Below are 54,175 nucleotides of genomic sequence, written 5' to 3'. Positions count from 1 at the left end.
GACTACGAGGAGGGCAACGTCACGTTCGAGGACGCGGCGACCGGCGGCTGGGAGACGTATCCGAACCAGGGCGTCGACGGCGCGGAGACCGCGGGCGAGGCGTCGATGTTCGTGATGTTCTGGTACCAGAGCGCCGGCGTCCAGTTCGACAGCGGCTACGAGTATTCGATCCTCGAACCCGACCGGTCCGTCGGCGCGAACTTCAACGTCCACCTCCGGACCGACGCCGAACTCCGGACGCGGGCGACCTACAACTACGCGCACCCCGTGACGGACGGCTGGGCCGGCGACGAGCTGTACCCCTATCGGAACGGCGACCGCGACGGCTACGTCTGGGCGACGGAGTGGCAGACGCGAGAGGACGCGGCGGCGTTCCGGGACGCGTACGTCCGCATGCTGAGCGCCCACGGCGACGGTGGCTACGAGGACGGGACCGTGTACGTCATCGACGAAGAGAGCGACTTCCCCGGCGCGTACGGCGTCGAGCGAGACGGGACGAGCGTGACCGTGACCCATGCGCCCTCCCCCGAGGGCGTCCTCGAACTGCGGCCGGACGCCGACCTGACGCTGCCGGACGCGGACGACGGGACCGGGGGCGACGGCGGGAGTGAAGACGGAACTGACGGGTCCGACGGCGACGGGTCCGACGGCGGCGGAACTGACGGCGACGGAACCGACGGCGACGGGTCCGACGGCGAGAACGGGACCAACGACTCCGAGACCGACGGGACCGCCGGGAGCGCTCCCGGGTTCGGCGTCGGCGCGGCGCTCGTCGCCCTCGTCGCCGCGCTGGGGCTGTTCGCGCGGCGGGCGAGGTAGCCCGGCGCCCGTCGGGAGGCGGGTCGACCGGTACCGAACCGGTCGAGGCGACACGGGTGGCTTTTCGTTCCGGCGGTCGAAGGCGACCCATGAGCGAGTTCGACATCGTCGACGCGGCCGCGATCCGAGAGGGCCGCGCGACCGACGCGTACTTCGAGCGGACCGAGGCGGCGCTGGAGGCGGCGGGTCGAAACCCCCGCGTCGTCGCCGAGGTGACCGCCGACCAGTTCCCCGACGGTGAGTTCGAGCTGTTCGCCGGCCTCGGCGACGCCGTCGAACTGCTCGCCGGCCGCGACGTCGACGTGGACGCGGTCCCGGAGGGCCGCCTGTTCGACGGGGGCCCGGTGATGCGGATAGAGGGGCCGTACCTCTCGTTCGCGCGGCTGGAGACGTCGCTGCTCGGCTTCCTCTCGCACGCGTCCGGCATGGCGACCGCGGCGCTCGACTGTCGGGTCGCGGCCCCCGAGTCGCAGATCCTCTCGTTCGGCGCGCGCCACGTCCACCCGGCGATGACGGCGGCCGTCGAGCGGTCGGCGCTCGTGGCCGGCTTCGACGGCTTCTCGCACGTCGCCGCCGGGGAGCTGATCGGCCGCGAGGCGGCCGGCACGATGCCGCACGCGCTCGCCATCTGCTTCGGCCGCGGCGAACAGGAGGCCGCCTGGCGCGCCTTCGACGCCGGCGCGCCCGAGGACGTGCCGCGGATCGCGCTGTGTGACACCTACTCCGACGAGGTCGACGAGGTGCTCCGCGCGGTGGAGGCGCTCGGCGACGACCTCGACGGCGTCCGCCTCGACACGACCGGCTCGCGGCGCGGCGACTTCCGGCACATCGTCCGCGAGGTCGGGTGGGAGCTCGACGCGCGCGGCCACGAGGACGTCGACGTGTACGTCTCCGGCGGGCTCGGTCCGGCGGACCTCCGCGAGCTGCGCGACGTGGTCGACGGGTTCGGCGTCGGCGGCCACGTCTCGAACGCGGACCCCGTCGACTTCGCGCTCGACATCGTCACCGTCGACGGCGAACCGGCGGCCAAGCGAGGGAAGCTCTCTGGCGCGAAGTCGGTGTACCGCACCGCGGACGGCGCCCACGCGGTCGGTCTGGCTGACCGTCGGGCCCCCGACGACGCCGAGTCGCTCATGGAGCCGGTGATCCGCGACGGCGAGGTGGTCGCCGCGGACGCGTTCGACCTGTCGGCCGCGACGGAGCGAGCGCTCGCGGACGCGGAGGCCGTGGGATACGGCGAACACTGAGCGGCGAGAGTCCAGCAGCGGGACTGAGCAGTGAGAACTGTGCGGCGAGGATCGAACAGCGGGAATCGGACGGTCGGACTACAGCTCTTCGACCGCGCCGCCGTCGGCGCGCTCTCGGAAGACCTGGCCCTCGATGAGCGTCACCATGGTGTCCTCCTCCTGCCACGCGGTGGGCGAGAGCTTCGCCTTCCGGCAGGTGCGCGAGAGGAACTCCGCGCCGGACCAGCCGTTCTCGACGGGGACCGTCGGGTAGAGCCAGCCGTGCGCGTTGCCGCTGTCGACGGCGACGCCGTGGGTGCCGATTTCGAGGTCTTCGAGCGGGTCGTTGGTGAGGACGGTGTTCGAGACGACGAACACCGAGACGGTGATGTTGTCGAGCTCCTTCGGCTCCACCTCGGAGCCACAGGAGTCGCCGGAGGCCGCCTTGATGGCGGCCTCGACGATGGCGTGGCCCAGCTGATCGGAGGTCTCCCACGCGCCGGCGCACCCCCGGAGGCGGCCGCGTCCGCGGGTGGACTGGAGCCGGACGAAGGCGCCGGTGCGGGCGTAGAACGCCTCGCGCATGCTGCCCGGTTGTTCACGTTGTCCGTGTCGGACGAACGACTCGACCGCCTCCCGCGCGAGTTCGACCGCTCGTGCACCGTCGTCGTACGACAGCTGAACGGTCTGAGCCTCGGACATGAGAGACTATTACAGTGCTGACGACTTGAACGCTTCCCTTGTGGCACCGCTCTCGCGGCGTTCGCGGTGTCCCGCTGAGTACGCCCCCGACCGAACCGCTTATTCGCCGGTGGGCGCAAGGCCGAACCGGACAGAGGGAGCCCGACTCCCGTGCCTCTGGCATGAGGAAAGTCCCCCCACCGGCCGGACGGGCGACCGGGCACACGCCCGGAGTCGGAGACGGCTGGCTCTGGAACAGCAACGACACCCCCCGCCCCGACCGATGACGCGCGCGCGGTCGCCTCGGCGACCGACGGCGTTCGCGGGGTCACCCGCGGACGCGCGAACCGACCCGCAAGGGGAGGGAGTTAACCCGCAGAGGGCGCGTGGCTTCGCCGCGTTAGCGCGGCGTTACCGCGTTACAGACGGGCGGGAACGGATGGAACGGCGAATCCTCGCCGGTGCAAGTCCGCGCCACAAGGTAGTCCGGCCGCGGCGCGGACGCTCAGCCGAATGTCGGGACGAACCGAAGGGGGCTTACTCCCCTCAGTCCGCTCGAACCGGCGAGCGGCGCGACTATCTTGTGATCTCCATAAACCGAACTGCGGTGGCGCGTGCCTGCGAGCGGCCGCCATCGGCGGCCGCGAGGAGCACGCGCGAGGGACGCCGCGAGCGACCGGCGGGAGCGAGCGGCGAGGCTGGGGAGGTGTGAGGTCCTGTGCGGGGTGGGACTCGAAGGGGCAGCCGCGAGGGCGGCGTACGCTCGCTGCGCTCCTCGTCGCTCGTTTCACTCGCTCCTGTGGCGCTTACGTCGCCTGCCCCGCCCTCGCGGCTGGGGCTTCGGGAGGTGTTCATCACTGATCTGCCCTCAAGAATTTATAAGTGAGTAACTGGGGCCTCGACGGTCTTCATTACCGACCCGCTCTCAACGACGCAGAAACAGCCAGTTAAAAATCGCCATATGAATCCGTCTCAGGCCGTCTCCATCTCCTTTTCGAGGTCGCGGAGCTTCTCGATCCGGCGCTCCGTCGACGGGTGCGTCGAGGCGATGCGACCGACGAAGCCGGCCTTGATCGGGATGATGAAGAACGCGTTCATCTCCGCCTCCTCGCGGAGGTCCTCCTTGGGGACCTTGTCCATCCGGCCGTCGATCGTCATCAGCGCCGAGGCGAGCGCGCCGGGCTTCCCGGTGATGAGCGCCGCGCCGCGGTCCGCGGAGTACTCGCGGTAGCGCGAGAGCGCGCGGATGAGCAGGAACGAGATCACCCACACGACGATCGACACGAGGATCGCGACGATGACGGGCGCGCCCTGCCGGTTGTCGCCGCTGAAGAGCCACCCCCACCGCACGATGAAGAAGGCGATGGTGGAGAGGAACGAGGCGATGGTCATCACCATCACGTCGCGGTTCTTCACGTGCGCGAGCTCGTGGGCGAGCACGCCGTCGAGTTCGTCCTCGTCTAAGCTCTCGAGCAGGCCGGTCGTCACCGCGACGGTGGCGTTCTTCCGGTTCCGGCCGGTCGCGAACGCGTTCGGCACCTGCGTGTTGGCGACCGCGATCGCCGGCTTCGGGAGGTCCGCCTGCTGGCACAGCCGCTCGACCCGGCGGTGGAGGTCCGGGTACTCGTCGGCGGTCACTTCGCGGGCGCCCATGCTCCGCAGCGCCAGTTTGTCGCTGAAGAAGTACTGCGCGACCGAGAACCCGCCGAGCATGATCAGCGGGAAGAGGAAGTCGCCGAAGTACAGCGTCAGCGCTCCGACGAACACGACGTAGAGGGCGAACAGGAGGAACATCGTGAACGCCATCCGTCCACGGAGTCCCCAGTCTGTCTTCCAGTCCATGACTCAGGGTTACCGTTCAGCGCGTTAAAGCCTGCCGGAGGGCACGCCGTCCCGCGCTCACGGCCGGCGAGTGCGGTGCGTTTTTGCCCGGCGACGCCGACGCCGACGCATGGAAACGGTACTCGTCACCGGGGGACGCGGCGCCTCCGGGCGCTGGATCGTCGACCGGCTCGCCGGCGACTACGAGGTCGTCGTCGTCGACTACGACCATCCGGGCCTCGGCGTCGACCCCGCGCCGCACGTCTCGTTCCGCGCGGCGGACCTCGCCGAGCGCGACCAAGCCCTCGACGTCGTCACCGCCGTCGACCCCGACGCGGTCGTCCACTGGGCGGCGATCCCCGTCGCCGGAACCCACCCCGAAGGGCGGGTGTTCGAGACGAACGCGCTCGCCGCGAAACACGTCCTCGACGCCGCGGGCCGGGCCGACGCCCGGATCGTTCAGGCCTCTAGCGACGGGGCCTACGGCTTCTTCTTCGCCGACCCCACGCCCGTCCCGGACGAGCTACCGATCACCGAGGACCACCCGCTCCGGCCGGAGGACCCGTACGGCCTCTCGAAGGTAACCGCGGAGGCGGCGGCGGGCGCGGTCGCGCGCCGCCACGACGTGTCGGCGGTCTCGGTCCGGCCGTCGTGGATCCAGTACCCGGGCGAGTACGCCTGCCGCGACGAGGCGTACGTCGACGACCTCGACGCCGGCGCCGGCAACTTCTGGTCGTACGTCGACGCCCGCGACGTGGCCGACCTCGTCGCGGCCGCGCTCGCGGAGACGGCCGGGCCGGACCCGGCCGTGCCCGCGGGGGCCCACGAGGCGGTCAACTGCGTCGCGGCCGACAACGCGCTCGGCCGACCCCTGCTCGACCTCCTGCGCGAGTCGTACGGGCCGCTCCCGGACGACTGCGCGGTCGACGGGGGCGCGCTCGCCGAGGGAGACGACCGCGGCGCGTACGCCGTTACGAAGGCGAAGGAGCTGTTCGGGTGGGCGCCGACGCACTCGTGGCGCGACGCGGCCGAGGAGGACGTCGCCGAGCCGTCGCTCGTCGCGGAGTAGCCCGGGACCCGGCGGCGGACCGCTCAGATCGACAGGATCGCGTTGACGAGCGTCCGCGTCGCGATGGCGGTGACCGAGCCGAGCCACGTCAGGAGGACGAAGTGTATGTAGCCGTTCGCGGGGTTGCCGCCGTCGATCCGGCGGATCATCTGCGAGGAGAGCGCCGCGTTGAACAGGACGACGGTGAGGAGGAGGTACTCGATGAGCGGGATGTCGTAGGCGCCCGGGTAGACGATCTGCGCCATGTCCATCTGGTCGAGCCCGAAGTCCGCGGTCAGGTCGGCGAGGATGGCGACGACCTCCAGACCGATGAAGAAGGCGAACGTCGCCGCCGCGGTGATCCCGTAGAGCAGTCCGATGAACGTCATCGCCGCCTGCCGCCGCTGTTCGCGCAGCTGGTTGACGGCGTTCATGTTCTTCGAGATCAGCTCGCCGAGCATCTTCGGATCCCCGCCCATCCGTCGCCCGACGAGGTACATCTCGGAGAACTTCTGGATGAGGTACGACCGCGTGTCTCGCGTGAACGAACGCCACGCCCCCTCGGTGCTGATCCGCATGTTGAGCCGCCGGTAGAGCCGTTCGATGGACGCGGAGAGCTTGCCGAAGTTCTTGTCGCGGAGCGTCGTCAGCACGTCGGTGGTCGTCGACTGCTTCGCGCTCTCGGTCGCGCCCAGCGCGCGGACGAACGACGGGAACTCGCCGTCGCGGGCCGTGATCGCCTGCTCCTCGCTCCGGAGGGTGACGCCGGTGATGATGAGCGGCGAGATGGGGACCGCGAGGTACAGCGGGAGCCGCACGTCGTCGATGAAAAAGAGGAGCCCCGGCAGTCCGGGGCCGTACCCGAACATCCCGGCGGCCGTGATGCCGATGAGCAGGAACGAGAGCCCGCCGCCGGCGATGAGCGACCCCCACAGCTTCAGGTCGCCCGGCGCGCGCTCGTCCGGGTGGTACCAGATCGGGTCGTACGGCGAGGTCGCGCGGATCATCGCGTAGAAGCCGAGTTGGACGAACACGAACAGCACGATGACGGCCGCGACCGTCGCGGTCGGGTCGTTGCCGGTGAGGATCGGTAAGACGACGGCGAACACCAGCGCGAACGTCATCGAGAGGATCATGGACATGTACAGGTCCTTCATGACCTCCAGGTTCGAGAGCGCGGACTCGTAGCGGGTCTCGTACTGCGCCAGCATGACGTCCTGCTCGGAGACGAGGAACTCCTGAAGCGACTGCCCCGCGCCCATCGTGTAGCCGAGGCGGTCGAAGAAGTCGGCCATCGCGTCGGACGGGACCTCCTCGGCCCGACGGCGACAGGCGTCGTCGAGGCTCTGGTTCCACGTGTCGACGAGGTGGACGACGCGACCGATCTCCTCGGCGGCGACGCCGTACTCCTCCTGTTTCGCCAGCGTCCGGAACACCTCCATGCGGTCGATGTTCGTCGTCGACAACACCGTCATGTGCGTCATCACGAGGTGCAGCTGGTTGTCGATCTTCGTCTCCAGACTGGAGAGGTAGATCTTCGGGTAGATGACCGCCGCAAAGAGGATGAGCCCGCCGAACATCGGGATGGGGACGCGGGCGGCGAAGGGAAGCGGGAGCGCGACCAGCCCGACGACGCTCGCGAGGAACACGAGGAGAGCCGGGAGCAACACCAGCCCGACGTACTTCCGCTTGGATATGTCGAGCTGCTCGTACGACTCCATGACGTCGGAGGTCAGCCTGGCCGCGGTCGCGAGCCCGTCGCCCATCTGTTTCACGGCCATCGTCAGCGTCCCTCCGTCGCCGCGGTGGATGCGTCGCCGGGCATGGTCACATCGTGTTCCGGTGCATGTCGAAGGGGAGGCCCTCGACGCCGTCGCGCTGGAAGGAGTTGATCGCGTCGTTGACCTCGTGGTAGCCCAGAATCCCCTCCTGGATCATCCGTTCGATGAGCTCGGCGCGGAACTCCAGATCGTCGTAGATGTCGCGGGTGTCGGCGTAGCCGAGCAGGGTCGCGATCTGTTCTTCCAACACGTAGGAGTTGTTCATCCCTTGGAAGACGATCTCGTCTTCGACGGGGTCCCAGCTGAACACCTCGCGGGTGACGACCCCCTCCATCTCCTTGGAGTACCCCTCGATCTCCTGAACGCTCGTCACCCGACGCAGGACCTGATCGCCCTGTTTCACCCGGTTCTGGAACAGCGCCACGTCGGCGTTGTCCATGAACGTCTCGGGGACGTTGATCGGCTCGGAGGTGAACCGCTGGATCATCGAGACGATGTCCGAGGCGTGGAACGTCAGCATGACCGGGTGACCCGTCTGGGCCGCCTGGAACGCCATGCGCCCCTCGGCGCCGCGGACCTCGCCCACGATGATGTAGTCGGGGCGCGACCGCAGCGCCGCGGCGACCAGGTCGAACATGTCCACGTCGGAGGAGCCCTCGTCGCCGCCCTCGCGGGTCAACAGCTGCTGCCACGTGTTGTGCGGCGGGATGACCTCGGCGGTGTCCTCCGCGGTGTAGATCTTCGAGTCGTCAGGGATGTACGAGAGGATGGCGTTCAGCGTCGTGGTCTTCCCGGACGCCGTCTCTCCGACGACGAACACCGTCTGCTCGTTCTCTAAACAGAGCCAGAGGTACGCCGCGAGCTGCGGCGAGAGCGTCCCCCAGTTGGTGATCTGGTTGATCGACAGCGGCACCTCGTCGCCCTGCCGGATCGTGAGCGAGGAGCCCTTCAGGGAGACGTCGTCGGAGTAGATGATGTTGATACGAGAGCCGTCCGGCAGGGTGGAGTCGACGATGGGGTCCGAGTCGGAGAGCGGGTCGCCCATCCGCTCGCCCATGTTTCGCAGCCAGTTGTCGAACTCCTGTGGCGTCCCGAAGTCGACGGTCGTCTCCAGCATGCCGAAGGTGCCGTGGTCGACGTGACACTCCTTGGGGCCGATGACGTGAATGTCCTCGTTCGCCGGGTCGCGCATCACCGGTTCCAGCGGGCCGAGTCCGACGATGTCGCGGTTGAGCCGGTATCGGATGTTCTCGTAGGTCTCCTCGGTGACCGACAGCTTGCCGAAGTTCTTCAGCTTCGAGAGGCCGCGACGCCACCCGCTGGAGGTGTCGTCGACGTGGGTCACTTCCTCTAACAGCTCCTCGATGAGGTCGTCGTACTCGGCCTCGTTCTCCGGGGCGGTGTGCTGGCCGCTGGCGGTGAGCAGCCGGTTTTTCACCTCGTTGAGTATCTCCGCCTGCGGCCCGGTGACCTCCGGTTCGATGGCGTAGTACTTCGTGTCCTGCCCGAGGTCGCCGTAGATGTGGCTGTAGATGGGGCCGCCGACGGGGTAGATGACGTTCGGGCGGTTCGACTCGTACTCGTCTTTCGGCTCCTCGATGTACTGCGGGAACTCGCCCGTGATCTGTTTGAACTCGCGGAGGTGTTCCCGGAGGTGCGGCCGACGCATGGCTGCCTTCCGGAGCTCCTCCGACGGTTGGGCGGTGCCGTGTTCGGTCATGTCCTCGCCTGCGTCGCCGTGTGTGGTCGCAGTCCGCGCGTGCGGACCGACTGTGCGTTTCGGCGCATGGTTACGCGACGCTGCGGCTCTCTATCACGATACCGGTTCCGGAGCGGACCGAGAACCCGATCGTGTCGCCGACCTGTTCGCCCATGCCGGCGAACCGCTTCACGTTGATCTGTCGGCGGATGTCGTTGCCGACCTCGATCATCTCCAGCTGGAGGAACACGTCCGCGATAGACCGGAAGGGCCCGATCGCGTCGTCGTCGACCGCGGAGGGGTCGACGGTGAGCACCACCACCTTGCCCTGCGAGATGATCTCGCGGAAGAAGGAGATGATCTCGAGGGCGGCCTGTCGCTCCTCGTTTTTCCGGACCAAGGCCTCGAACGTGGGGTCGTTCCGGAAGATGGCGTCGAACGTGTCGAGGAACACCACGTCGGAGTTCCACATCGCCTCGGCGTTCATCAGCCGCTTGAGCAGCTCCTTGCGCTCGCCGTCGCCGTCGGAGAAGGCGCCGCCGGAGTCGAAGTCGGCGTGGAGGAAGAGCAGCTCCTCTTTGAGGAGCGGCTTCACCATGTCGTACTCAAGCGAGTGCATCTGGTCGATGAACCCGCGGACGGTGAGCTCGGTGGACATCATCGTCACCGACGCGCCCTCCTGAACGAGCCCGTAGGCGAACCGCTGGGAGATGGCGCTTTTCCCGGCCCCGTAGTCGCCCTCCATGAGGACGATGCTCCCGCGCGGGATGCCGCCACCGAGCTCCTTGTTGAGCCGGTCGCGCTCGCCGAGGCCGATCGAGAGGAGGTTGTCGTGGGGCATCTCAGTTACCCCCCTCCACCCGGAACTGGAAGAGTTCCTCGTCGCCGTTCACCGAGAGGAACACGCGGTGGTCGCCGTCGGCGAGCCCCCCGGACCCGTCGATCTGGTTGGTGTCGATCGTGAGCCGGAGCACGTCGCCGCGGCCCCACGCGTTCGCGTTGTCCGCGGAGACGAGCTCCCCGGAGATCGCGTCCGGACGGACGTACGCGCCGTCGAAGACCACGTCGAGGTCCGACCCGTCGGGCGCCAACCGATACGTCCCGGTGTTCTTTATGAGGAGCGTGACGTTCTGGTCGCCGCTCGCGTTGTACACCCCCGCGCTCGGGTCCGAGATGATCGTCACGTCGGTCCGCAGCTGTTCCGTCGCGTCGAGTCCGGCGTCGTCGACGGCGGCGCTCACCCGGTCGACGCCGGTGGTGATCGTGCCGACGACGCCGGCGGCGATCACCAGACTGGCGATGAACAGGATGAGGTGAGAGACGGGAACGCTGGCCATCTATCCGCTCACCTCCGTCACGGTCGCGGCGTCGCGGACGCCGGACTCGACCACGAGGACGACGCGCGTGCCGTCGCCGATCGTCGTGGTCGTGTTCCCCTGATCCACCCGCACCGTGAGCGTCTCGTCTCCGAGCCAGAGCGCGGTGTCGGCGTCACCGTCGACGATCGTATCAGCGTTCGCCCCGCCCACGTCGACGTACTCGTTGCCCACGACCAGCGTCGCGTCGTCGGCGACGAGCCCGAGGGAACCCTCGTTCGTGGCGTTGATCGTGAGGATTTCGGTCGACGTGTCGAACGTCGCGTTCGTCACCCTGAAGTCGGTGTTCTGGCGCTCGAGCGCGCGCTCGTTGACGCCCTGCTGGGCGTCGGAGACGCGGTCGAGCCCGTTGGCCGCCACGGGGTAAAACGTCGTGAACGCGAAGAACAGCCCCGCGACGATGATGGCCGTGGACGCGGAGACGCTAACGCCCATCTCCCCACCCTCCGTCGGCCGGATCGGCGCGGTCGGAACGGGGATTCGGGTCGTTCATCGGTCGGGTGGAACCGTTCCGGTCGCGTCGGTCGTCGCGGTGGCCGTCGCGATCGTGTCCCGCGTCGCCGCGGTCCGCCGCGTCGTCGTGGTCCGCGCCGTTGGTGCGTCGTTCGCTGGCGTCGGGCGCGTCTCGGCGGCCGGAGGCCCCGTGACCGTTCCGGTCCGAAGCCGGCCGGTCGCTGCGGCCGTTGCGCCGGGAGTCGGCCCGGTCGTGCCGGCGAGCGGGCTGGCGGCGGCCGCCGGTCGGCGGGCTGCCGCCGACGAGCGAGCCGCCGGCGAGATCGTCCCAGCGGTCCAGAAGCACGGTGTGGCTGTTGGTGCCGTTGAGCTGGGTCACGTACCGGAGGCTACGGGTGTGGTGCTCGCGGACGAGCCGGTCGGTGCCCGGCCGGTCGACGAGGTTGCGGTCGATGGTGCCGAACCCGGACAGGAAATCGCGGAGCCGCGCCGCGGCGTCGGGTCCGATCCACTCGATCCGCTCGTAGTAGTTGATGGCGCGCACCGCGTCGGTGACGTCGCTCTCGGAGACGAGGAACTCCAGCCACTCCATCACGAGGAGGTCGCCGACGTAGTCGCCGGGGAGCTCGGTGAGGTACGGCTTCCCGCGCCCGCGGCTTCCGGAGAGGTCGTCCTCGCCGACGTACTCGAAGCCGCCGGACGCCTCGGCGGGGTCGCCGCCGGGGCGCCGGTCCGGTTCGGGCTCCGGATCGGGGTCGGCCGGCTCGTCGAAGCCGTCGTCTTCGACGCCACCGCCGAGCGCGTCGTCCTCGAAGCCGTCGTCGGCTCCGAGACCGTCGTCGCCGAGCTCGTCGTCGAACGAGTCCGTTTCGTCGCCGGGGGCGTCGAACGAGTCGTCCCCGTCGTCGAACGGGTCGTCGTCCGCCGTCTCCTCGCCCTCCTCGGCCCAGTCGGCCTCCCCGGAGTCGTACTCTTCTTTCAGTTCGCTGAAGCTCTTTCCGTCTTCGTTCATATCGTCTCCGTCGTCCGCCGTTTCGGTCTCGGACGCGGCGTCGTCCGTGCTGTCGTCGTCCGGTTCGTCGAACTCGTCGTCGAGGTCGTCGAACTCGTCGTCGAGGTCGTCGAACTCGTCGTCATCGTCGAGGTCGTCGAACTCGTCGTCGCCCTCGTCGAGGTCGTCGAAGCCGCCGTCGTCCTCTTCGTCGAGGAGGTCGTCGTCGAAGAACCCGTCCGCGTCCGCGTTGGCGACGTCCTCGTCGAGGTCTTCCTCCTCTTCGCCCTCTTCGTCGTCGAAGATGCCGAACGAGCCCTCGCCGCCGCCGGCGACGTTGTCGAAGCCGCCGGAGTCGTCGACGAACGGATTGATGCCGCGGGTGACCATCTCGTAGATGTCGAGCAGGTTGCGGACGTCCTCCTCGATGTCGTCGACGGCGTTCGAGATCTCCTCGTTCTCGGAGCGGACCGTCGAGACGGTCGAGGAGAGCGACGCGACCTCGTTTTCCAGCTCGTCGAGCCGGTTCTCGAGCTCGTCGGTGGCCGCGCCGCCGCCGCCACCGCCGCCGCCGTCGTCGAACTCGTCGTCCCACTCGTCCATGCCGTCGAAGTCGTCGAAGCCGTCTCCGCCGTCGCCACCGCCACCGCCCATGCCGCCGCCACCGCCCATCCCTCCGCCGCCCATATCGCCGCCGAAGGGATCGTCGTTACCATCCATACCACCGGAACCGTCGTCGTCGGATCCGTCGTCGTCGAGGAACCTGTCGAGGACGCTCGCACCGACGAGCCCCAGCGTGGCGACTGCCCAGGCGGCGGTTGGAGCTCCCCACACCGGTAGTTCGAGGCCCATTATCGTCTACCACCCGCAGAACCCACTTCAATTCACCCCTCAAAATATCAACCGTGAGAAAGCACGCCACGAACGCGAACCCCTCCCGAGTCGGGGAGGCGGGCGGAAACGAGACCGCTTAGAGGCGTTTAGCGCGGTCAAGCGGACCGGAAATCAGCTGACGGTCGCCCACCGGGAACTCCGACGAGACGCCCGTCACCGGTTCCGGCCTCGGGTCAGATCGACCGCTCGAACCCGTCCGCGGCTCGGACGACGAGCCGACCGTCGGGACCGAACCGAACCGTTCGCCCGACCGTGTCGCCCACGTCGCTGGCGACGATCGGGATGTCCGCCGCGTCGAGCACTTCGCCGACCCGCTCGACGTTTCGGGGACCGACCGCGTCGGTGAGATCGAGCATCTCGGCGCCGCCGGCGACGCGCGCCTTCAGCCGCCTCGGCTCCGCGCCGGCGTCGTCGAGCGCGCCGATCAGCGAGTCGACCCCGGTGTCGACGTACTTCCCGGGACGCGAGACCGCAGTTGTCTGTCCCTGACCCGTGGGGAGCATGGCGTGAAGGAGCCCGCGGACGCCCGCTCGCTCGTCGACGAGCGCGACCGCGACACAGGAGCCGAGCCCGCTCGTCGTCAGGGTCGCGTCGTCGCTCGTGATCGCGAGTTCGCCAACGCCCACCTTGATCCGACCGCGATCGTCGCCCGCCGGCCCGCCGGTGACGGCGGTCGGCTCCGCGTCGGTCACCGCGCTCCCGCCGCTCGTTGTTCCCTCCGACGGGTCGTCCGGTCGGTCGTCGGAGATCGGGTGGGTCACGACTCCGAGAGTCTATCGAGCGCGCGGGCCAGTTCGCGCTCGTCGGGGAGCGCGTACACGTCACACCGTGCCTGAATGCCCTCGGTCCGGATCGCGGTGTCGATCACGAACCCGTAGTCCTGCCGCTCGCTCAGCTTCGCGACCAGGGGGCTGATCGTCGACGCGCCGATGTCGTGGACGAACTCGGGCGGCGAGTGGGTAATGGTCGTGCCGAGCACGTTCGCCCAGCCGTCGATGAACCCGCTCGTCATCACGTTTCCGAGTTCACAGAGCGCGTTCTCGGCCATCTCCCCGAGCGGCTCGTCCGTCTCCATCGGGAGCATCGCGTCGGCGACGGCCGCCGCCGAGGACTCCTCGAAGAGGATGGCGAGGTAGCCGCTCGGCTCCCCCTGGAGCTCGAACACCGTCCCCGCGTGCGGTTCGGTGCCGACCTCCGCGGGCACGTCGGCGAGCGGGACGAACCGGAGCCGGCTCACGTCGACGCTCGTCTCCAGCCCGGTCATCATCGCGATGTTGTCGGCGGCGTTCGCCGACCCGCGCTTCGCCAGCGACGAGAACGTCGACAGCGAGTCGTAGGGTACCGCCGTGCTGGCGGTGCCGTCGTTGGACGCCGCGCCGGGCGCGTCGCCGGCCGCCGCGGCGGGCGCCGTCTTGCCGACGATGAGGTCGCGGAACGGGCCCGAGTCGGGCAGCATGTAGATGGAGAAGTCGAGGTCCGTCGTCGTCGCGTCGAGCCGGCTCTCGAAGAGGAACACGCCGTCACCGGCGAGCGCGCCGTCCGGCAGTACCGCCGCGCCGTCGGCCTCGAAGTACCGCGGTGGAGACATGTCTATCGCCGCGCCGAGGTAGTTCGCCCAGCCGTCGAGGAAGCCGCCGAGCGCGATGTTGCCGACCTCCGTCACCGCGCTCCGCTCCATCGACTGACCGCCGGGGAGCAGCGAGAGCAGGGCGTCGGCGTTGACGGCGTCGAACGCGAGGACCGCCTCGCCGTCTAACCCGCCGCGGAGCCCGACGCTCACGCCGATGGACTCCCGGCCCGCGAACGACTCCGCGAGGTCCTCGCCGCTGGCGACGCTCGCGCCCGTCACCTCGACGGCCAGATCCGTCCCGGTGAGGTCCGAGAGCGCCCCGGCGGCTTGTTTCGCCCCCTGTTCCGCGAGACGGTTACAGGCGCCGAGCGCGCGGACGTCGACCCGCATTATACCGCCGAACCGATGGCGTCGAGCACGTTTGGTTTCTGGAACGGCTTCGTGATGTATCCCTCCGCGCCCGCCTTAATCGCCGCCTTCATCTTCTCCTCCTGCCCGACGCTGGTACACATGATCACCGTCGCGTCGGGGTTCTCCTCTAAGATCTCCGTCGTCGCCTCGATCCCGTCGCGGATCGGCATCACGATGTCCATCATCACGAGGTCCGGCCCGTGTTCTTCGTACATGTTGACCGCTTCGACGCCGTTTTCAGCCTCTCCGACGATCTCGAACTCCCCTTCGAGGATCTCCCGGAGGAGGTTCCGCATGAACTCCGAGTCGTCGGCGATGAGCACCCGCGTAGCCATTGTTATCTCAAGGGGGGTACAGCGACCACTTAATCGCTCCCCCGCGGTTCTCACGGTTGAGAACTCACGGACGGAGCGCGGGAACTGCCGCGCGCTCGAAGCGACGGTCGCGCCCGGTCGTCTCGGGCGCCGAGAAGTGTTCGCGGCGGCCACGCCGCGGAGGTGTCACACCCAGTGGCCGAGGAGATGGACGGCGCCGACGAGGACCGTGCCGCCGAAGGCTTCACGGGTGCCGAACGGGAGCGGAATCATCCCCACGTCGTCGGCCGAATCGTCCGCGGGAGCGTCGCCGCCCGTCGTGTCGTCCGATCCTCCCTCGCCGTCGGAGTCCTGTGTCGAGTTCGACTCGCCGTCCGAGCCCGATCCGGAGCCGTCCCCGTCGCGCGAGTCGGAGCCCGCGCCGTCGTCGGTCCCGTTTCCGCTCACGTCCGTACCGTTTCCGCTGCCGCCGGTATCGGTCCCGTTGTCCGTGCCATCGGAAGCCTCGCCCTCGTCGTCATCGAGCGTCGTCTTCGCCGGATCGGCCTCGACGACGAGGGTCCCGTTGTGGGTGTCGTCGTCGAGGCTGAGCGTGAACGGATAGGTTCCGGGGTCGAGGTCGGCCGTCACGGAGCCGAAGTCGAACGTTCGGGACTCGTTCGGCGCGAGGCGCACCCCCCACGAGCCGGTCGCGCTACCGTTGGCGACGCCGAGGGTGAGTTCCCCCTCCCCGGCGAGCCCGCCCGTGTTGCGTGCGGTGACCCGGATCGACGAGAGGTTCCGGTCCTCGGTGACCGTGACGTTCTCCGGGGCGTCGTCGATCACCAACCGGTCCGGGTTGTCGGTGTCGCCGACGACCACGACCGTCCGGCTGTCCCGGAGCGTGGACCCCTCGTGTAGCTCGTAGTTCAGACGGGTCCCGGGCGACACGCCGTCGAGGCCGGCGTCGATCGTGAAGTTACCGTTCGAGATCTCGAGCGGCGACTCGGTGCGGAAGGGGGCGTCGGACGCGTCGTTCACGAGCGTCGCCGACAGCTCCCGCACCGGCAGCAGCGACGTCGTCCCCGTGATGCGTCCGTCCTCGGCCGCGACGAGTAGCTCGCCGTCGTCGGTGACGGCGTCGTACCGGAGGTACCGTTCCGCGACGGTGAACGTCGCCTCGGCGCGCACCGTGCTATCGGCCGTCTCCCAGTACGGGAACTGAGCGGCGTCACCGGGTCCTGACGTTGGATTGAAGGCCGCCGGCGGCTCCCTATCGTCCGCGAATGCGTACCGCTTGCCTTCCGTCCCCTCCAGCGCGAACTCGACGGCGAACTCGTCGCCCGGCTCGGGCGGCTCGGTGAAGTGGTCGCCGTCGCTCGTGTCGATCACGAGATAGAAGCGACCGGGGGCGTCGGGAGTCTCCAGCTCAGTCGCGTCTGCGATGAAGAGCCTGACATCCTCGGGGTCAGCGCGCGAGATGTCGAGCTCCGCCGCCGGTTGGTTCCGGCCGGGGTTCGTCTCTCTGACCCGGAGCGACACGCCCTCGTCGGCCGAGAGGAGATCGTCTAGAACGTCGGGGTCCACCTCCTGGCCCGGCTCCAGTTCCTCCTCGGCGAAGTGCGACAGCGCGCCCCAGATTCCGGTCGACTCGAACCCGAGGACGACCCGGTTCCCCTTCGTCACCGCAGTGCGGTCGAGGCCGTTCTCTCGGAGGGCCGAGAGCGATTCGGTCTCGGATTCCTCGTCGAGGGCGCTCGGGTCGATGCTGGTGAACACCTCGACGTCGTCGTGGAGCGTCGGCTTCTCTAACACGAGGTCCGCCTGGTCCGCGACCTCGGTCGGCGTCACCACGCCCGAATCGTCCACGACGAACGTCCCGTTGGTGATCGCGAGCCGGTAGCGCTGCGGGACGAGCGGGCGAGCGAGTCCGCCGGCGCCGGTCGCGCTCGAGAGTTCGGAGAGGTTCTCGGCGACGAGGTTCCCGTTCTCGTCGCGGAACTCCAAGTCACAGGTCGTGTTCGCGCAGCTTTCCACGTTGGTCGCGTCGGTCCCGATGGTCCGCGTGTTGATCGTCGTCGTCGTCTGGCCGTCGAGTTTGATCACGTCCACGAACCCGACCGACTGGCCCGTGTCGGTGAGTCGGTTCCCACCGATGAGCAGGTATGCCGGCCCGTCGGGGTTTGCGTGCCGAATCTCGACCTGATCGCCCGCGGTGGCGGTGTACGTCTCACGGGAGAATCCGCCGCTGATCTCCGGACGCTCCGCCGGGCCGGCCGAGCCGACCGCCTCGACCGCGACGGGTCCCGTCGACCCCGCGGCGGCCGAAGGAGACGCGAGGGGAGACAGCCCAGCCGCGGCCGGAGCGGTCGCGGCGACGCCGGCGAGCGCGACGAGAAGGGTGAGTCCGATCACCGCGACCTGAAACGTCGACAGCCCGAACGTGGGACCGAATCGAGAGCGCTCGGCGGGGCCGGCCGTTCCGTCGCCGGCGGTCGAGGTTGGGCGTCCGGAGTGCGTGTCGGTCGCGTCGTCGTGTTCCATCGTCATGTGGAGGTGTTCACGGGGGCGGACCGAGAGACGGCCCGCGGTCTGTTGACGAGGACTCCGCGGGTCACCGACTAAAGCGTACCCACCCGATTATCAGGGCCTGTAACGAGAGCGCGGCGAATCGGACCTTTGCGAGAGAATCGCCCGACGTGAGCGGGTCCCTCGGTCCGAAGAATTAAGCCCTACCGGAGCCCGAATCACGGCAGTATGCCATCGTGTCCCCGCTGTGACGCACCGGTCGACGACGACTCGCGGTACTGCGCGCAGTGTGGCGCCCCGCAGACGGAGGACGCGGCGGAGGAGTTAGACGAGTACGTCCAGCGGCAGGCGGAGCAGGTCGCGGGGTCCGGCGGCGGCGGATCGGACGGGGGTGGCTCGGGCGGGAGCGACGCGTTCCCCTCCATGGAGGAGCTCTCGGACCGCGAGCAGCTCTGGCGGCGAGGGTCGTACGTCCTCGGATACGGGACGGTCGTCGTCGCGCTCACGCGGGTCCCGGCCGCGGAGTCGTGGCCGCTGATCCTCGGCGGAATCGCTATCCTGCCGCCGATCCGGCGGCTCACCGCGGAGCCGCTCGGTAGCCCGCTGAAGCGCGAGGTGATGGCGGGAATCTACGCGGTGTTCGCGCTGATCGGTATCGCGCTGTTCGCGCTGTTGGGGTAGCGGGCGAGTCTCTCCCTGTGGTCACTCGATCCTGAACCCGCCCGCGTCCTCGGCGGCGCGAACCAGGTCGCCGATGCTGTCGCTCGCCGAGAGTCCCTGACTCGCCGCGAAGCGTTTTATCATCACCGGCGGGATGTCGACGGTCGTCTCGGAGGCGGCCAGCAGGAGGCCGATCGCTTCCGGGGTCGGCGAGTTCGGTCCGGCGTTCGACGCGAACCACGAGATGAGCGTGTCGAACGTCGCCGTTACGTCGTTCGACACCATCCGCTGTCGGGTGGTGTCACCGTTCGCGTGGAGGGTCGCGTCGATGCCGTAATCGAACCCGTCGCCGTCGAAGGAGTTCGCCAGCCACCGGCTCACCGACTGTCTGTCGAGCGTCTCGGCAGGGGCCCCCGTCCGATCGCGCGGCGCTCCCTGACCGGCGTTGGGCGGAGGCTGCCCACCGCCGACCGGTTGTCCGCCGGAGCGCTGCCCGCCGCCCGGCTGCCCCCGTTCGCCGACGCCGGGACCGGCGGCGCTCGCCCGCGGGTCGTCGCCCGCGGGTCGTCGCTCCGAGGCGTTGGTCGGGTCAGCGGCAGTGAAGCCGGAGTCGTCCGCGGGCGGCGCGCGCTGCTGCCCGCGAGACCGGCCGACGTTGGGCCGGCCGTTCGTTCCGACGACGTAGCGACCGTCTCCGATCTCGACGACGTTCTCATCGTCGGTGAAGTCGAGCTCGTCGGGGTCGGCCGGCAGCGCCTCCGAGTCGGTCGCCGGCTCGTCGTGGTCACTCATGGGTCGTGGTAGCGCGCGCCGTAAAATAGGTGTTGCGGGCGGCCGAGCCGCCGCGAACTGGTTACTGCGCCGTCTGACTCGTCAGAGCCGGACCGCCGCGCCTTCGTTGCTGAACAGGTCAGGAGCAGTCAGTTCGACAGATGTCGTCGCGCCGGACGGCGAAACTATGTCGAGCGACGAGGAGTCGCTTTCGCCGAATGCGGTGGTACCGTCACCGAAGGGTTCGTTGTTCGGGTTGAACACAATGGTGAACGAGTTACTCGAGTTGAGAACTGCCGAGGAGGAGTCGACAAAGCTCCCGGTACTGTTCTCAACCGCGAAGTAACCAGAGTCGATATTGCTAGCGCTCCCAATTCCACTTCCATCCTGATCGAACGTAAGCGTTTCTTGACCATTGGGCCCAACTGCTTGAATAGTCGTCTTGTTCAGGTCAATCTGATCAGCACCCGCAGCACCTGAGACACCAACACGGATGGCGGTGAGATTTTGGGGGTTACCGTTAGAAGTACCCGAGCCCTCAACGATGCCAACCGTGCTCGTCACATCGATCCGTTCAGAAACGAGGTCTGTACTTTCCTGGCCCGTTGCTTCTGCCTGTGACTGAAGGAATCCGGCCGTGTTGATCAGGACGCCGGCCGCGATAGCCGCCACCAGCACCATCGCGATAAACACGATGAGGGTCCCGATCCCCACTTGACCCCGGTCCTCGTTGTTAGTGATAAATTCGAACATTATTACAGCCTCACCGAGTCCTGATCGCTCGTAAGCGTCGTCGGGACGCGGATTTCTTTCGTCGTCGACGCGCCAGATGCCGTTGTGAAGGTGACAGTCAACCGTTCACCGGAACTAAGTTCGTTGTAGTTACTGAAGTCACCGGGCTCAGAGAAGTTCAGGTGAATCGCGGCACGGTCACTGTTGTCCGTGAGGACACCATTGTCGACGTCGAGAACGCTCTCAATATTGGCCTCAAGACTGTCGAGCTGTGTGCTGTTCTGACCCTGCTCACCGATGACCTGAACGGTCGTCTCCTTTAGATCGACCAGCCCCGCGCCGGGAGCCTTCGCGACCACAAACGTGACATTGTCGATTACGTATTCATTACTGACTTCAGTCACGTTCCCGGAGGAACTCACGACCTGAAGCCGGTCGCTCACCTGACTCGTACTTTCTTCGCCCGTTGCTTCCGCCTGCGTCTGGAGGAACCCGGCCGTGTTGATCAGCACGCCGGCGGCGATCGCCGCCACCAGCACCATCGCGATGAACACGATGAGGGTGCCGATCCCCACTTGACCGCGTTGTTCCTCGTCCGTGATTGTCTCGAACATTGGTTGTTTGCGTCGGCCCCCGGCCTGCCCGGCGGGCGTTATCGTTGAAAATGAGGATTTCCTACTTAAGATCACTTGCCCGGTTATCCAAACTGATAAACTCTCCTCGTCTTGCGATTTTTGCTCTATTTTCGGTTCTATAGTTACAGAAAATATCAACGATATTCTCGCTACGATACCAGATCTGGATCTGCCACCGATCGGCGGCGACGGTCCCGAGGATAGCGGATCGGTCGAGGACACGAACAGGCGGCCGGGGCGGACGGGGCTGACAGACAGGAGAGAACGCGAGGCCCTCGCGGTTTCGAGGCGCGTCAGTACTCGCGTTCGCGCGCCTGTGAGTTAGTCCGCTCGGGTCGGGCGTTCGACGCGGACCGGTCGCTGTCGTCGTCCGCGGTCACCAGCCGATCGAGGCGTCGCTCGAACTCCGCGTCCGTGAGCTCGCCCTCCACGTAGCGGTGCTTGAGGCGCTCGATCGGGGACTCAGGGGACGCGCCGGCGTCGGCGGCCCGGGAACACTCGCGGTCCGCCGCAATCCGATCCGCGAGGTAGCCGCCGAGCGCTCCGCTGCCGACGACGTACGCCGCGCCGAAGAGCGTGAGCGCGAGAACACCGACGGTCGCCGCGGGCGACACGGAGGCGGCGACCCAGACCGCGAAGAACGTCAGCGGCAGCGACAACAGCGCGACGAGCGCCCCCGTCACGGCACCGATCCGCGGGCCGCACGGCGCCGGGGACTCGTCGGTCCAAGTTGCCACACCCCCGCCGACCGCGGGTGCGATCAACCCGACGAACGGCAGGACGCTCACGAGCACCGTGACGCCGGCGCCGACGCCGGCACGCGCGGCGAGGTCCGAGAGGCGGGCGATCGTCGACCGGTCGCCGCGGGCGTCGGCGGCGGTCATCGTCGCGGTCCCCGTGGGTCGACGGAGTCAGTTCGACGGCACGGCCGTGGAGTCGAGCGCGCGCTCGCGCCCACAACGCGAACTCGACAGGTATCTGTCATCGCTATCGATAGGGAAGCCGAAAGCAAAAGCGCGTCGGGGAGGGAGGGAGCAACGCCTCGTTCACCGGGTCGCGGGGTCGGGGGAACGGGGAATCTGACGGCAGGGGCCCGAGCGCACGTCCCTGTTCACAGCGCACATCTCTGTTCACAGCGCGCATCCCTGTTCGTTCACAGCGCGCATCCCTGTTCACCGATCACGCAGGCGCGACAGCTCCGACTCGGGAATCACGAACTCCTGCGTGCCGGGCTCGTAGACGGCGAGGCTCCCGGCGACGAGCGCCATCGACGCCGCCATCAGTCCGGTGTTGACGAGGAGAAGCGCCTCGGCGTTGGCGAAGCCGGTTCGGAAGGCGGCCGCGGGGGTCCCGACCGCCGCGACGACGACGAGTCCGAAGCCGACCGCCAGGTACGCCATCGCCGTGCGTCCGGACGACCGGTACGCCGCGATCGCGAACGCGACGAGCGTCGCGCTCGCGCCGGCTAGCACGGTGGTCGTCATCAGATACAACCCCTCGATCATCTCCATACGCAACCTGGTCGGACTTCGATAATAAACCCACGGTGGCGGGTATCAGCGGCGATAACACGACGCCAGACGGGAGCGTAGGCAGCGGTCTCACGGCACCGGGAACGGCCGACGGGAGGGAAGACGGCAGTGTCGCCATCACCGGTATTCTTTTAACCGGCGGAAATCAATCTCGATAACGTGAATGGTGGGGGACGACCTGATTACCGTACTCGGTAACAAATACAACACGGACATCCTGACGGCGACGGGCGACGCGATGTCGGCCCAGGACCTCAGCGACCAGTTGGACGTCCCGATCGCGACGTGTTACCGACGGATCAACGAGTTGGAGGAGGCGGATCTCCTCGAGTTACACGACCGCCCGCTCTCGGACGAACACCGGCGCGTGAAGGTGTACCGCCGGAAGGTCGACGGGGTCGAGGTCGACTTCCGTGACGGGCTCACGGTCGAAGTGGAAGAACGGTCGGCGGTGAAAAACCGGCTCGACGACGTGTGGCGCGACCTCTCCTCGCGAGAGTGAGCGTCCCCGGCGGCGGTCGGTGCGGACCGCGACCGACCGGGGCGACGCGCTCGCGGACTCGGATCGGTCCGCGATTCAAAAGGACGGCTGGTCGTCGGAGCCGCCCATCATCGAGAACCCGCCCGCGCGCTCGTGGACGGTGATCCCTCCCTGTCCGATCTCCATCGGGAAGATGTCGGTGTCGATGTCCTGTTTCCGCATCTTCGCGACCCAGACGTAGCGGTTGACCCCCGAGTCGGTCGGCGTCTGAATGAAGTAGATGTTGCCGTCGGTGAGGAAGTTCTCCAGTCCGACCTCGGTGTCGGGGAAGACGGCGCCCTGCTCGTTGATGAGCAGCGAGGTGAGCCCGTTCGCCTTGAGGATGTCCGAGAACTTGAGCAGGTACGTCCGCTTCTCTTGTTCGGCGTCGAAGAACAGCTGGAACATCGACAGCGAGTCGAGGACGAGGCGGTCGAAATCGCCGTCTTCGATCGTGTCCAGCAGTCGGTCGACCGCCGTCGAGAAGTCGGTCTCGCGGAGCATCTCGCGTTTGTCGAGGATGACGATGTCGCCGTCGTCGACCATCTCGTCGAACCCGTCGAAGCCGACGGACTCGGCCGCGCCGCGGATGTCCGCTTCGTCCTCCTCGAAGGAGACGTACACGCCGCGCTCGTCGTGTTCGGAGACGCCGTGGTGGAGATACTGAATCCCGAAGATGCTCTTGCCGGTACCCGGGTTGCCGGAGACGAGGACCGTCGACCGCTCGGTGATGCCGCCGGTGAGAATGGAGTCGAGCCCCTCGACCCCGGTGGAGACGAGTTCTGACATTCGTCTTCCCTTTGGCGGTCGGAGTATATAAAAGACGGTTGAGCTCGTCGGACGGAGCGACGGCGACAGTTTTATCTCTCGACACGCCGCCCGTTCGTGTATGTCCGGTGAAGCGTGTCCCGTCGTCCACGAGGGTGATCGGCGGTGAGCGACTCGTCGATACTCGTCGTCGAGGACGAGCCCGACATCGCGGCGCTGTACGCCGGCTTCCTCCGAGAGGCGTACGACGTCGACGTCGCCGAGACCGCCGCCGAGGCGATAGACCGGGTCGACGCCGCCGTCGACGTGGTGCTCCTCGATCGCCGGCTTCCGGACGGGAGCGGCGACGACGTCTTAGAACACATCCGCGGGGAGAAGTACGACTGCCGCGTGGCGATGGTCACCGCGGTCGAGCCCGACTTCGACATCATCGACATGGGGTTCGACCTGTACCTCACCAAGCCGGTGAGCCGCTCGAAGCTGCTCGCGGCCATCGAAACCCTCCTGACGCGCAGCGAGTACGACGACCTCATTCAGGAGGCCGCCGCGCTCGCGAGCAAACGCGCGGTGCTGAGCTCGCAGAAGCCGGCCGCACAGCGCGAGGGCAACGAGGCGTACGCCGAACTCGTCGAGCGGTTGGAGGATTTGGACGCCGACATCGACGACCTCGGCGAGTCGCTCTCGACCGACGACTACCGCGCGATGTTCCGCGACCTCGGCGAGGCCTGACGCGACGCCGATCGCCTCGGCGCAGTTCTCCTACTCCCGTTTCGATCGCTTCCGCTCGGCGGCGACTTAGTCGGCGTGTGGTCGGCCGCGGCGACGCTTGAGAACCCGCTAGCAAGGACGCAGTTCAAGTGATCGGAACCCCGAGTCGGATCATGATCAACGTTACCGAGCGCCGAGGGGCGCTGCTCTCGGCTGCGGCCGGCGCGGCCGCGGTCGCGGGCTCGTACCTCGCCACCGGCTGGACCCCGTCGTTCGTCGTCAGGCCGGTCGACCAGGCCGTCGTCAACCTGACGCCGGGCCCGATCGTGACGTTCGCGATCGAGACCCTCGGCGAGACGGGACACCTGATCCACATCGCTATCGCCGTCGCCGCCGTCGTCGCGCTGTTCGGCGCGGTCGCGTTCGCGGGGCTCCGGGTCGCCACGCGTACCGATAGCCGGAGAGTCGGCGCCGCGGTCGCCGGGGGTGGCTCATGGCTCCTCGCCGCGGGGCTGACAGGGGTCTCGCTCGGCGCGCTGGGCGCGGGTCTTCCCGCCGCGGCGGTGGTCGGGATCGGCTGGCTGCCCCGGTCCGCCACGCCGACCGGAGGTGACACCGGCACCGCGAGGGACGCGCCGGCCGTCGTCGACGCGGTGCGTCGCCGGACCCTCGGGGTCGTCGCCGGAGCGCTCGGCTTCGTCGCCGCGACGGCGGTGGGACGACGAGCGCTCGCGTCGGGCGACGGCCCGCTCCCCGACGCCCCGCGGTCGGAGGGCGCGGCCGCGCGGCTCCAGGAGCTCGACGCGGGGTCGCTGGCGTTCGAGAGTGAGGATCTCCACGGGATGGTGACGCCGATCGGGGAGTTCTACAACGTCGACATCGCGGAGTTCGACCCGGAGGTGACCGCGAGCGAGTGGTCGCTGACGTTCACCGGAGAGACCGGCAGCGACCGCACCGTCGCCTTCGACGAGCTGATCGACCGCCCGGTCGAACACCGGGCGATAACGCTGCGGTGCGTCGGCGAGGACCTCAACGGCCGCAAGCTGGACAACGCCGTCTGGACGGGGACGCCGATCCGGCCGCTGCTGGAGTCCGTCGACCCGCAGGGCGACTGTAACTGCGCCATGCTGCGCGGCGAGGACGGCTACTACGTCCAGTTCCCGGTCGACGTGCTCGCCCAGGGGTTCCTCGCGTGGGGGATGAACGGCAAGGAGCTCCCCTCCGGCCACGGCCACCCGGTTCGGGTGCTGATCCCGGGCCACTGGGGGGAGACGAACGTGAAGTGGCTCTCGGAGATCGAGCTCCTGAACGTCGAGGAGGACGGCTACTGGGAGGAGCGCGGCTGGGAGGGGACCGGCGAAGTGAAGACGGTCGCCAAGCTCTGGGACGAGGGAGTCACCGAGCTCGGCGACGGCCGGATCGAGCTCGCCGGCCACGCCTACGCCGGGACCCGCGGGATCGAGCGCGTCGAGGTCTCGACCGACGGCGGCGAGACGTGGACCGACGCCGACCTCTCCGAGGCGCTCCCGGACGACGACGTCTGGCGGCAGTGGCGCCACGTCTTCGAGGCCGACGGGGAACGCGAGGTCGTCGTTCGCGCGGTCGACGGCGAGGGAACGCTCCAGACGCGAGAAGAGTCCGGCTCCGTCCCGAGCGGTGCGTCGGGATGGGTTCGGCGGACGGTCGGCTGACGGGGCCGCGTGGTCCCGTGACCGCTCACGAGAGCTGATCGCCGACGATCCGGTCCGCCTCGGCCAGGAACGCGTCTCGCTCGCCGATCGGGATCGTCGCGCCCGCGGCCACGTCGTGGCCCCCGCCGTCGCCGCCGACGGCCTGGCTCGCCTCGCGCATCACCGCGGACAGGTCGAGCCCCCGCCGGACGAGCGCGTGCGAGCCGCGCGAGGACACCTTCAGTTCCTCGGCGCTCTCCTCGGCGAAGGCGATCACCGGCTTCGAGCGGTCGACCGCGGGCGACCCGACCGCCATCCCGGCGACGATGCCGACGATGGTCTCGCGGATGCGCGACCCCGCGTCGAACCACTGGAGGTTTTCCTCGTGGGTGACGCCCTCGTTTTTGACCCACTGGAGCCCCTCCGAGAGGTTCTGCCGGTGGGTGCGGAGGAGCCGCCGCGCCTCCGCGAGCGCGTCGCCGCGGTCGCCGAGACACACCGCGAGCCCCACGTCGCCGCGCTCGTAGCGCGCGGTCGCGTTGAGCAGCGTGGAGAACTCGCTGACGTCCCGCAGTTCGGTGCCGGGCTCCTCGTCGACCAGCGTGTAGGAGGTGCCGACGAGCGCCTCGATCCGGTCGGACGGGACGCCCGAGGCGACGGCGCGGCGCATCAGCGCCGACGCGAGGGTCCGCCGCTCCTCGCCGTCGAGGTCGACCCAGCGCCGCCACTCCCCGTCGCGTTTCACGTCGACGTCGAGGTCGGTGAGGAAGGAGATCGCCCCCGCCTCGTCGTTCGATATCCCCGGGATCTTCACGTCGGAGGCGTACTCCAGGAGCTTGGGGAGCGGCCGGGTCTGTCTGCCGTAGAGGTCGAGGTCGGTCCGGGCCTCGAGGACGCCGGCGTCGACGCCGTCGGCGACGATCGACTCGTTCGCCCCGACGAGGCCGCCGTCGGAGTCCTGCATGTCGCCGACCGCGCCGACGACCGCCAGCGCGGCGAGGTCGCGGTTGTCGCCGTCCGGCCCTTCGAGCGCGCGGGCGAGGAGGTAGCTCGCGCCGGCGCCGGAGAGCTCGCTCGCGCCGTCGATCCCCTCTAAGAGGGGGTTGAGGTGGTACCGCGTGTCGCGGTCGGCGGGCTGGTGGTGGTCGGCGATGACGGGGAGGAAGTCGCCGGCCGCCTCGTGGTCGGCGATCACGTCGAGCTGGCCGGAGCCGAAGTCGGTGAACAACACCACGTCGAAGTCGCGGGCCGCGATCCCGGCGATCGAGTCGGCGTCCAGCTGCTTCTCGAAGACGACCTCGTGGTCGATCCCGGCCCGGGCGAGCCCGGTGGACGCGATCGCGGCGCTCGTGATCCCGTCGGCGTCGATGTGGGAGGCCAAGAGCACCCGACCGGCCTCGCGCAGGCGGTCGGCGCAGTCGGTCGCGCGGTCAGCGAGGTCGGGAACGGGGGCGGCGACTGCCATTACCCCTCGTTGGCTCGCGACCGGGGATAAACTCACGCTTCGTCGCGACGCTCGACGACGCGCTCGACCCGCGCGTCCCGGCTCGAACGGCCGATCTCGACGACGTACTCCCCGGGATCGACGCGCCATCCCGTCTCGCCGTACCGCGCGAACGCCCGGTCGTCGAGCGCGAACTCGACGGTCCGCGATTCGCCCGCGGGGACGTCGACGCTCGCGAACCCCGCGAGCTCCCGGACCGGGCGGTCGACCCCGTCGACGGCCGGCGGGCGGACGTACGCCTGGACGACCTCGCGGCCGCCGCGGTCGGAGACGTTCGCGACGGTAACGGTCGCCCGACGCTCGGCGTCGGCCGCCGGCGGCGCCGGCTCGACGCTCGCGTCGCGATACTCGAAGGTCGCGTACGAGCGGCCGTGGCCGAACGGGTAGGTCGGCTCGGACCCGCTCGCGCCCGCGACGCGGTCGTCGTCCGCGTCGAACCAGCGGTAGCCCACGAAGACCCCTTCGTCGTGGCGGACCTCGCCGTCGGCGCCGGGGAAGCGGCGCTCGTCGACCGCCGTCGGGTACGCCGACTCGGGGGCGAACGTCACCGGCAGCCGCCCGCCGGGGTCGGCGTCGCCGTAGCAGACGCTCGCGACGGCGTCGCCGTGCGCCTGTCCCGGGTACCAGTTCACGAGGACCGCGTCGACGGCGTCGCGCCAGGGCAGTTCGACCGGACCGCTGGCGTTGACGACGACGACCGTCCGGGTCGCGGCGGCCGCGGTCCGTTCGACGAGTTCGTCCTGTCGGCCCGGGAGCCGGAGCGATTCGCGGTCCATCGCCTCGGTGGCGGCGTCGCGCACGAACACCACCGCGGCGTCGGCGTCGCTCGCGGCGTCGGTCGCGCCGTCGAGATCGGGGGCGCGTGCGTCCCCGTCGGTCCCGTCGTCGCCCGCGAGGAGGTCGAACATCGAGACGCTCTCGACTCGGGGGAGCCCGTAGCGAACCGTCACGTCGCCCGCGGCGCGGGACTCGAACCCTTCGACCGGCGTCGCGGAGACGACCGGCGACGTCTCCGAAGAACCGCCGCCGCCGAGGACCGCCTCGTCGACGTTCGGACCGATCACGGCGACGTCGGCGTCATCGTCGAGGGGGAGCGCACCGTCGTGGTTCTCTAGGAGGACGGTCCCCCGTGCGGCGACCTCGCGGGCGTGCTCGCGGTGTTCCGGCGTGTCGACGGCGCCGTCGGCGCGCTCGTCCGCGTCGGCTAAGAGCCCGGCGTCGTCCATCGCGCGGAGGACCCGAGTCGCCATGTTGTCGAGGCGGGACTCGGGGACGTCGCCGTCCCGCACCGCGTCGGCGAGCGTCTCGGCGAAGCCCTCGCAGGTCCGCGGGTCGGGCATGCCGCGAGCGATCGCCTCGGGGAGGTCGTCGAAGCCGCCGCCGTCGGGCTCGTCGTCGCCGTCTTCCGTCCCGTCGTGGATCTCCTCGGGCGGGGTGCCCGGCATCTCCACGTCGAGGCCCGCGTTGGCCGCGGCCGCCGCGCCCTCCGTCCCGTACCAGTCGGAGACGACGAACCCGTCGAACCCCCACTCGCCTTTCAGCACCTCGGTCACGAGCTCGCGGTGGTCGCTCATCCGGACGCCGTTGACGCCGTTGTAGGCGGTCATCACCGAGCCCGCGCCCGCGTCGACGGCGTCGCGGAACGAGGGGAGGTAACACTCTCGGAGCGCGCGTTCGCCGACCGCGGCGCTGACCGACGCGCGGTGCGTCTCCTGACTGTTCGCGACGTAGTGTTTCGGGGTCGCGATCGCGTCCGCGGACTGGACCCCCTCGACCACCCGGGCGCCCATCGCCGCCGAGAGGACCGGGTCCTCGGAGAGGTACTCGAAGTTCCGGCCGTTGTGCGGGACCCGGATCAGGTTGACACCGGGCGCGAGCAGGGCGTCCTGTCCCGCGCCGCGCGTCTCGCGGCCGAGCGCCGCGCCGTGCTCGCGCGCGAGGTCCGGGTCGAACGTCGCCGCGAGCGCCAGCGGCGCGGGGAACGCGGTCGACGACTCGCCGGGGATCCGAACGCCGAGCGGTCCGTCGACCAGCCCGAGCGGCGGAATCCCGAGGCGCTCGACGCCCGATACGTAGCCCGTCGCCCGGCCCGCGGGGTCGACGGCCCCGTGGACGAGCCGGACCTTCTCCGTCAGCGTGAGTTCGGCGACGAGGTCGGCGGGTGTGGACGATCCGGTCATATCCGATTCCTCGTGAGACTGCCGGAAACCGTTTCGGGGGAATCCCCCGAAGGCGCGTCGCGGCGGCGACGGGCGCGGTTCGAGGCCGCGACCCGCCACCGACCCCGCCGCGACGCAGGCCGAGGCATCACTTGCCGTAACTGACGGTTATAGACGTGTTCGGATATATACACCACACACATGACACGTGGGTTCACCACCCGGAGCCTCCACGCCGGCGCCGAGCCCGACCCGACCACCGGCGCCCGCGCCACGCCGATCCACCAGACGACCTCGTACGTCTTCGACGACGCGGACACGGCGGCGGAGCTGTACGCGCTCCGGGCTGAGGGTCACATCTACTCGCGGCTCTCGAACCCGACCGTGACCGTCCTCGAAGACCGGATCGCCGACCTCGAGGGGGGGTCGGACGCGGTCGCGACCGGGTCGGGGATGGCCGCGTTCGACGCGATCACCACGGTGCTCGCGAGCGCGGGCGACAACGTCGTCGCCAGCTCCGAGATGTACGGCGGCACGGCCGCGTACCTCACGAGCATCGCGGACCGGCGGGGGATCGAGGCGCGGCTCGTCGACACGCTCGACGACGAGGCGTACGCGGACGCGATCGACGACGACACCGCGTTCGTCCACGTCGAGACGATCGCGAACCCCTCGCTCGTCACGCCCGATTTCGAGCGGCTCGCCGAGATCGCACACGACAACGCGGTCCCCCTCGTCGTCGACAACACGTTCGCGACCCCCTACTGCTGTCGGCCGTTCGAACACGGCGCGGACATCGTCTGGGAGTCGACGACGAAGTGGATCACGGGCAACGGCACCACGGTCGGCGGGGTCGTCGTCGACGGCGGACAGTTCCCGTGGGACCACCCGGAGGCCGACTACGACGAGCTCGACGGCGAGTCGCCTGCCTATCCGATCGACTTCGTCGAGCAGTTCGGCGACGCCGCCTTCGCCAACGTCGTCCGCCAGCGCGGCGTGCGGCCGACCGGCGGCCAGCAGTCTCCCTTCGACGCGTGGCAGACGATCCAGGGGCTCAACAGCTTAGCGCTGCGGATGGAGCGCCACTGCGAGAACGCGCGTCGGGTGGCCGAGTTCCTCCGCGACGACGACCGCGTCGACTGGGTGAGCTACCCCGGGTTCGACGACAACCGGGGCCACGACAACGCCGCCGAGTACCTCGACGGGTTCGGCGGGATGGTCACCTTCGGCGTCGACGGCGGGTACGAGGCCGCCAAGACGCTGTGTGAGTCGGTCGACCTCGCGAGCTTCCTCGCGAACATCGGGGACGCGAAGACGCTCGTCATCCACCCGGCGTCGACGACCCACGCCCAGATGGACGAGGCCCAACAGCGGCTCGCCGGCGTCCGCCCCGAGATGGTCCGGCTCTCGGTCGGCATCGAAGAGCCCGACGACGTGATCGCCGACCTCGACGGCGGGCTCGCCGCGGGCGAGCGCGTGACGAGCGGGAGCGACGCGGACGGGCGTGCCGCCGACGACGGCGCTGCCGACGAGGAGGGGGTGTGAGCCCGTGAGCACCGTTCCGACCGACCACGGAGTCGCCTCGCTCGGCGAGTTCACCTTCGAGTGCGGGCAGTCGGTGCCCGACTTCGAGGTCGCCTACGAGACCCACGGCGAGTTCGACGGGGACAACGTCGTGTTGATCTGCCACGCGCTCACCGGCAGTCAGAACGTCGCGCGGTCGCCCGCGCCGGGGCGCGACGAGGAGACGCAGGGGGCGGGACAGGCCGGACAGGCCCGCGCCTGGTGGGACGACGTCGTCGGCCCGGGGAAGGCGATCGACACGACGGAGTACTACGTCGTCTGCGCGAACGTCCCCGGGTCTTGTTACGGGACGACGGGGCCGGCCAGCGAGCGGCCCGCGGACCTCGACCTGCGCGAGGAGCCGGACCACGACCGGTGGGGCACCGCGTTCCCGCCGGTTCAGGTCGAAGACTGGGCGCGGGCGCAGCGGCGCCTGCTCGACCACCTCGGCGTCGGGCGGCTGCGGGCGGTCGTCGGCGGCAGCGTCGGCGGCATGAACGCCCTGGAGTGGGCGAAGCGGTACCCGGACGACGTCGACCGCGTCGTCGCCATCGCGACCGCCGGGCGCCTCGACGCGCAGTGTCTCGCGCTCGACGCCGTCGCGCGACGGTCCATCCGCGCGGACTCGAACTGGAACGGCGGCGACTACTACGGCGAGGACCGGCCGGACCCGACCGAGGGGCTCGCGATCGCCCGCCAGATCGGCCACATCATGTACCTCTCGAAGGCGTCGATGGAGCGGAAGTTCGGGCGGCGCTCGGCGGGCCGCGACTCGCTCAGCCGCGAGGACGGCGACCTCGGGCTGCCGCCGGAGCCGACGGCCGGGTTCTTCCCGTACCGCGAGGTGGAGTCGTACCTCGACTACCAGGCCGAGGGGTTCGGCGACCGCTTCGACGCGAACAGCTACCTCTACCTGACACGCGCCATGGACGAGTACGACCTCGCCGCCGGTCACGGCTCCGACGCCGACGCGCTCGGCGCCTTCGAGGGCGAGACCCTGCTAATGAGCTTCACCGCCGACTGGCACTTCACCGTCGCGCAGTCGGCGTCGCTCGCCGACGCCTTCGGCGAGAGCGGCGTCCCGGTCGCACACCACGTGGTCGACTCCGACCACGGCCACGACGCGTTCCTCGTCGAGCCGGAACACGTCGGCCCGCCGGTGCGCGACTTCCTCGACGACGGCGTCGACGGCCGCGCGGTCACGGACGAGGGCGGCGACGACGGCGACGACCCGCGACCCGACTCGGACCACGCGCCGGTCCACGCGAGTCTGTTCAGGGGGTAGCCGGCGGCGTGCGGGCCGCGGTCGCGCGTGCCGACGGGCGGCGCTGCTGTCGAGGGACCGGCGGTCGGGAGCGAAACGCCGGGCCCCGCCGCCGCGAGGAACGTGCCCGATCAATCATGATAACGTTCATAGTTCCCGACCTCGTGGTGTGTGAGGTATGCCAGGCGGACACGCTCAGACCCTGCGACCGTTCATGTGGCGCGCGGAACGACTGTACCCGGACACCGAGATCGTCTCGCGCACCCACGAGGGGCGCACGCGACACACCTACAGCGAGTACGCCGATCGGACGGCACAGCTCGCGAACGCGCTGGACGATCACGGGATCGAGCGCGGCGACCGCGTCGCGACGTTCTGTTGGAACCACACGCGACACTTCGAGACGTACTTCGGCGTGCCGAACACCGGCGCGCAGCTTCACACGATCAATCCCCTACTGCCGGACGAGCACATCCAGTACATCGTCGACGACGCCGACGACGAGGTCATCTTCGTCGACCCCTCGCTCGCCGAGAAGATCGCGGGCGCGGCGGAGGGCGCTGAGGAGTTCGAGGGCGTCGACTTCGTCGCGATGGGCTCGGAGGGGATCGACGCGCTCGACGCGCCGGCCTACGAGGAGTTCATCGCGGACCACTCGACCGAGTACGACTGGCCCGACCTCGACGGCGACCAGCCCGCCGGGCTCTGTTACACCTCCGGCACGACGGGGAGGCCGAAGGGCGTCGAGTACACGCAGTCGATGCTGTGGAGTCACACGATGGCCTCCCAGACGCCGCAGGGGATCCCGATGGAGGACTCCGACGTCGTCATGCCCGTCGTCCCCATGTTCCACGTCAACGCGTGGGGGATGCCGTTCACCGCGGCCGCCGCGGGCGCGAAACACGTCTACCCCGGGCCGTCGCCGGACCCGGCCGACCTCGCGGCGCTGATCGAAGAGGAGGGCGTAACCATCTCCGCCGGCGTCCCGACGGTGTGGCTCGGCCTCCGCGAGTACATCGAGGGAGGCAACGAGGTGGACCTCTCGACGCTCGACACCGTGATCATCGGCGGCGCGGCCGCGCCGCAGGCGCTCATCGAGTGGTACGACGAGCGCGACGTCGAGGTGCTCCACGCGTGGGGGATGACGGAGCTGTCGCCGATCGGCACCGTCTCGCACCTCAAGAGCGACCTGCGCGACGCCGACTACGACACCCAGGTGAACAAGCGCTCGAAGCAGGGGCTCGTCGCGCCCGGCCTGGAGTTCGAGGTCATCGACGAGGACGGAGAGGAGATCCCGTGGGACGGCGAGGCGTTCGGCGAACTCCGCATCCGCGGCCCGTGGGTCACGAAGGAGTACTTCAAGCGCCCGGAGGCCAACGAGGAGGAGTTCGTCGACGGCTGGCTGAAGACCGGCGACGTGGTCACCGTCGACGAGGACGGCTACATGCAGCTCGTCGACCGGACGAAAGACGTGATCAAGTCGGGCGGCGAGTGGATCTCCAGCGTCGAGTTAGAGAACGCGATCATGGCTTACGACGGCGTCAGCGAGGCGGCCGTCGTCGGCGTGCCCCACGAGCGCTGGCAGGAGCGCCCCGTGGCGTTCGTCGTCGTGGCCGAGGGCGTCGACCGCGAGGACCTCGTCGACCGGATCGAGACCGGGCTCCGCGAGGAGTACCCCAAGTGGTGGCTGCCGGACGCGGTGGAGTTCATCGACGAGGTACCGAAGACCGCCACCGGGAAGTTCTCGAAGAAGGACCTCCGCGAGCAGTACGGCGACCAGTCGCTCGTCGAGGGGGCCGTGCCGGAAGACGACGCGCCCGACGCGGAGTGACGGCGGCGTAGCCCGGAATTCGGCGGGTTCAGTCGTCGCGGTCGCTTTTCGCTCGTCGCAGTCGGTTTTCAGTCGTCGCGTTCGCCGACGACCCACTTGTGCGAGTAGCTCTCCCCGCAGGTACAGTGTGCGTACGCGTGTACCACGTCGCCCTCGGCGTAGAGGCCGCCGACCTCCTCGTTTTGCGCCTCCGCGAACGCGAAGACGAACCGGACGTCGTGGTCGTCGTCGGGGTCCTCCTCGGCGAAGGGACACGCGCCGTCGTCGAGCGAGCGCGCGATCTCGCCTTCGGCGCCCATCGCCGTCTTCGCGAACTCCATCGCGCCCATGCCCGTCCCGGCCTGGAACGCGGAGCGACCGGTCTCGCCGTCGAGGATCAGCCGGACGCCGCCGTCGACCTCGCTGCCCACGCTCCGGAGTCGGGAGTCGTCGTCGAGGTACGCGTCGCTCACGTAGAAGACCACGTCTTCGAGCCGCTCGCCCGCGAGAAACTCGTCGAGGTTGCTCATGCCGGGCGGAGGCGCGTGAGCGGTAAAAGGAGTGCGTGTCGCGGCCGGGCGGAAGCGGAGAGAGCGGCCCGAACCGATGTTAAATCGTGTAGAATAGGGGTAAGCGTTAATACGTACCACGGAGATCCGACGCGTAATGAGTGCGCAGACGAGATCCGGAGACCGGCTCGCCGAGTGGGCACAGCTGGTCGACGAGGACGTTCCGAAAGAGCTCCGAGAGGAGCGCTCGACCGACGGATAACTTTCACCCCGCTTCGCGAAGCCTTTAGGCCGGTGCCGGCCAAGAGCCGTCGATGGCGACCGAGGCCGCCGGGATCGACCGACCCCTGCTCGTCGACGGGTTCTTACAGCGCCGCCGCTACCAGCTCCGGCTGGCCGACGCCGCGGCCGACGACCACACCCTCGTCTGTCTCCCGACCGGCCTCGGCAAGACGACCGTCAGCTTGCTCGTCACCGCCGAGCGGCTCGACGGAGTCGGCGGGAAGGCGCTGTTTTTGGCGCCGACGAAGCCGCTCGTCCAGCAGCACGCGGACTTCTACCGGGAGGCCCTCTCGGTCCCCGACGACGAGATCGTCGTGTTCACCGGCGACGTGAAGCCGGACGACCGGGCCGCGCTCTGGGAGGACGCCCGGATCGTGATCGCGACGCCGCAGGTGGTCGAGAACGACCTCGTCGGCAACCGGATCTCGCTGCGCGACGTGACCCACCTCACCTTCGACGAGTGCCACCGCGCGACCGGCGACTACGCGTACGTCTACATCGCGGAGCGCTACCACGCCGACGCGGCCGACCCGCTCGTCACCGGGATGTCGGCCTCGCCGGGCGGCGACACCGAGGAGATCGAGACGGTCTGTGAGAACCTCGGCCTCGTCAACGTCGAGGTGATGACGGAGGACGACGCCGACGTCGACGAGTACACCCACGACACCGACGTCCAGTGGGAGCAGGTGACGCTCCCCGACGAGGTCCTCGCGATCCGCGACGCCCTCAACGAGGTGATCACCGACCGGCTGGAGAAGCTGAAACAGCTGGGCGTGACGAACAAGACGAGCCCCGACCTCTCACAGAAGGACCTCAACAAGATGCGGGGACAGCTGAAACGGATGATGGACAACGACCAGTCGGACGGGTACAAGGGGATGAGTACCCACGCCGAGGTGATGAAGCTCCGGCGCGCGACCGAGCTGGTCGAGACCCAGTCGGTCGAGTCCGTCCGGCGCTACTTCGAGCGCCAGCGCGAGGCCGCGCGCTCGTCGGGCGCCTCGAAGGCGAGCCAACGGATGGTCGCGGACCCCAAGGTACGAGAGGCGATGCGGAAGGCGGAGTCGTTCGACGGGCTCCACCCGAAGTTCTCGAAGGCGCGCATCCTGCTCGCCGAGACGCTCGGCATCGACGGCGGCGAGCGCGCCATCCTCTTCACCGAGTCCCGCGACACCGCCGAGGCGCTCGTGGAGTTCCTCTCGGCGAGCTTCGACGTCCGCAAGTTCGTCGGGCAGGGCGACAAGGAGGGTTCCGACGGCATGAGCCAGAAACAGCAACAGGAGACCCTCGACGAGTTCAAGAACGGCGACTTCGAGGTGCTCGTCTCCACGTCGGTCGCCGAGGAGGGGCTGGACGTGCCCGAGGTCGACTTAGTCTGTTTCTACGAGCCCGTCCCGACCGCGATCCGCTCGATCCAGCGGAAGGGTCGGACCGGCCGGCAGGCCGAGGGGAAAGTCGTCGTGTTGATGGCCGAAGACACCCGCGACGAGGCGTTCTTCTGGATCTCGCGGCGCCGCGAGAAGAAGATGGCGAGCCAGCTCTCGGAGCTGAAGGAGGCCACCGACGACATCGAGGAGACCGTCGGCGACGACGGGCAGGCCGGGCTCGACGCGTTCGGCGGCGACTCGGGCGACGACGGGTCGGAGGAGGACGCCGCCCGCGACGAGGAGGCCACAGGATCGGACGACGGCGACGACGCGGACGGCGACGACAGCGAGGACGACGCCGGACTCACCGACTTCGCGGCCGAGGCGCGGGACGACGAGGAGGACGACGCGGGCGGCGACGAGGCGAGCGCCGGCGACGCTGACGAGAGCGCCGACGGCGTCGTCGCGACCGCGGGCGTCGAGGACGGAGTCGAGGTCGTCGTCGACCAGCGCGAGCTCGACTCCTCCATCGCGAAGGACCTCTCGACGCGCGACGGCCTCGTCACCCGGCTGGAGACGCTCGCGGTCGGCGACTACGTCCTCTCGGACCGCGTGGCCGTCGAGCGCAAGTCCGCGGCCGACTTCGTCGACTCGATGCTCGACGGCGACCGCTCGATGTTCGAGCAGGTCGGCGAGCTCTCGCGGGCGTACGCCCGCCCCGTGATGGTCGTCGAGGGGACGAACCTCTACGGGCAGCGGGACATCGAACCCAACGCGATCCGCGGCGCGCTCGCGTCGCTCGCGGTCGACTTCGACGTGAGCGTCCTCCGCACCGAAGGCGAGGAGGACACCACCGAACTGCTCGCGACCATCGCCAAGCGCGAGCAGGAGACGCGCGACCGCGAGGTGAGCGTCCACGGCGAGAAGACGACGAAGACCCGCGCGGAACAGCAGGAGTACGTCGTCTCCGCTATCGCGGATATCGGCCCGGTCACGGCCCGGACCCTCCTCGAACACTTCGGCACCGTCGAGGCCGTGATGACCGCGCCCGAGGACGACTTACTGGAGGTCGACGGCGTCGGCCCGGTGACCGCGGAGCGCATCCGCGAGGTCGTCGGGAGCGAGTACGAATAGCCTTGATCGACGGTACGAACGGCAACGGCGGCGAAAGGATATTGTATACGAGGTAGTATACGAGCAGATATGAGCAAGAGCATCCGCGTCGACGAGGAGACACACGCCGCGCTCGCGTCGCTGAAAGGTGACGACGAGACCTTCGACGACCTGCTGACGCGGTTGCTTCGCGAGCGCCGCGAGGATATCCGGTCCGGGGCCGGTCTGTGGGAGGGAACCGACGCGCCGGAGCGCGCCCGAGAGAGACGCCGGGAGATGAAACGCGGGGTCGACTCGCGGTGACCCTGTACGACAGTAGCGTCCTCATCGATTACCTCGCCGGACGATCCCCCGCCGTCGAATATGTCGAGTCTCACGCCGACGAGCGTGCGGTCGCTCCGCCGCTCGTGCTGTTCGAAGTGTATCAAGGAGAGGTCTTCAAGGCGGGATCGACGGACCTCGGCGCGGTCGACGAGGCGCTGGACTGGATAGATGTGATCGACACGTCGTCGGCAGTCGCTCGCGAAGCGGCGGTGCTTCAAGATGCGCTCCGTGATCGGGGAGATTCCCTCGCTGCCCGCGACGCGTTCATCGCGGGGGGCGCCGTCGCACAGGACGAACGGCTCGCCGTGTCGGACACCGACTTCAACGTCGATGGGATTCGTGACGCACTCAACGTCGATTTCGTCTGAGGGGTTCAGTCGAACCCGCTCACCAGCGTCACGGCCCACTGCCCGAGGTCGTACTCCGAGCGGACCTCCACGCGCGTCACCCACTTCACCCACTGGAACCCCCGCCGGTCGGGCGCGACCAGCCGCGCGGGCGCGCCGTGGCCGTGCGAGAGGCGCTCCCCGCCGACGTGCGTCGCGAGCAGCGCGTCCTCGGCCTCCTCGATCGGCAGGCTCCAACGGTAGCCCGTCACGGACGTGAACCGGACGTAGGCCGAGTCGCGGTCCGAGCTGTCGGAGTCGACCCCGCCCGCCGCGTCGAGCAGGTCACCGACACGGATCCCGCTCCACTCCTGGACCGTGTACCAGCCGCTCGTACAGTCGAGCAGCGCCTCCGTCTCGTGGCCGGCGGCGAGGTCGGCGGCGGTCAGTTCGACGGGGTCGCTCACGAGGCCGTCGACCGCCAGCCGGTAGTCGTCGCGGTCGATCGGGTCCGGGTCGTCGGCGACCCACGAGGTGATCGGGAAGGCGGCGTTGCCGGCGCCCTCGCGGGGCTGTGAGCCGGTGAATCGCCGGTCCGCGCCGGCGGTGTCGAGGGCGTCGTTGACCCCCTGTTGGAGCCGGTAGGTCGCACCGCCGGCCGCCAGCAGCGCGAAGTACCGGACCGCGGTCCGGCGGCGCTCGAAGTCGACGCGGCGCGGGAGCCGGAACCGGGTCGACGCGTGGCCGGCCACGAGCGGGACGAGGGCGAGCCCGAAACCGACGTGGACGGAGAGTAAGGTCCAGTACGAGAGCCGCACATCGAGGCCGAACACCCACGCGACGCCGGTCCCGATCGCGCCGACCGCGGCGACGAGCGTCAGAACGGACAGCGCGGTCGACCGCTGCCAGAGGTTCGGGTCGGTGAGCCGGCGGCGGACGCGCGCGAGCTTCCACGCGAGCAGCGCGACGATGCCGACCCCCAACGCGCGATGGAGCCAGAACAACGGCCACCCCTCGGGGACGCCGACGGTGAAGGAGACCAGCCCGGTCACCGCCTCGGCGACGACGAACGCGAACAGCGACCAGTCGACCGCCCGCGGCGGCGGCTCCAGGCGGTCGATTGCGCTCCGGAGTCGGTCCCTCGCGGTCATCTACGCGTGGTACGTGCTAGCGAGTCAAAAGGGTACAGTCCACGGGGGATCGTCGCGCTCGCTACAGCTCGTACACTTCGCCGTCGACCGCCAGCGGCTCTTCGAACGCCTCGTCGGCGGGGTAGAAGTGCGCGAGGTGGACGAGCCGCGTCCGGTCGGGGTCGAGCTCGTCCGCGAGCGCAAGCGCGCCCTCCCGAGTCATGTGTTTCGTGCCGAACGTCCGCGGGACGCCGTCGGGGCCCTCGTGGCGCCCGCCGATCGGGTGGTGTTCGCACAGCGACGCGGGGACGATGGCGTCCGCGAGCAGGAGGTCCGCGTCGGCGAGCGCCTCGCGGGAGGGTTCGGGAACGTCGTAGCTGGTGTCGCCGGTAAGCGAGAGCTTCGCGCCCGTCTCCGGGTCCTCGATGACGACGCCGTAACAGACGAGCGGCGGGTGATCGACCGGGACGAACCGCACCTCGAAGCCGCAGGTCTCGAAGGGCGTCATCGGCTCGCGGGCGTGGACGCCGATCCGGTCTTCGAGGTAGTCGTACTTACCGCGGATCGTCTCCGCGACGCTCTCGTCGGTCGCGGGGTCGGTCTCGTTCGGAGCGTGGACGGGGAGCCCGTCGACGAGCCGGTAGACGTTCCCCAGCCCGTCGAGGTGGTCGAAGTGGATGTGGGTCACGAGCCCGGCGTCCGGGAGGGGAACGTCGGCCGCGAGGAACTGCTGTCTGAAGTCGGGACTGAAGTCGACGAGCAGCGACTCGCCGGTCCGCTCGTTGGCGACGTGAACGGAGAAGCGCGACCGCGACACCCCGCGCTCGCGGGCCGCCTCGCAGGTGTCGCAGTCACAGCCCACCGTCGGCGTGCCCGTCGTGTCGCCCGTTCCGAGGAGGGTGACCCGCATGGAGCGTGGTCGGCGGGCCACGGACTTAGCGTCCGTGGTCGGGGATGGCGTCTCGACGGGGCGGGGGATGTCCTCGCGGCGGTCCGCCGGGCCGCGGGCGTCGGCGCGACCGCGACGTATAACCCCGAGCCGACTCGACCCGGACGCATGCACACCAGTCGCAGCCTCACCCTCGCGCGGCTCCCGTCGGGAGTGCCGGTCAGGACGACCGTCCACGCGTACGGCGACGGGAAGCTCGTCGACGGCGAGGACGGCGCCGAACTCGACGCGCCGAACGGGTCGCCCGTGGTGTACGCGCAGGCGGCCCAACACGGACGGGAGGTGAACGGGGCCGCGGTCCTCCGGCGGCTCCACGACCGGCTCGTCGGCGAGGCGTCGCGGGGACCGACGGCCGCCGACCTCGACGGGACCCTCGTGACGGTGCCCGTCGCCGACCCGCTCACATTCGACCGCGTCTCGTACACGACGCCGGAGTCGCTCGACTCGCGGCAGCCGAACATGAACCGCTGCTGGCCCGGCGACGCCGAGGGATCGCTCCACGAGCGGATGGCTGCGCGCCTCTGGTCGCTCGCGAGCGAGGCGGACGCGGTCGTCGACCTCCACACCGGCTCGCCGGCGATGGCGACGCACACGGTGTTCATGCGCGGCGACGACGCCTGCCGCGGTCTCGCGGAGGCGTTCGGCACCGACCTGCTACTGGCGGAGGCGGCCGGCGATGACGCGGAGACCGAGTGGAGCGAGCGGGGGTTCGCCGGGAAGTTCCGAGTCGCGGCCACGCGCGAGGGGATCCCGACGGTGACGCCCGAACTCGCACACAGCCGGGAGGTGGTTCCCGAGGCGGTCGAGGCCGGCGTGTCGGGGATGGTCGGGGCGTTGCGCCACGAGGGACTGCTCGACGGCGAGCCCGAGCCGTGGGACGGGATCGTCGCGCGGAACCACCTCGGCCGCGTGACCGCGGCGGACTCGGGCCTGTTCGTTCCGGAGTCGGGCCTCGCAGTCGGCGACCGAGTCGCGGAGGGCGACCGCGTCGGCGAGGTGTTCGACCCGACGACCTTCGAGACGCTCCAGACCGCGCGCGCCGACCGGGACGGCATCGCGTACTCCGTCGCGCGGGAGTCGACCGTCACGGCGGGCTCGACGCTCGTCGGTGTGGCCGAGCGGATCGACGAAGAGTAGGGGTCGAGTCGGACTGTGGCCGGGAGCGTCCGAGCCCCTCGACGCTGCCCGTTACGGGCGACGCACGCGGATCTTCCCGTCTCCCGCGACGGTGATGTACAGTCGGCGACGGACCTCGCGGCCGTGGACCGCGTCGCCGGCGCGGTCGCCGATCGCTTTCATCAGCTCCGGCGCCGTGTGGTTCACCTTGACCCCGGCGTCGTCACAGGCGTCGTACACCCGCTTCGGCGCGTCGTAGAGGTCAGTCCCCGCCTCGATCTCGACGCGGACCGGGGCGGACAGCGCCTCGGCGAACGCGACCGTCTCGCGGGCGCGCTCGACGTTGTCGCGGGCGCTCGCCTCGACGCTGGAGACGTTCGCGCGCGAGGTGCCGAGCCGGTCCGCGATGTCCGACTGGCGGAGCCCGCGCTCGCGGAGCGCCAGTACCTCCGCTTGGCGTCGGGTGAGCACGCTCTCGTCGGCGTCGAACCCGGCCCGCTGTAGGACCGCGTCGGCGTCGATGTCCGCGGGGTCGGGTCGCCCGTCGTCTGCCACCATGCGATCACCGACGTGCCGGGCGCTCAAAAAACGGCGGTTTCACGCGATGAGAGCGGCGCGGAATCCAGCGGCAAAAGAGAGGTTACGCGGTACGGGTGCGGAAATTTCGCGGCGGATCGACGGCGTCCGGACTGTCCGTGGGGTGGGGCTCCCCCGGGACGCCGTCACTTGCCCCAGAAGTTCTCGCGGCTGCCGAGTCGCTCGCGGTCCGGGCGGTCGCGGCGGTGGTTCTCGTCGTCGCCTTCGTCGGCCTCGCCATCGGCCGCGTCGGCCGTCTCCCCGTCGTCGCCCTCCTCGTCTTCCGGGTCGTCGGGGAGGCGCTCGAGCACGTCCTGTGCCGTCGCGTGGCTGGACTTGACGCGGTGGATCTTGACCTCCGCGCGCGCCGGCGGGAGCAGCCCGTCGACGAGGACGATGAACCCGTCGTCGGTGCGGCCGACGCCGGCACCGCTCTCGTGGATGTCGTCGACCTCGACGACGACCGCTTCGCCGGGTTGGACCGGCTGCTGTTTCAGCTCGTAGATCGGCATGTCGTAGTGGTTACACCACTCCGCGCCGCCCTTGTTGCCGTAGTGTTGGCACCCCATTCCCTCGATCCGTTCGTCGAAGCTGGGGCAGTCGTCGGCGAGTGGACAGTCCGCCATACCGTAGGGGAGACCGGCCGCCGTTGTAAACGTTTTCGACTCTCAGGCCGAGATTTGCGAAAACGGCCGATTCACACGGATGAGCGGCGACTGATGACCACGGGCGGGAACGCGGGGCCGGGGGAGGCCGCGGGTCGAAAGGGGCTCAGAGGAACTCGCGGACCTCCGAGTACCACATGTCGTGGTGGTCGACGGCGTCGAGCGCGTCCGCCACGTCGACCGCGATGGCGTGCCAGCAGCGCTCGTCGGGGTCGTCCGCGTCGAGGTTGTACGTCGCGTCCGCGCAGTTGCACTCCCCGTCTTCGATCACGTACTCGTCCTCGTGGCCGACGACGACGGTGAAGTCTCGGTAGCGCTTCACGCGCCCCTCGCCGACGGCCTCGATGGCGCGCTGGCCGCGGTCGCCGTGGGCGTCGACGAGGGCCGCGGCGATCGGGCCGGTCAGCTCTCCGGCCTCGTCGATCGCCGCGCGCCAGTCGTCGACCGGCTCCATGCCGATCGGTTCTCGGGCGGGCGGTTAAATCCCGTCGGTCGGATCGGGCGGCGAAGAATGGTTCGACCGCGGAACGGCCGCGAGCCGGTCGATCGCGACCGCCCTGAGAGGACCGACCGCGACGGCCTCGGCGCGCTACTCCAAGACGATCAGCGCGTCGCCCATGTCGACGCTGTCGCCCTCGGCGACGTGGACGCCCGCGACCGTCCCGCCGCGCTCGGCGACCACGTCGTTTTCCATCTTCATCGCTTCGAGGACGCACACCACGTCGCCGGCGGCGACCTCGTCGCCCTCGGCGACGTCGACCGAGAGGATCGTCCCCTGCATCTCCGCCTCGATGGCCTCGCCGCCCTCCGCGACGTCGACGTCGCCGTCGTCGCCGTCGTCGGACTTCGCCTGCGGCGGGCGCTGTCGGCCGCCGCTCCCGCCGCTCTCCGGGACCGGGACGGCGGGCGCGCCGCGCTCCTCCAGTTCGACCTCGAAGCGCTTCCCGTTCACCTCGACGGTGAACTCGCGTTCGGTCACCTCCTCGTCGTCTTCGCCCGCGGCCGACGACTCGGTGCCCCACTTCGCCTGCGCGTCGGCGACGCGCTCGGCGTCCAACTCCTCGTCGAGGTACTTCGTCGTGTGCGTGCCGTCGACGAACCGCTGGTCGTCGAGCATGAGCCGGTGGAACGGGACGATGGTGACGACCCCTTCGAGGTCGTACTCCGCGAGCGCGCGCTTCGAGCGCGCGAGACACTCCCCGCGGTCGGCGCCCCAGACGATCAGCTTCGCGATCATCGAGTCGTAGTCGGTGACCAGCTCGTCGCCCTGCCGGAGCGCGTCGTCGACGCGCACGCCGATCCCGCCCGGCGGGTCGTACGTGTCCAGCGATCCCTCGTTGGCGGGCTGGAAGTCGTTCGCAGCGTTCTCGGCGTTGATCCGGAACTCGATTGCGTGCCCGTCCAGCTCGACGTCGGCCTGCGAGACGGACATCCCCTCCCCGCTGGCGACCCGGAGCTGCTGTTTGACGATGTCGATCCCGGTCAGCGCCTCGGTGACGGTGTGTTCGACCTGGATCCGGGTGTTGACTTCGAGGAAGTAGAAGGGGGTGTCGGGCCCGAGCGGCTCCGAGGGGTCGCGGTCGGGGTCCTCCTCGACGAGGAACTCGACCGTTCCGGCGTTGGTGTAGTCGGCGGCGGCGACGCCGCGGCGGGCGGCCTCGCCGATCCGCTCGCGCAGTTCGTCGGAGAGCGCCGGGGAGGGACCCTCCTCGATCACCTTCTGGTGGCGGCGCTGGAGCGAGCAGTCGCGCTCGCCGAGGTGGACCACGTCGCTCTCGGTGACCGCGGCGTCGTCGACCGCGTCGGCGGCGGCGGCCGCCGGGTCGTCCGCGACGATCTGTACCTCCACGTGGCGGGGGGTCTGGAGGTAGCGTTCGAGGTACACCGAGTCGTTCGAGAAGTACGCCTCGCCCTCGCGTTTCGCGGACTCGAGCGCCTCCTCGGCCTCCTCGGCGCTCTCGACGACCTTCATGCCGCGGCCGCCGCCGCCCCCCTCGGCTTTGATCGCGACCGGGTAACCGTACTCGTCGCCGAAGTCGGTCACCGCCTCGACGTCGGTGACCGGCTCGGTCGTCCCGGGGACGATCGGCACGTCCGCGTCGTCCATCACCCGGCGTGCGTGGGTCTTCTCGCCGAGGCGCTCCATCGCGTCGCTCGAGGGGCCGACCCACGTGATCCCGTCCGTCGCCTCGACGCGGGCCGCGAAGTCGGCGTTCTCCGCGAGGAAGCCGTAGCCGGGGTGGATCGCGTCGGCGTCGGCGGACCGGGCCGCCTCGACGACCGCCTCGCCGTCCAGGTACGAGTCGGCCGCGCGGGCGGGCCCGACGTTGTACGCCTCGTCGGCGTAGCGGACGTGGCCGCCGTGTTTGTCGGCGTCGCTGTAGACGGCGACGGTGTCGACGCCCAACTCCTCACAGGCGCGCATCACCCGGACCGCGATCTCGCCGCGGTTCGCCACGAGAACCTTATCGAACATTCCTGTCGGTTGTTCCACGAACTGCTACCAAACTCTGTCGGTCCGTAGCGGGCCGCGCCCGCTCCGGGAGCGGAGCCGAACCGTCCCGGGACGGTTAAGGGGACGCCGGGCGCCACGTTCCGGTATGCTCGACGCGGGAAACCCGTACATGCTGCCGTCGGTCCTGGTCGGTGCCGCCGTCTACCTCGGACTCACGGTCGTCACCGACGCATCGCTACCGGTCCGGGTCGGGGCGCTCCTCGTGTTCGTGGTCGTCGTCCCGACCGCGCTCAACCGCCTGTTCGGCGGCCGCGACACGGCCGAGATGGCGGGCGACGAGGCGACCGGCGACGACCCGCGCTGATCGCTCCGTCGCGCGAGCCAGTACCACACATATAACTGTCAGCGGACGTATCATCCGGCGCGCCCTGAGTCAGGGCCGGGTCGGCGGCGTGGCGGGTCTCCGTCGCGCCGTCGGGGGAATGTACGCGACCGGGCGTCCCCGCGTCCGGCGATTCTATTCGACGAGCAACATCGTGAGCAGCGCGAGCGCTCGGCCGATCGGTCCTCGCGACCGCGCGGAACCGAGCGCTCAGAACCGGTCGCTCCGGCCGACCGCGGTCCACGGGTCCGCCGGCGCGTCCGCGGGAACGCGCACCCGCCGCCGGTGAAGCCGCTCGACTCGGGCGGCGAGGCCCCAGCGGTCCTCGCCGCGGCCGTCGTCCGCGTCGCCCGCGGCCGCGGCCGCGGCGAGTTCGCCGTCGCGGAGGTGCGCCGCGACCGCCGCGGCGATGGCGGCCGCCTCGTCGTCGGCGGCGTCGTCGGGGATCGACAGGCCGGCGAGCGCGAGTTCGGGGCCGTCGCCGCCGAGGTTCTCCCCGCCCGCGGGACTCCCGTCGTCCGTCGCCCGGTCGTCCGCCGCCATCAGATCGGGATGTTGCCGTGTTTCTTCGCCGGCTGGTCGGAGCGTTTCCCCTTCAGCATCTTCAGGTCCTCGACGAGGCGGGCGCGCGTCTCGGTCGGCTCGATCACGTCGTCGACGAAGCCGCGGTCGGCGGCGGTGTAGGGGTTCGCGAACTCCTCGCGGTACTCGTCGATGAGCTCCTGTCTGCGCGCGTCGGGGTCGTCCGCCTCGTTCAGCTCCTCGCGGTAGAGGACGTTGACCGCGCCCTTCGGCCCCATCACCGCGATCTCGGCGGTCGGCCACGCGTAGTTGACGTCGCCGCCGATGTGCTTCGAGGACATCACGCAGTAGGCGCCGCCGTACGCCTTTCGGGTGATGACGGTGAGCAGCGGGACGGTGGCCTCGGAGAAGGCGTATAGCAGCTTCGCGCCGTGGCGGATGATCCCGTTGTGCTCCTGGTCGGTGCCGGGCATGAAGCCGGGCACGTCCTCGAACGTGACGATCGGGATGTTGAACGCGTCACAGAAGCGGACGAACCGCGCGCCCTTCTGGCTCGACTCGATGTCGAGCGTGCCGGCGTTCACGCGGGGGTTGTTCGCGACGACGCCGACGGAGTGGCCGTCGAGCCGGGCGAAGCCGACGACGATGTTCTTCGCGAAGTTCTCCTGGACCTCGAAGAAGGAGCCCTCGTCGGTCACGCTCGCGATCACGTCTTTCATGTCGTACGGCTTCCGGGGCGCGTCGGGGACGATCTCGGCCAGTTCGTCGTCGGCGCGCTCGGGGTCGTCCCACGGCTCGACGCGCGGCGGGTCCTCCACGTTGTTGGCGGGGAGATACGAGAGCAGACGCGCGATGTTGTCCAACGCGTCCTCCTCGCTGTCCTCCGCGAAGTGCGCGACGCCGGAGGTCGACGAGTGGGTGACCGCGCCGCCGAGCTCCTCGAAGCTCACCTCCTCGCCGGTGACCGTCTCGATGACGTCCGGCCCGGTGATGAACATGTGCGAGGTGTCTTTCACCATGAACGTGAAGTCCGTGATGGCGGGAGAGTACACCGCGCCGCCGGCGCACGGCCCCATGATCGCCGATATCTGCGGGATCACGCCGGACGCCTCGGTGTTGCGCCGGAAGATCTCGGCGAAGCCGCCGAGCGAGGCGACGCCCTCCTGTATCCGGGCGCCCGCGGAGTCGTTGAGGCCGACGACCGGCGCGCCCACGTCCATCGCCTTGTCCATCACCTTGCACACCTTCTCGGCGAACACCTCGCCGAGGGAGCCGCCGAAGACGGTGAAGTCGTGCGCGAACACGAACGTCTTCCGACCGTTCACCTCGCCGTAGCCCGTCACCACGCCGTCGCCCGGGATCTGTTTTTCCTCCATCCCGAACGTGTGGTTGCGGTGGGTTCGGAACCGGTCGAACTCGTGGAAGGTGCCGTCGTCGAGGAAGTAGTCGATCCGCTCGCGGGCGGTCATCTTCCCTTTGTCGTGTTGGGACCGTATCCGGTCTTCGCCCCCGCCTTTCGACGCCCGCTCGCGGCGCTCGCGGAGGTCTTCGATGCGGTCGTCCATCGTCACGGCGGACCACCCTGCGTCATTACCTCGTGGGTCGGCGAGCGCCGTCAAAAGGGTTCCCCTATCCGACGTTTTCGGATTCGACGCGCGTCGAACGACGAGCGAGAGAGGCGGCCGGACGGCGGTCGGGGGAACGCGGTCGCACGACCCGGGAGAAGCGGACGCGCGACGGCGGCGACGCAGACGCCGCGACCGCCGCGGAACGGCCCTGCCTCGGGTTCACACGGCGAACGGCGCTTCGACGCTTTTAAACCTCCGATGGACCTCTCTCCGATGAGACAGGCTTCGCCTGTTTCACTGACCCGTAGGAGCGACCTGCGTACTACGGAGGTGAAAATGGCAGACACAATACAAGAGGCCGTAACCCTCGCACTCGACGATGCGCCCGAGCGGAACTTCCGCGAGACCGTGGACATCGCGATCAACCTGCGAGACCTCGACCTCAACGATCCGTCGAACCGTATCGACGAGTCCGTCGTGCTGCCGTCTGGAACGGGGCAGGAGACACAGATCGTCGTCTTCGCGGAGGGCGAAACCGCCGTCCGCGCACAGGACGTCGCTGACGAAGTACTCGACAGCGACGACCTCGAAGACCTCGGAGACGACGACGACCGCGCAAAGGATCTGGCCGACGACACTGACTTCTTCGTCGCAGAGGCCAACCTGATGCAGGACATCGGTCGGTACCTCGGTACCGTCCTCGGTCCGCGCGGGAAGATGCCTACCCCACTACAGCCGGACGACGACATCGTCGACACAGTCAATCGGATGAAGAACACGGTGCAGCTCCGGTCGCGCGACCGGCGCACGTTCCACACCCGCGTCGGTGCCGAGGACATGAGTCCCGACGCGATCTCGGACAACATCGACGTCATCATCCGGCGACTCGAAGCAGACCTCGAGAAGGGCCCGCTCAACATCGACGGGATCTACGTGAAGACCACGATGGGTCCCGCGAGGGAGGTGCCCGTATGAGCTCGGTCCGCAAGACCGAGACGATCCCCGAGTGGAAACAGGAGGAAGTCGACGAGCTCGTCGAGTTCATCGACTCCTACCAGTCCGTCGGGATCGTCGGGGTGGCCGGCATCCCGAGCCGACAGCTTCAGGCCATGCGCCGGGAGCTCCACGGCTCGGCCGCCGTCCGCATGAGCCGCAACACGCTCACGAACCGGGCGCTCGAGGAGGTCGACGACGGCGTCGAGGCGCTGACGGAGTACGTCGCCGGTCAGGTGGCGCTCGTCGGCACCAACGACAACCCGTTCGGCCTCTTCAAGCAGCTCGAAGCCTCGAAGACCCCCGCCCCGATCAACGCGGGCGAGGTGACCCCCAACGACATCGTGATCCCCGAGGGCGACACCGGCGTCGACCCGGGACCGTTCGTCGGCGAGCTCCAGACGGTGGGCGCGTCCGCCCGCATCATGGACGGCTCGATCAAGGTGACCGAGGACTCGACCGTGCTGGAGGAGGGCGAGGTCGTCGACGACGACCTCGCGAACGTCCTCGTCGAGCTCGGCATCGAGCCCAAGGAAGTCGGCCTCGACCTGAAGGCCGTCTACTCCGAGGGCGTCCTGTTCGAGCCCGACGAACTCGAAATCGACGTCGACGAGTACCGCGCGGACGTCCAGTCCGCCGCGGCCGCCGCGCGCAACCTCTCCGTCAACGCCGCGTACCCGACGGCTGCCACCGCCGGCACCCTTCTCGCGAAGGCGTCCGGCGAGGCGAAGTCCGTCGGGCTGTTCGCGGAGATCGAGAGCCCGGACGTCGTGCCAGACCTGATCGGGAAGGCCGACGCCCAGCTGCGCGCGCTCGCGTCACAGATCGACGACGAGGAGGCGCTCCCCGAGGAGCTACAGGGCGTCGAGGCCGCGCCGGCGACTGAGCCGGCAGCCGACGACGCCGAGGAGGAACAGGCGGACGAAGACACGGAAGACGCCGAGGAGACCGACGACGCCGACGACGCCGACGACGACGACGGCGACGGCGGCGACGGACTCGGCGCGATGTTCGGATAACACGAGGTACACACCAATGGAATACGTTTACGCTGCGCTCATCCTGAACGAGACTGGCGAAGAGATCAACGAGGACAACATCACCGGCGTGCTGGAAGCCGCCGGCGTCGACGTCGAGGAATCCCGCGTCAAGGCGCTCGTCGCCGCGCTGGAGGACGTCGACATCGAGGAAGCCATCGAGACGGCCGCCGCGGCGCCCGCCGCCGGCGGCGCGTCTGCCGGTGGCTCCGCGGACGCCGACGCGGCCGACGAGGAGGCCGACGACGACGACGACGAGGCCGAGGCCGCCGACGAGGCGGACGACGACGACGAGGAAGACGGCGACGGCGGCGAAGGGCTCGGCGAGCTCTTCGGCTGAGCCGGCGCTCGACTCCCGTCGACGCGGACCGAATCACCGATTTTTCGCGGCGCGAGGATATCCCGAGTGATAACGTCGTCCGCGGGTTTTTGTATCGATCCGCGGTACGGTGAGCCGACATGAAGATCGTCGACGGGGACAAAGCGGAGTGCGCGCGGTGCGAGGAGGTGTATCCGCTCGCGGACGTCTCGCTGCTCGAGAAGGAGACCAACCGAGACTACGAGCGGGTACTGTGCGAGGAGTGCGTCGAGGTCGTCGGCGTGCCGCAGGGCTACTCGCTGCGGCGAGACATCACGTTCCTGGCGCGGTGAGTCAGTCCACCGAGGCGGTGAGCCGCGAGGCCGGAAACGCGTACGTCTTCAGGTCGGTCAGCGCGGTCTCCGGTCGGAGCGACTCGACGTAGACGGCCTCGACGGCGGGCTCGTGGGCGCCGTAGGCGGCGTTCGACTCGTAGTCGGCGAGCGAGCGGTCCGCGTCGGTCCGATACGCGTCGGCGCGATCGGTCGTGACCGCGGTCACGACGAGTCGTTTCCCCGTCTCGCGGTCTCCCACGACGGTCCCGGGGTCGAACGCGTGCCGGTCACAGAGGTGTGACCCGCGGTCGTCGGCGGGGACGAACGTCGCAGTCCCGCAGACCGCACAGGCGCCGACGCGCTCGTCGGGGGCGGGAACGACGCCCGCGGTCACCGACAGCGCGACGCGGCGGAGGTGTTTACACCGGGCGCCGCGGATGGCGTGGTCGGGACAGGTACAGCTCCCGGCGTCGAGGTCGACGACGTACGTGCCGCCGTCGGTGTCGACGACGTACCGACGGTCGGGGAGCGGGCGGACGGTCATCGACTCCGAGAGGGCGCGCTCGGAGCGCTCGTCGACGGGCGGCGAACGCGCCGCTCGGGACGTGTCGGAGCGGTTCGGCTCGGCGGGTGACGCGGCTGTGTTTCGGGTGTGCGTCATGGGCGACGGCGAGGCTGGGCCTCGCTTCGGGTGGACGTAGGAGCCCGAGACTGGTAAACGCACCGCGGAAACCGATGAAACGGGCGCCTCACGACGCTTCGCCCGCGTTCGCCCCCCGATGTGGGGCGCCGGCCTCATCGAAGTCCTTTTTTAGTGGCGTCGGAAAATCGCAGCCATGGAAATCGACGCGGAGCTCCGTCGGCAGATCGCCGTCTCGCTCGCGGCGGCCGCGGCGTTCATCGTCGGACTGGTCGCGATCGGGGTCGTCTTCGGCGGGTCAACGGTGCTACCGGCGTCCGGGGCGATCGCCCTCGTCGCGCTGTTGGCCGGGTTCGTACTGCTGATGGGCGGCGTCGGCGTGTTCCTGATGCGCGCGGGCGACGAGTCGTAGTCGGCCCGCCCCGTTCCGCGGTCGACCGTCCCCCGACACTTCTTCGCTCCGTTCGACTCCTCGCGCGGGCCGGCCGCCGGTCGGCGGCGCGGTCAGCCCTCGCTCGGCTCGTCCGTCTCCCGGGCGGTCCGCCAGTCGGTCACCTCGTCGGCCGCGGCGACTCGCTTCTCGTAGTAGGAGAGCGGGTCCGCCGCGACCTGCATGTGGTCGTCCTCGTTGTGACAGATGCCGTAGTTCGCGAGCGTCTCGCAGGTCGGCGGGGGGTACTGCGTGCCCCGCTCGTCTGTCAGGTACTCGGTCTGGTAGCGGATCCCCTCGGCGTCGAGGCTCGTGTCCGCACAGAAGGCGACGACCTCGTCCGGCGTCATCCCGATTCCGACGAGGAACGCCATCAGCGCGAACGATTCGGCCGACGAGAGCGTCACGTCGCGTTCGGCCTTCTCGATCAGGTTGGTCATACACGGCGGGAACAGCGCGGGCGCGACGACGTCCGGCGGTTCCGCGTACGTCCGCTCCGAGAGCAGTCGCCGGAGGTCGGCGACGCGCGACTCCAGCTCGCCGGCTATCGGCTCGTCGACCGCGAAGGGAAGCCCCTCGGCGACCCGCTCTTCGACGGCCGCCTCCAGCGCCGTGAGCAGTTCGTCCCGGGAGACGCGCACCTCGCCGGCGGCCACCGCGCGGTTGACGAGGCGCCACGAGTCGCCCCACTCCGACGAGGTGAGCCGGAGGTACGGCCCGACGCCGATCCAGTAGTGGTCCGGGTCGCGGCCGGGACCGCCGGCCGCCGTCGCGGAGCCGCCCCCCGCACCACCGACGGCCGGCGCCGCGTCGGGGCGCACGGCGTCCGCGAGGTCGAACTCGGCGAGCAGATCGTCGAGCGCGACCGTCGCGGACGACACCGACCGCAGCTCGTCGTCGGTTTCGAGGTCGCTGCGGACGCGCTCCAGGGCGGTTCCCGCCTCCGCGGCGGCGTACTTCTCGATGGCGGGGTCGGAGTCGAGCAGCGAGACGAGGATCCGCGCGATGGGGTACGAGAGCAGCTCCGCCTGCGCGTCGTACGCCGACTCCCCGGGGAAGGAACCGCTCTCCGAGGCGACCGTCCCCTCGAGGAGGGCGCGCTCGACGCGCTCGCGGGCTCGGTCGACGGCCGGCGCGTCGGCCGCGACGAGCTCGGGCAGCGACACCGCGGCCGCCGCGACGGCCTCGCGGGCGCTCGCGAAGAACGGGTACTTGGCGTCGAGCGCGTCCATGTCGGCGAGAGGTAGTGAGGGCCGGCGAATAAGCGGTGCGGTCCGCGGTCGGCGAGACGCCGAGGCCGCGGTCGGCGTGACGGGAGTCGCGAGAGGGAGCCGAGACCGCGGCGGCTACGCCTCTTCCTCCTCGACGGCCGCGCCGGGGGCGTTCGACTTGACGCTTTCGAGCCCCTGTTTCGCCTTCTGTTTCGAGGCGTACCCCTGTCCGCCGTCGGCGATGACGTTGTCGTTGTCGTGGCGGAGCCGCCAGCGGTACTCGTCGGCGTTGTCGCGGAACAGCTCGAAGGTCGCGTCGCTGCCGCCGTCCTCGGGCGCCTCCTCGTCGCGGGAGACGTCGACGACGTGCGCGCCCGGCGCGTTCCGCTGAACGCTCTCGATGCCGGAGCTCGCGTCGCGCTTGTCGGAGTACCCCTCGCCGCCGTCGGCGATGATGTTCCCGTTGTCGTGGACGAGCCGCCAGCGCCACTGGTCGGCGCTGTCGGGGTAGAGCTCGAACGTCGCCTTGCTCGCGGCCGCCTCCTCGTCGACGGCGGCCTCCTCGTCGGGCCACTCCACCTCGACCTCGAAGTGGACCGCCCCGTCCTCGCGTTCGAGTTCGACCTCGAGGTCGCCGGTCGCGGCCGGGTCGACGGTCACCGTTCCCTCGTCGTCGACCGGCACTGGCTCGCCGCGCCCGAGCGCCCGGGCGATGCGGCGGAAGTAGGTGGCGAGTCCCTGTCGGCTCCGCGACTCCTTCGACTCGTGAATGGTGTCCTCTGACATACACGGGACGGTCACGCCCGTGAAACAAAAGCGTGTGGTCGGACGGTCTGAGGGCTACGCGTCGCCCGGGCGCTCCGCGATGATCGTCTCGCCCGCGCTGACGCCGTCGCCCTCGGCGACCAGCAGGTCGTCGCGGGTCACGTCCGCGGGCAAGACGACGTCGGCGCGGGAGCCGAAGGAGACGTGGCCCACGCGGTCGCCGCGGTCGACGCGGTCGCCGGGCTCGACGGAGGGGTGGATGCGGCGGGCGAACCAGCCCGCGATGACGAGCAGTTCGTACTCGCCGAAGTCGATGGCGACCTGCTCGTTGCGGTCCGACTCCTTGTCGAACGCCGGGCGGTTGGCGCCGGGGCGGTGCCGGACCTCGCGGACCTCGCCCCCGATCGGCGCGCGGTTGACGTGGACGTCGGTGACGTTCATGAACACGCCGACGCGCAGCCGCGAGCCCTCCTCGCGCACCACCGAGACGGTGCCGTCCGCCGGGGAGAGGACGGCCTCGTCCGCGTCCGGCGGGTCGCGCTCCGGATCGCGGTGGAACCAGAGGACGCCGACCGCGAGCGCGACGAGCGCCGCCCCCACGGGCGGGAAGAGCGGGAGCGTGACGGCGCCCGCGAGCGCCGGCACGAGCGCGAGGGACCACGCCGCGTCGACCACCGGGAACGGCAGGAGCCGAGCGAGCGGCGGGGCGCGGGTCACGGCGCCACCTCCGGGTCCCGCAGCGCGGGCGAGAGCCGCCTCCGCCCCGCGGCCCAGGCGGCGAACAGGTGGACGAGGTGGGTCGCGTCGTCGAGCCCGTCGGTCAGGTCGAGGTCGGCCTCGCCGGCGAGCGCGTGGAGCCGCGCGAGGTCGTCGCCGCCGTACTCGGAGCCGGCGCGGGCCACGCGGAGTGTCTCCCGTAACAGCTCCTGCCCGTCGTACCCCTCGTCGAGGAGGTCGGACAGCGTGTCCCGAGCGTCGCCGAGGTCGCCGGCGCGGGCGGCCGCGAGCGCCTCGCGCAACTCGTCGTCGTCGCCGACCTCGCCGAGCGTCTCGTAGGCGGTCGACATGGTGATCTCGCCGCCCTCGACCGCGGTCGCCTGCGCCGAGAGGATCGCCTCGCGGAGGTCGCCGCCGGCCGCGCTGGCGACGAACTCCAGCCCGTCGCCGTCGTAGTCGACGCCCTCGCGGCCGCAGATCGTTTCGAGGACGTCTATCGTCTCGTCGGTGGTCGGCGAGCGAACGCGGACCGGGAAACAGCGCGACCGGATCGGCGCGATCAGCTTCGAGGGCTGCC

54 protein-coding genes and 1 other RNA gene (2 of these 55 cut by a window edge) are annotated in these 54,175 nt (G+C 69.6%); 21 read left to right on the top strand and 34 right to left on the bottom strand.

All coding sequences use genetic code 11. The features are described from left to right. On the top strand, positions 1-819 hold the end of the coding sequence (locus tag ACZ5KW_RS04885; RefSeq protein ID WP_343775892.1) for an Hvo_1808 family surface protein. The gene continues 951 nt to the left of window position 1, outside the view; 819 of the gene's 1,770 nt are visible here — the last part of the coding sequence; its start codon lies beyond the left edge, outside the window; it ends in the stop codon at positions 817-819. Between the two features lie 89 nt (positions 820-908). Next, positions 909-2,066, top strand: coding sequence for a nicotinate phosphoribosyltransferase (locus tag ACZ5KW_RS04880; protein ID WP_343775894.1), 1,158 nt, complete (start codon positions 909-911; stop codon positions 2,064-2,066). Positions 2,067-2,144: 78 nt separating this feature from the next. Here the strand turns inward: ACZ5KW_RS04880 and ACZ5KW_RS04875 are convergent, their stop codons facing one another. Beyond that, positions 2,145-2,747: a TIGR00296 family protein gene (locus ACZ5KW_RS04875; protein ID WP_343775896.1), complete on the bottom strand. Its 603-nt coding sequence runs from the start codon at positions 2,745-2,747 to the stop codon at positions 2,145-2,147. A 129-nt stretch (positions 2,748-2,876) separates the two neighbouring features. Here ACZ5KW_RS04875 and rnpB point away from each other — a divergent pair. Next, positions 2,877-3,278, top strand: an RNA gene (gene rnpB, locus ACZ5KW_RS04870) — RNase P RNA component. 420 nt (positions 3,279-3,698) lie between these two features. On the opposite strand, the gene htpX is transcribed toward rnpB, so the two are convergent. Next, the gene (gene htpX / locus ACZ5KW_RS04865) at positions 3,699-4,568 is read right to left on the bottom strand and encodes a zinc metalloprotease HtpX (RefSeq protein WP_343775900.1); all 870 of its coding nucleotides are present in this window, start codon (positions 4,566-4,568) and stop codon (positions 3,699-3,701) included. A 109-nt stretch (positions 4,569-4,677) separates the two neighbouring features. Between htpX and ACZ5KW_RS04860 the strand changes: the two genes are divergently transcribed. After that, positions 4,678-5,616: an NAD-dependent epimerase/dehydratase family protein gene (locus ACZ5KW_RS04860; RefSeq protein WP_343775903.1), complete on the top strand. Its 939-nt coding sequence runs from the start codon at positions 4,678-4,680 to the stop codon at positions 5,614-5,616. A 23-nt stretch (positions 5,617-5,639) separates the two neighbouring features. On the opposite strand, the gene flaJ is transcribed toward ACZ5KW_RS04860, so the two are convergent. The 10 genes from flaJ to ACZ5KW_RS04810 form a co-directional block, all read right to left on the bottom strand. Continuing rightward, on the bottom strand, positions 5,640-7,376 hold the full coding sequence (gene flaJ / locus ACZ5KW_RS04855; protein WP_343775905.1) for an archaellar assembly protein FlaJ: 1,737 nt from the start codon (positions 7,374-7,376) through the stop codon (positions 5,640-5,642). Positions 7,377-7,422: 46 nt separating this feature from the next. After that, the gene (locus tag ACZ5KW_RS04850) at positions 7,423-9,096 is read right to left on the bottom strand and encodes a type II/IV secretion system ATPase subunit (protein WP_343775908.1); all 1,674 of its coding nucleotides are present in this window, start codon (positions 9,094-9,096) and stop codon (positions 7,423-7,425) included. A 70-nt stretch (positions 9,097-9,166) separates the two neighbouring features. Continuing rightward, positions 9,167-9,916, bottom strand: a complete 750-nt coding sequence (gene arlH, locus ACZ5KW_RS04845) for an archaellum protein ArlH (protein WP_343775911.1) — start codon at positions 9,914-9,916, stop codon at positions 9,167-9,169. A 1-nt stretch (position 9,917) separates the two neighbouring features. Then, complete coding sequence (gene arlG / locus ACZ5KW_RS04840) at positions 9,918-10,412, bottom strand: archaellum stator protein ArlG (RefSeq protein WP_343775913.1); 495 nt, start codon at positions 10,410-10,412, stop codon at positions 9,918-9,920. Beyond that, on the bottom strand, positions 10,413-10,886 hold the full coding sequence (arlF, locus tag ACZ5KW_RS04835) for an archaellum stator protein ArlF (RefSeq protein WP_343775915.1): 474 nt from the start codon (positions 10,884-10,886) through the stop codon (positions 10,413-10,415). It lies immediately after the preceding gene. Then, positions 10,876-12,747, bottom strand: a complete 1,872-nt coding sequence (locus ACZ5KW_RS04830; RefSeq protein WP_343775917.1) for a FlaD/FlaE family flagellar protein — start codon at positions 12,745-12,747, stop codon at positions 10,876-10,878. The genes arlF and ACZ5KW_RS04830 overlap by 11 nt, the downstream gene beginning before the upstream one ends. Before the next feature lie 215 nt (positions 12,748-12,962). Next, positions 12,963-13,550: a chemotaxis protein CheD gene (locus tag ACZ5KW_RS04825; RefSeq protein ID WP_343775920.1), complete on the bottom strand. Its 588-nt coding sequence runs from the start codon at positions 13,548-13,550 to the stop codon at positions 12,963-12,965. Beyond that, entirely contained in the window at positions 13,547-14,749 is a 1,203-nt protein-coding gene (locus ACZ5KW_RS04820) for a chemotaxis protein CheC (protein ID WP_343775922.1), read from the bottom strand. Before ACZ5KW_RS04820 ends, ACZ5KW_RS04825 begins: the two co-directional genes overlap by 4 nt. Further along, positions 14,749-15,105: a chemotaxis protein CheY gene (gene cheY, locus ACZ5KW_RS04815; protein WP_004597560.1), complete on the bottom strand. Its 357-nt coding sequence runs from the start codon at positions 15,103-15,105 to the stop codon at positions 14,749-14,751. Before cheY ends, ACZ5KW_RS04820 begins: the two co-directional genes overlap by 1 nt. 165 nt (positions 15,106-15,270) lie before the next feature. Next, on the bottom strand, positions 15,271-17,613 hold the full coding sequence (locus ACZ5KW_RS04810; RefSeq protein ID WP_343775926.1) for a BGTF surface domain-containing protein: 2,343 nt from the start codon (positions 17,611-17,613) through the stop codon (positions 15,271-15,273). A 207-nt stretch (positions 17,614-17,820) separates the two neighbouring features. On the opposite strand from ACZ5KW_RS04810, the gene ACZ5KW_RS04805 reads away from it, so the two are divergent. Continuing rightward, positions 17,821-18,273 (top strand): zinc ribbon domain-containing protein, encoded by a 453-nt coding sequence (locus tag ACZ5KW_RS04805; RefSeq protein WP_343775929.1) that lies wholly within the window; start codon positions 17,821-17,823, stop codon positions 18,271-18,273. A gap of 21 nt (positions 18,274-18,294) precedes the next feature. On the opposite strand, the gene ACZ5KW_RS04800 is transcribed toward ACZ5KW_RS04805, so the two are convergent. The 5 genes from ACZ5KW_RS04800 to ACZ5KW_RS04780 form a co-directional block, all read right to left on the bottom strand. After that, positions 18,295-19,044 (bottom strand): DUF7500 family protein, encoded by a 750-nt coding sequence (locus ACZ5KW_RS04800; protein ID WP_343775932.1) that lies wholly within the window; start codon positions 19,042-19,044, stop codon positions 18,295-18,297. A gap of 81 nt (positions 19,045-19,125) precedes the next feature. Then, entirely contained in the window at positions 19,126-19,776 is a 651-nt protein-coding gene (locus tag ACZ5KW_RS04795) for an archaellin/type IV pilin N-terminal domain-containing protein (protein WP_343775935.1), read from the bottom strand. A 2-nt stretch (positions 19,777-19,778) separates the two neighbouring features. Next, positions 19,779-20,369, bottom strand: coding sequence for an archaellin/type IV pilin N-terminal domain-containing protein (locus ACZ5KW_RS04790; protein ID WP_343775938.1), 591 nt, complete (start codon positions 20,367-20,369; stop codon positions 19,779-19,781). Between the two features lie 314 nt (positions 20,370-20,683). Further along, positions 20,684-21,274 carry an SHOCT domain-containing protein gene (locus ACZ5KW_RS04785; RefSeq protein ID WP_343775940.1) on the bottom strand — a complete coding sequence of 197 codons (591 nt, stop codon included), beginning with the start codon at positions 21,272-21,274 and terminating at the stop codon, positions 20,684-20,686. 288 nt (positions 21,275-21,562) lie between these two features. Beyond that, positions 21,563-21,901, bottom strand: coding sequence for a hypothetical protein (locus tag ACZ5KW_RS04780; RefSeq protein ID WP_343775943.1), 339 nt, complete (start codon positions 21,899-21,901; stop codon positions 21,563-21,565). Positions 21,902-22,085: 184 nt separating this feature from the next. Here ACZ5KW_RS04780 and ACZ5KW_RS04775 point away from each other — a divergent pair, with 184 nt between their 5' ends. Beyond that, entirely contained in the window at positions 22,086-22,424 is a 339-nt protein-coding gene (locus tag ACZ5KW_RS04775) for a helix-turn-helix domain-containing protein (protein WP_343775946.1), read from the top strand. A 75-nt stretch (positions 22,425-22,499) separates the two neighbouring features. Here the strand turns inward: ACZ5KW_RS04775 and ACZ5KW_RS04770 are convergent, their stop codons facing one another. Beyond that, the gene (locus tag ACZ5KW_RS04770; protein ID WP_343775948.1) at positions 22,500-23,231 is read right to left on the bottom strand and encodes an RAD55 family ATPase; all 732 of its coding nucleotides are present in this window, start codon (positions 23,229-23,231) and stop codon (positions 22,500-22,502) included. Positions 23,232-23,375: 144 nt separating this feature from the next. Between ACZ5KW_RS04770 and ACZ5KW_RS04765 the strand changes: the two genes are divergently transcribed. Both ACZ5KW_RS04765 and ACZ5KW_RS04760 read left to right on the top strand, forming a co-directional pair. Next, complete coding sequence (locus tag ACZ5KW_RS04765) at positions 23,376-23,939, top strand: HalX domain-containing protein (RefSeq protein WP_343775951.1); 564 nt, start codon at positions 23,376-23,378, stop codon at positions 23,937-23,939. A 152-nt stretch (positions 23,940-24,091) separates the two neighbouring features. After that, on the top strand, positions 24,092-25,609 hold the full coding sequence (locus tag ACZ5KW_RS04760) for a molybdopterin-dependent oxidoreductase (protein WP_343775954.1): 1,518 nt from the start codon (positions 24,092-24,094) through the stop codon (positions 25,607-25,609). 25 nt (positions 25,610-25,634) lie between these two features. Here the strand turns inward: ACZ5KW_RS04760 and ACZ5KW_RS04755 are convergent, their stop codons facing one another. Beyond that, positions 25,635-27,053, bottom strand: coding sequence for a DHH family phosphoesterase (locus ACZ5KW_RS04755; RefSeq protein ID WP_343775957.1), 1,419 nt, complete (start codon positions 27,051-27,053; stop codon positions 25,635-25,637). Positions 27,054-27,085: 32 nt separating this feature from the next. Continuing rightward, on the bottom strand, positions 27,086-29,272 hold the full coding sequence (locus ACZ5KW_RS04750; RefSeq protein ID WP_343775959.1) for a beta-glucosidase family protein: 2,187 nt from the start codon (positions 29,270-29,272) through the stop codon (positions 27,086-27,088). Between the two features lie 180 nt (positions 29,273-29,452). On the opposite strand from ACZ5KW_RS04750, the gene ACZ5KW_RS04745 reads away from it, so the two are divergent. The 3 genes from ACZ5KW_RS04745 (at position 29,453) to ACZ5KW_RS04735 (ending at position 33,909) form a co-directional block, all read left to right on the top strand. Continuing rightward, entirely contained in the window at positions 29,453-30,796 is a 1,344-nt protein-coding gene (locus tag ACZ5KW_RS04745) for an O-acetylhomoserine aminocarboxypropyltransferase/cysteine synthase family protein (protein WP_343775961.1), read from the top strand. A gap of 4 nt (positions 30,797-30,800) precedes the next feature. After that, positions 30,801-32,099, top strand: a complete 1,299-nt coding sequence (gene metX / locus ACZ5KW_RS04740; protein WP_343775963.1) for a homoserine O-acetyltransferase MetX — start codon at positions 30,801-30,803, stop codon at positions 32,097-32,099. Between the two features lie 157 nt (positions 32,100-32,256). Further along, on the top strand, positions 32,257-33,909 hold the full coding sequence (locus ACZ5KW_RS04735; RefSeq protein WP_343775966.1) for a long-chain fatty acid--CoA ligase: 1,653 nt from the start codon (positions 32,257-32,259) through the stop codon (positions 33,907-33,909). Positions 33,910-33,977: 68 nt separating this feature from the next. Here the strand turns inward: ACZ5KW_RS04735 and ACZ5KW_RS04730 are convergent, their stop codons facing one another. Then, positions 33,978-34,418, bottom strand: coding sequence for a DUF5807 family protein (locus ACZ5KW_RS04730; protein ID WP_343775969.1), 441 nt, complete (start codon positions 34,416-34,418; stop codon positions 33,978-33,980). 293 nt (positions 34,419-34,711) lie between these two features. Between ACZ5KW_RS04730 and ACZ5KW_RS04725 the strand changes: the two genes are divergently transcribed. From ACZ5KW_RS04725 to ACZ5KW_RS04715, 3 genes are all read left to right on the top strand, one after another. Next, a complete protein-coding gene (locus ACZ5KW_RS04725; RefSeq protein ID WP_343775972.1) occupies positions 34,712-37,180 on the top strand; it encodes a DEAD/DEAH box helicase in 2,469 nt (822 codons plus the stop codon). Positions 37,181-37,249: 69 nt separating this feature from the next. Then, entirely contained in the window at positions 37,250-37,462 is a 213-nt protein-coding gene (locus tag ACZ5KW_RS04720; protein WP_343775975.1) for a DUF7557 family protein, read from the top strand. Continuing rightward, on the top strand, positions 37,459-37,851 hold the full coding sequence (locus ACZ5KW_RS04715) for a PIN domain-containing protein (RefSeq protein ID WP_343775977.1): 393 nt from the start codon (positions 37,459-37,461) through the stop codon (positions 37,849-37,851). The genes ACZ5KW_RS04720 and ACZ5KW_RS04715 overlap by 4 nt, the downstream gene beginning before the upstream one ends. Before the next feature lie 5 nt (positions 37,852-37,856). On the opposite strand, the gene ACZ5KW_RS04710 is transcribed toward ACZ5KW_RS04715, so the two are convergent. Together ACZ5KW_RS04710 and ACZ5KW_RS04705 are read right to left on the bottom strand one after the other, a co-directional pair. After that, the gene (locus tag ACZ5KW_RS04710; RefSeq protein ID WP_343775980.1) at positions 37,857-38,960 is read right to left on the bottom strand and encodes a molybdopterin-dependent oxidoreductase; all 1,104 of its coding nucleotides are present in this window, start codon (positions 38,958-38,960) and stop codon (positions 37,857-37,859) included. A gap of 61 nt (positions 38,961-39,021) precedes the next feature. Further along, positions 39,022-39,849: an MBL fold metallo-hydrolase gene (locus ACZ5KW_RS04705; RefSeq protein WP_343775982.1), complete on the bottom strand. Its 828-nt coding sequence runs from the start codon at positions 39,847-39,849 to the stop codon at positions 39,022-39,024. Positions 39,850-39,996: 147 nt separating this feature from the next. On the opposite strand from ACZ5KW_RS04705, the gene ACZ5KW_RS04700 reads away from it, so the two are divergent. Then, positions 39,997-41,025 (top strand): succinylglutamate desuccinylase/aspartoacylase family protein, encoded by a 1,029-nt coding sequence (locus ACZ5KW_RS04700; RefSeq protein ID WP_343775984.1) that lies wholly within the window; start codon positions 39,997-39,999, stop codon positions 41,023-41,025. Between the two features lie 51 nt (positions 41,026-41,076). Here the strand turns inward: ACZ5KW_RS04700 and ACZ5KW_RS04695 are convergent, their stop codons facing one another. The 4 genes from ACZ5KW_RS04695 to ACZ5KW_RS04680 form a co-directional block, all read right to left on the bottom strand. Further along, the gene (locus ACZ5KW_RS04695; RefSeq protein WP_343775986.1) at positions 41,077-41,562 is read right to left on the bottom strand and encodes a Tfx family DNA-binding protein; all 486 of its coding nucleotides are present in this window, start codon (positions 41,560-41,562) and stop codon (positions 41,077-41,079) included. 164 nt (positions 41,563-41,726) lie between these two features. After that, positions 41,727-42,206 carry a TRAM domain-containing protein gene (locus ACZ5KW_RS04690; protein ID WP_343775989.1) on the bottom strand — a complete coding sequence of 160 codons (480 nt, stop codon included), beginning with the start codon at positions 42,204-42,206 and terminating at the stop codon, positions 41,727-41,729. 145 nt (positions 42,207-42,351) lie between these two features. Continuing rightward, entirely contained in the window at positions 42,352-42,699 is a 348-nt protein-coding gene (locus ACZ5KW_RS04685) for a hypothetical protein (protein WP_343775992.1), read from the bottom strand. Between the two features lie 135 nt (positions 42,700-42,834). Next, positions 42,835-44,721: an ATP-binding protein gene (locus ACZ5KW_RS04680; protein WP_343775994.1), complete on the bottom strand. Its 1,887-nt coding sequence runs from the start codon at positions 44,719-44,721 to the stop codon at positions 42,835-42,837. 124 nt (positions 44,722-44,845) lie between these two features. On the opposite strand from ACZ5KW_RS04680, the gene ACZ5KW_RS04675 reads away from it, so the two are divergent. Beyond that, positions 44,846-45,064, top strand: coding sequence for a hypothetical protein (locus ACZ5KW_RS04675; protein WP_343775997.1), 219 nt, complete (start codon positions 44,846-44,848; stop codon positions 45,062-45,064). 228 nt (positions 45,065-45,292) lie between these two features. Here ACZ5KW_RS04675 and ACZ5KW_RS04670 read toward each other — a convergent pair whose 3' ends face one another. Both ACZ5KW_RS04670 and ACZ5KW_RS04665 read right to left on the bottom strand, forming a co-directional pair. Beyond that, positions 45,293-45,625 (bottom strand): hypothetical protein, encoded by a 333-nt coding sequence (locus ACZ5KW_RS04670; protein WP_371152171.1) that lies wholly within the window; start codon positions 45,623-45,625, stop codon positions 45,293-45,295. Beyond that, positions 45,625-47,169, bottom strand: coding sequence for an acyl-CoA carboxylase subunit beta (locus tag ACZ5KW_RS04665; protein ID WP_343776003.1), 1,545 nt, complete (start codon positions 47,167-47,169; stop codon positions 45,625-45,627). Before ACZ5KW_RS04665 ends, ACZ5KW_RS04670 begins: the two co-directional genes overlap by 1 nt. 339 nt (positions 47,170-47,508) lie before the next feature. Here ACZ5KW_RS04665 and ACZ5KW_RS04660 point away from each other — a divergent pair, with 339 nt between their 5' ends. From ACZ5KW_RS04660 to ACZ5KW_RS04645, 4 genes are all read left to right on the top strand, one after another. After that, entirely contained in the window at positions 47,509-48,147 is a 639-nt protein-coding gene (locus ACZ5KW_RS04660) for a 50S ribosomal protein L1 (RefSeq protein ID WP_343776006.1), read from the top strand. Continuing rightward, positions 48,144-49,184, top strand: coding sequence for a 50S ribosomal protein L10 (locus ACZ5KW_RS04655; protein ID WP_343776009.1), 1,041 nt, complete (start codon positions 48,144-48,146; stop codon positions 49,182-49,184). Before ACZ5KW_RS04660 ends, ACZ5KW_RS04655 begins: the two co-directional genes overlap by 4 nt. A 16-nt stretch (positions 49,185-49,200) precedes the next feature. Further along, the gene (gene rpl12p / locus ACZ5KW_RS04650; protein ID WP_343776012.1) at positions 49,201-49,542 is read left to right on the top strand and encodes a 50S ribosomal protein P1; all 342 of its coding nucleotides are present in this window, start codon (positions 49,201-49,203) and stop codon (positions 49,540-49,542) included. A gap of 119 nt (positions 49,543-49,661) precedes the next feature. Then, positions 49,662-49,853: a hypothetical protein gene (locus ACZ5KW_RS04645; RefSeq protein WP_343776015.1), complete on the top strand. Its 192-nt coding sequence runs from the start codon at positions 49,662-49,664 to the stop codon at positions 49,851-49,853. A 1-nt stretch (position 49,854) separates the two neighbouring features. Here ACZ5KW_RS04645 and ACZ5KW_RS04640 read toward each other — a convergent pair whose 3' ends face one another. Further along, complete coding sequence (locus tag ACZ5KW_RS04640) at positions 49,855-50,496, bottom strand: SWIM zinc finger family protein (protein WP_343776018.1); 642 nt, start codon at positions 50,494-50,496, stop codon at positions 49,855-49,857. A 175-nt stretch (positions 50,497-50,671) separates the two neighbouring features. Here ACZ5KW_RS04640 and ACZ5KW_RS04635 point away from each other — a divergent pair, with 175 nt between their 5' ends. Next, complete coding sequence (locus ACZ5KW_RS04635) at positions 50,672-50,887, top strand: DUF7472 family protein (RefSeq protein WP_343776021.1); 216 nt, start codon at positions 50,672-50,674, stop codon at positions 50,885-50,887. 92 nt (positions 50,888-50,979) lie between these two features. Here the strand turns inward: ACZ5KW_RS04635 and ACZ5KW_RS04630 are convergent, their stop codons facing one another. The 4 genes from ACZ5KW_RS04630 to ACZ5KW_RS04615 all read right to left on the bottom strand — a co-directional run. Next, positions 50,980-52,137, bottom strand: coding sequence for a DNA primase (locus ACZ5KW_RS04630; RefSeq protein WP_343776024.1), 1,158 nt, complete (start codon positions 52,135-52,137; stop codon positions 50,980-50,982). 114 nt (positions 52,138-52,251) lie between these two features. Continuing rightward, positions 52,252-52,902: an HVO_2922 family protein gene (locus tag ACZ5KW_RS04625; RefSeq protein WP_343776027.1), complete on the bottom strand. Its 651-nt coding sequence runs from the start codon at positions 52,900-52,902 to the stop codon at positions 52,252-52,254. Positions 52,903-52,956: 54 nt separating this feature from the next. Continuing rightward, entirely contained in the window at positions 52,957-53,598 is a 642-nt protein-coding gene (locus tag ACZ5KW_RS04620; protein WP_343776028.1) for a protein sorting system archaetidylserine decarboxylase, read from the bottom strand. After that, positions 53,595-54,175, bottom strand: partial view of an AAA family ATPase gene (locus ACZ5KW_RS04615; protein ID WP_343776030.1) — the 3' portion only. It continues 469 nt past the right edge of the window; the window shows 581 of its 1,050 coding nt (coding positions 470-1,050); its start codon lies off the right edge, out of view — the gene reads right to left on this strand; the stop codon is at positions 53,595-53,597. Before ACZ5KW_RS04615 ends, ACZ5KW_RS04620 begins: the two co-directional genes overlap by 4 nt.

Source organism: Halorubrum ejinorense (assembly GCF_055389685.1).
Note: the sequence above shows the minus strand (reverse complement) of the source record. Positions and strands in the feature narration are given on the sequence as shown.

What these genes read in the sequence shown, in the direction of transcription:
- ACZ5KW_RS04665 (WP_343776003.1), bottom strand. Translation starts at nt 47,169, where the DNA reads ATGGACGACCGCATCGAAGACCTCCGCGAGCGCCGCGAGCGGGCGTCG.
- ACZ5KW_RS04625 (WP_343776027.1), bottom strand. Translation starts at nt 52,902, where the DNA reads ATGTCAGAGGACACCATTCACGAGTCGAAGGAGTCGCGGAGCCGACAG.
- ACZ5KW_RS04725 (WP_343775972.1), top strand. Translation starts at nt 34,712, where the DNA reads ATGGCGACCGAGGCCGCCGGGATCGACCGACCCCTGCTCGTCGACGGG.
- ACZ5KW_RS04640 (WP_343776018.1), bottom strand. Translation starts at nt 50,496, where the DNA reads ATGACGCACACCCGAAACACAGCCGCGTCACCCGCCGAGCCGAACCGC.
- ACZ5KW_RS04775 (WP_343775946.1), top strand. Translation starts at nt 22,086, where the DNA reads ATGGTGGGGGACGACCTGATTACCGTACTCGGTAACAAATACAACACG.
- ACZ5KW_RS04705 (WP_343775982.1), bottom strand. Translation starts at nt 39,849, where the DNA reads ATGCGGGTCACCCTCCTCGGAACGGGCGACACGACGGGCACGCCGACG.
- ACZ5KW_RS04860 (WP_343775903.1), top strand. Translation starts at nt 4,678, where the DNA reads ATGGAAACGGTACTCGTCACCGGGGGACGCGGCGCCTCCGGGCGCTGG.
- ACZ5KW_RS04755 (WP_343775957.1), bottom strand. Translation starts at nt 27,053, where the DNA reads ATGGCAGTCGCCGCCCCCGTTCCCGACCTCGCTGACCGCGCGACCGAC.
- ACZ5KW_RS04685 (WP_343775992.1), bottom strand. Translation starts at nt 42,699, where the DNA reads ATGGAGCCGGTCGACGACTGGCGCGCGGCGATCGACGAGGCCGGAGAG.
- arlG (WP_343775913.1), bottom strand. Translation starts at nt 10,412, where the DNA reads ATGGCCAGCGTTCCCGTCTCTCACCTCATCCTGTTCATCGCCAGTCTG.
- ACZ5KW_RS04760 (WP_343775954.1), top strand. Translation starts at nt 24,092, where the DNA reads ATGATCAACGTTACCGAGCGCCGAGGGGCGCTGCTCTCGGCTGCGGCC.
- ACZ5KW_RS04635 (WP_343776021.1), top strand. Translation starts at nt 50,672, where the DNA reads ATGGAAATCGACGCGGAGCTCCGTCGGCAGATCGCCGTCTCGCTCGCG.
- ACZ5KW_RS04820 (WP_343775922.1), bottom strand. Translation starts at nt 14,749, where the DNA reads ATGCGGGTCGACGTCCGCGCGCTCGGCGCCTGTAACCGTCTCGCGGAA.
- ACZ5KW_RS04875 (WP_343775896.1), bottom strand. Translation starts at nt 2,747, where the DNA reads ATGTCCGAGGCTCAGACCGTTCAGCTGTCGTACGACGACGGTGCACGA.
- ACZ5KW_RS04790 (WP_343775938.1), bottom strand. Translation starts at nt 20,369, where the DNA reads ATGTTCGAGACAATCACGGACGAGGAACAACGCGGTCAAGTGGGGATC.
- ACZ5KW_RS04680 (WP_343775994.1), bottom strand. Translation starts at nt 44,721, where the DNA reads ATGTTCGATAAGGTTCTCGTGGCGAACCGCGGCGAGATCGCGGTCCGG.
- ACZ5KW_RS04800 (WP_343775932.1), bottom strand. Translation starts at nt 19,044, where the DNA reads ATGAGTGACCACGACGAGCCGGCGACCGACTCGGAGGCGCTGCCGGCC.
- ACZ5KW_RS04770 (WP_343775948.1), bottom strand. Translation starts at nt 23,231, where the DNA reads ATGTCAGAACTCGTCTCCACCGGGGTCGAGGGGCTCGACTCCATTCTC.
- ACZ5KW_RS04660 (WP_343776006.1), top strand. Translation starts at nt 47,509, where the DNA reads ATGGCAGACACAATACAAGAGGCCGTAACCCTCGCACTCGACGATGCG.
- ACZ5KW_RS04750 (WP_343775959.1), bottom strand. Translation starts at nt 29,272, where the DNA reads ATGACCGGATCGTCCACACCCGCCGACCTCGTCGCCGAACTCACGCTG.
- ACZ5KW_RS04670 (WP_371152171.1), bottom strand. Translation starts at nt 45,625, where the DNA reads ATGGCGGCGGACGACCGGGCGACGGACGACGGGAGTCCCGCGGGCGGG.
- ACZ5KW_RS04645 (WP_343776015.1), top strand. Translation starts at nt 49,662, where the DNA reads ATGAAGATCGTCGACGGGGACAAAGCGGAGTGCGCGCGGTGCGAGGAG.
- ACZ5KW_RS04655 (WP_343776009.1), top strand. Translation starts at nt 48,144, where the DNA reads ATGAGCTCGGTCCGCAAGACCGAGACGATCCCCGAGTGGAAACAGGAG.
- ACZ5KW_RS04805 (WP_343775929.1), top strand. Translation starts at nt 17,821, where the DNA reads ATGCCATCGTGTCCCCGCTGTGACGCACCGGTCGACGACGACTCGCGG.
- ACZ5KW_RS04695 (WP_343775986.1), bottom strand. Translation starts at nt 41,562, where the DNA reads ATGGTGGCAGACGACGGGCGACCCGACCCCGCGGACATCGACGCCGAC.
- arlF (WP_343775915.1), bottom strand. Translation starts at nt 10,886, where the DNA reads ATGGGCGTTAGCGTCTCCGCGTCCACGGCCATCATCGTCGCGGGGCTG.
- cheY (WP_004597560.1), bottom strand. Translation starts at nt 15,105, where the DNA reads ATGGCTACGCGGGTGCTCATCGCCGACGACTCGGAGTTCATGCGGAAC.
- ACZ5KW_RS04710 (WP_343775980.1), bottom strand. Translation starts at nt 38,960, where the DNA reads ATGACCGCGAGGGACCGACTCCGGAGCGCAATCGACCGCCTGGAGCCG.
- ACZ5KW_RS04630 (WP_343776024.1), bottom strand. Translation starts at nt 52,137, where the DNA reads ATGGACGCGCTCGACGCCAAGTACCCGTTCTTCGCGAGCGCCCGCGAG.
- ACZ5KW_RS04795 (WP_343775935.1), bottom strand. Translation starts at nt 19,776, where the DNA reads ATGTTCGAATTTATCACTAACAACGAGGACCGGGGTCAAGTGGGGATC.
- flaJ (WP_343775905.1), bottom strand. Translation starts at nt 7,376, where the DNA reads ATGGCCGTGAAACAGATGGGCGACGGGCTCGCGACCGCGGCCAGGCTG.
- arlH (WP_343775911.1), bottom strand. Translation starts at nt 9,916, where the DNA reads ATGCCCCACGACAACCTCCTCTCGATCGGCCTCGGCGAGCGCGACCGG.
- ACZ5KW_RS04785 (WP_343775940.1), bottom strand. Translation starts at nt 21,274, where the DNA reads ATGACCGCCGCCGACGCCCGCGGCGACCGGTCGACGATCGCCCGCCTC.
- ACZ5KW_RS04830 (WP_343775917.1), bottom strand. Translation starts at nt 12,747, where the DNA reads ATGGGCCTCGAACTACCGGTGTGGGGAGCTCCAACCGCCGCCTGGGCA.
- ACZ5KW_RS04880 (WP_343775894.1), top strand. Translation starts at nt 909, where the DNA reads ATGAGCGAGTTCGACATCGTCGACGCGGCCGCGATCCGAGAGGGCCGC.
- ACZ5KW_RS04700 (WP_343775984.1), top strand. Translation starts at nt 39,997, where the DNA reads ATGCACACCAGTCGCAGCCTCACCCTCGCGCGGCTCCCGTCGGGAGTG.
- htpX (WP_343775900.1), bottom strand. Translation starts at nt 4,568, where the DNA reads ATGGACTGGAAGACAGACTGGGGACTCCGTGGACGGATGGCGTTCACG.
- ACZ5KW_RS04720 (WP_343775975.1), top strand. Translation starts at nt 37,250, where the DNA reads ATGAGCAAGAGCATCCGCGTCGACGAGGAGACACACGCCGCGCTCGCG.
- ACZ5KW_RS04735 (WP_343775966.1), top strand. Translation starts at nt 32,257, where the DNA reads ATGCCAGGCGGACACGCTCAGACCCTGCGACCGTTCATGTGGCGCGCG.
- ACZ5KW_RS04745 (WP_343775961.1), top strand. Translation starts at nt 29,453, where the DNA reads ATGACACGTGGGTTCACCACCCGGAGCCTCCACGCCGGCGCCGAGCCC.
- ACZ5KW_RS04690 (WP_343775989.1), bottom strand. Translation starts at nt 42,206, where the DNA reads ATGGCGGACTGTCCACTCGCCGACGACTGCCCCAGCTTCGACGAACGG.
- ACZ5KW_RS04730 (WP_343775969.1), bottom strand. Translation starts at nt 34,418, where the DNA reads ATGAGCAACCTCGACGAGTTTCTCGCGGGCGAGCGGCTCGAAGACGTG.
- ACZ5KW_RS04675 (WP_343775997.1), top strand. Translation starts at nt 44,846, where the DNA reads ATGCTCGACGCGGGAAACCCGTACATGCTGCCGTCGGTCCTGGTCGGT.
- rpl12p (WP_343776012.1), top strand. Translation starts at nt 49,201, where the DNA reads ATGGAATACGTTTACGCTGCGCTCATCCTGAACGAGACTGGCGAAGAG.
- ACZ5KW_RS04850 (WP_343775908.1), bottom strand. Translation starts at nt 9,096, where the DNA reads ATGACCGAACACGGCACCGCCCAACCGTCGGAGGAGCTCCGGAAGGCA.
- ACZ5KW_RS04780 (WP_343775943.1), bottom strand. Translation starts at nt 21,901, where the DNA reads ATGGAGATGATCGAGGGGTTGTATCTGATGACGACCACCGTGCTAGCC.
- ACZ5KW_RS04810 (WP_343775926.1), bottom strand. Translation starts at nt 17,613, where the DNA reads ATGACGATGGAACACGACGACGCGACCGACACGCACTCCGGACGCCCA.